This window comes from Sphingopyxis sp., assembly GCF_035944815.1.
In the GTDB taxonomy this organism is placed as follows: Bacteria; Pseudomonadota; Alphaproteobacteria; order Sphingomonadales; family Sphingomonadaceae; genus Sphingopyxis.
This window is the reverse complement of the sequence record NZ_DASZAU010000010.1, coordinates 57,502-114,036: the sequence shown is the minus strand read 5'-3', so window position 1 is coordinate 114,036 and position 56,535 is coordinate 57,502. Positions and strand designations below refer to the sequence as shown.

At 64.8% G+C, this 56,535-nt stretch carries 51 protein-coding genes, 1 tRNA gene, 1 pseudogene and 1 riboswitch (2 of these 54 cut by a window edge); of the genes and pseudogenes, 24 read left to right on the top strand and 29 right to left on the bottom strand.

Translation table 11 applies throughout. The features are described from left to right. Positions 1–423, bottom strand: partial view of a DEAD/DEAH box helicase gene (locus VGU00_RS15440; RefSeq protein WP_327470067.1) — the start only. 936 nt of this gene lie to the left of the window's left edge; the window shows 423 of its 1,359 coding nt (coding positions 1–423); its start codon is at positions 421–423; the stop codon falls past the left edge of the window. A gap of 113 nt (positions 424–536) precedes the next feature. Next, entirely contained in the window at positions 537–1,058 is a 522-nt protein-coding gene (locus tag VGU00_RS15435) for a hypothetical protein (protein WP_327470065.1), read from the bottom strand. Between the two features lie 188 nt (positions 1,059–1,246). On the opposite strand from VGU00_RS15435, the gene VGU00_RS15430 reads away from it, so the two are divergent. Both VGU00_RS15430 and VGU00_RS15425 read left to right on the top strand, forming a co-directional pair. Continuing rightward, positions 1,247–2,671: an FAD-binding oxidoreductase gene (locus VGU00_RS15430; protein ID WP_327470063.1), complete on the top strand. Its 1,425-nt coding sequence runs from the start codon at positions 1,247–1,249 to the stop codon at positions 2,669–2,671. 110 nt (positions 2,672–2,781) lie between these two features. Next, the gene (locus VGU00_RS15425; RefSeq protein WP_327470061.1) at positions 2,782–3,561 is read left to right on the top strand and encodes a SapC family protein; all 780 of its coding nucleotides are present in this window, start codon (positions 2,782–2,784) and stop codon (positions 3,559–3,561) included. A gap of 74 nt (positions 3,562–3,635) precedes the next feature. On the opposite strand, the gene VGU00_RS15420 is transcribed toward VGU00_RS15425, so the two are convergent. Then, positions 3,636–3,845 carry a DUF1674 domain-containing protein gene (locus VGU00_RS15420; RefSeq protein WP_327470059.1) on the bottom strand — a complete coding sequence of 70 codons (210 nt, stop codon included), beginning with the start codon at positions 3,843–3,845 and terminating at the stop codon, positions 3,636–3,638. A gap of 54 nt (positions 3,846–3,899) precedes the next feature. Between VGU00_RS15420 and VGU00_RS15415 the strand changes: the two genes are divergently transcribed. Then, a complete protein-coding gene (locus VGU00_RS15415; protein WP_327470057.1) occupies positions 3,900–5,198 on the top strand; it encodes an RsmB/NOP family class I SAM-dependent RNA methyltransferase in 1,299 nt (432 codons plus the stop codon). On the opposite strand, the gene VGU00_RS15410 is transcribed toward VGU00_RS15415, so the two are convergent. The 3 genes from VGU00_RS15410 to VGU00_RS15400 are packed head-to-tail and all read right to left on the bottom strand — an operon-like array spanning position 5,190 to position 9,903. Next, entirely contained in the window at positions 5,190–6,959 is a 1,770-nt protein-coding gene (locus tag VGU00_RS15410) for an adenylate/guanylate cyclase domain-containing protein (RefSeq protein WP_327470055.1), read from the bottom strand. The two genes, VGU00_RS15415 and VGU00_RS15410, sit on opposite strands and share 9 nt — an antisense overlap. Then, positions 6,956–8,122 carry a YARHG domain-containing protein gene (locus tag VGU00_RS15405; protein ID WP_327470053.1) on the bottom strand — a complete coding sequence of 389 codons (1,167 nt, stop codon included), beginning with the start codon at positions 8,120–8,122 and terminating at the stop codon, positions 6,956–6,958. The genes VGU00_RS15410 and VGU00_RS15405 overlap by 4 nt, the downstream gene beginning before the upstream one ends. A gap of 59 nt (positions 8,123–8,181) precedes the next feature. Next, entirely contained in the window at positions 8,182–9,903 is a 1,722-nt protein-coding gene (locus tag VGU00_RS15400; RefSeq protein WP_327470051.1) for a DUF885 domain-containing protein, read from the bottom strand. Between the two features lie 127 nt (positions 9,904–10,030). Here VGU00_RS15400 and VGU00_RS15395 point away from each other — a divergent pair, with 127 nt between their 5' ends. The 4 genes from VGU00_RS15395 (at position 10,031) to VGU00_RS15380 (ending at position 14,222) form a co-directional block, all read left to right on the top strand. After that, entirely contained in the window at positions 10,031–11,344 is a 1,314-nt protein-coding gene (locus VGU00_RS15395) for an MFS transporter (RefSeq protein ID WP_327470049.1), read from the top strand. Positions 11,345–11,472: 128 nt separating this feature from the next. Then, a complete protein-coding gene (locus VGU00_RS15390; RefSeq protein ID WP_327470047.1) occupies positions 11,473–12,141 on the top strand; it encodes an alpha/beta hydrolase in 669 nt (222 codons plus the stop codon). Then, a complete protein-coding gene (gene cysK, locus VGU00_RS15385) occupies positions 12,138–13,058 on the top strand; it encodes a cysteine synthase A (RefSeq protein WP_327470045.1) in 921 nt (306 codons plus the stop codon). Before VGU00_RS15390 ends, cysK begins: the two co-directional genes overlap by 4 nt. A 9-nt stretch (positions 13,059–13,067) precedes the next feature. After that, positions 13,068–14,222, top strand: coding sequence for a cell wall hydrolase (locus VGU00_RS15380; RefSeq protein WP_327470043.1), 1,155 nt, complete (start codon positions 13,068–13,070; stop codon positions 14,220–14,222). 215 nt (positions 14,223–14,437) lie between these two features. Here VGU00_RS15380 and VGU00_RS15375 read toward each other — a convergent pair whose 3' ends face one another. The 6 genes from VGU00_RS15375 to VGU00_RS15350 all read right to left on the bottom strand — a co-directional run bounded on the left by VGU00_RS15375 (position 14,438) and on the right by VGU00_RS15350 (position 20,729). Then, positions 14,438–15,577 carry a zinc-binding dehydrogenase gene (locus tag VGU00_RS15375; protein WP_327470041.1) on the bottom strand — a complete coding sequence of 380 codons (1,140 nt, stop codon included), beginning with the start codon at positions 15,575–15,577 and terminating at the stop codon, positions 14,438–14,440. Between the two features lie 130 nt (positions 15,578–15,707). Next, a complete protein-coding gene (locus VGU00_RS15370) occupies positions 15,708–16,109 on the bottom strand; it encodes a hypothetical protein (protein WP_327470039.1) in 402 nt (133 codons plus the stop codon). Positions 16,110–16,180: 71 nt separating this feature from the next. Then, entirely contained in the window at positions 16,181–16,933 is a 753-nt protein-coding gene (locus tag VGU00_RS15365) for a 3'(2'),5'-bisphosphate nucleotidase CysQ (RefSeq protein WP_327470037.1), read from the bottom strand. A 4-nt stretch (positions 16,934–16,937) separates the two neighbouring features. Then, a complete protein-coding gene (cysN, locus tag VGU00_RS15360) occupies positions 16,938–18,839 on the bottom strand; it encodes a sulfate adenylyltransferase subunit CysN (protein ID WP_327470035.1) in 1,902 nt (633 codons plus the stop codon). Further along, positions 18,840–19,769 (bottom strand): sulfate adenylyltransferase subunit CysD, encoded by a 930-nt coding sequence (cysD, locus tag VGU00_RS15355; protein WP_327470406.1) that lies wholly within the window; start codon positions 19,767–19,769, stop codon positions 18,840–18,842. Between the two features lie 57 nt (positions 19,770–19,826). After that, entirely contained in the window at positions 19,827–20,729 is a 903-nt protein-coding gene (locus tag VGU00_RS15350) for a LysR family transcriptional regulator (protein WP_327470033.1), read from the bottom strand. Between the two features lie 101 nt (positions 20,730–20,830). On the opposite strand from VGU00_RS15350, the gene VGU00_RS15345 reads away from it, so the two are divergent. From VGU00_RS15345 to VGU00_RS15330, 4 genes are read left to right on the top strand one after another with little or no spacing between them, the layout of a single operon-like run. Continuing rightward, positions 20,831–22,000 (top strand): isovaleryl-CoA dehydrogenase, encoded by a 1,170-nt coding sequence (locus VGU00_RS15345; RefSeq protein ID WP_327470030.1) that lies wholly within the window; start codon positions 20,831–20,833, stop codon positions 21,998–22,000. Then, positions 21,997–22,347, top strand: a complete 351-nt coding sequence (locus tag VGU00_RS15340) for a hypothetical protein (protein WP_327470028.1) — start codon at positions 21,997–21,999, stop codon at positions 22,345–22,347. Before VGU00_RS15345 ends, VGU00_RS15340 begins: the two co-directional genes overlap by 4 nt. Before the next feature lie 2 nt (positions 22,348–22,349). Continuing rightward, a complete protein-coding gene (locus VGU00_RS15335; RefSeq protein ID WP_327470026.1) occupies positions 22,350–22,763 on the top strand; it encodes a VOC family protein in 414 nt (137 codons plus the stop codon). Continuing rightward, positions 22,760–23,038 carry a hypothetical protein gene (locus VGU00_RS15330; protein ID WP_327470024.1) on the top strand — a complete coding sequence of 93 codons (279 nt, stop codon included), beginning with the start codon at positions 22,760–22,762 and terminating at the stop codon, positions 23,036–23,038. The genes VGU00_RS15335 and VGU00_RS15330 overlap by 4 nt, the downstream gene beginning before the upstream one ends. 20 nt (positions 23,039–23,058) lie before the next feature. On the opposite strand, the gene VGU00_RS15325 is transcribed toward VGU00_RS15330, so the two are convergent. Then, entirely contained in the window at positions 23,059–25,143 is a 2,085-nt protein-coding gene (locus VGU00_RS15325; RefSeq protein WP_327470022.1) for a M13 family metallopeptidase, read from the bottom strand. A gap of 146 nt (positions 25,144–25,289) precedes the next feature. Between VGU00_RS15325 and VGU00_RS15320 the strand changes: the two genes are divergently transcribed. The 5 genes from VGU00_RS15320 to VGU00_RS15300 are packed head-to-tail and all read left to right on the top strand — an operon-like array spanning position 25,290 to position 30,313. Further along, the gene (locus VGU00_RS15320; protein WP_327470020.1) at positions 25,290–26,888 is read left to right on the top strand and encodes a carboxyl transferase domain-containing protein; all 1,599 of its coding nucleotides are present in this window, start codon (positions 25,290–25,292) and stop codon (positions 26,886–26,888) included. Between the two features lie 2 nt (positions 26,889–26,890). Next, complete coding sequence (locus VGU00_RS15315; protein ID WP_327470018.1) at positions 26,891–27,172, top strand: barstar family protein; 282 nt, start codon at positions 26,891–26,893, stop codon at positions 27,170–27,172. Beyond that, positions 27,169–29,010 (top strand): acetyl/propionyl/methylcrotonyl-CoA carboxylase subunit alpha, encoded by a 1,842-nt coding sequence (locus tag VGU00_RS15310; protein WP_327470016.1) that lies wholly within the window; start codon positions 27,169–27,171, stop codon positions 29,008–29,010. Before VGU00_RS15315 ends, VGU00_RS15310 begins: the two co-directional genes overlap by 4 nt. Then, positions 29,010–29,462 carry a MaoC family dehydratase gene (locus tag VGU00_RS15305; RefSeq protein ID WP_327470014.1) on the top strand — a complete coding sequence of 151 codons (453 nt, stop codon included), beginning with the start codon at positions 29,010–29,012 and terminating at the stop codon, positions 29,460–29,462. The genes VGU00_RS15310 and VGU00_RS15305 overlap by 1 nt, the downstream gene beginning before the upstream one ends. Continuing rightward, on the top strand, positions 29,462–30,313 hold the full coding sequence (locus tag VGU00_RS15300) for a CoA ester lyase (protein ID WP_327470012.1): 852 nt from the start codon (positions 29,462–29,464) through the stop codon (positions 30,311–30,313). Before VGU00_RS15305 ends, VGU00_RS15300 begins: the two co-directional genes overlap by 1 nt. Here VGU00_RS15300 and VGU00_RS15295 read toward each other — a convergent pair whose 3' ends face one another. From VGU00_RS15295 to hisI, 6 genes are all read right to left on the bottom strand, one after another. Continuing rightward, positions 30,314–31,345 (bottom strand): TIR domain-containing protein, encoded by a 1,032-nt coding sequence (locus VGU00_RS15295; protein WP_327470011.1) that lies wholly within the window; start codon positions 31,343–31,345, stop codon positions 30,314–30,316. Between the two features lie 56 nt (positions 31,346–31,401). Next, the gene (locus tag VGU00_RS15290) at positions 31,402–32,901 is read right to left on the bottom strand and encodes a phospholipase D-like domain-containing protein (RefSeq protein WP_327470009.1); all 1,500 of its coding nucleotides are present in this window, start codon (positions 32,899–32,901) and stop codon (positions 31,402–31,404) included. Between the two features lie 45 nt (positions 32,902–32,946). Further along, on the bottom strand, positions 32,947–34,746 hold the full coding sequence (locus VGU00_RS15285) for an acyl-CoA dehydrogenase C-terminal domain-containing protein (protein WP_327470007.1): 1,800 nt from the start codon (positions 34,744–34,746) through the stop codon (positions 32,947–32,949). Positions 34,747–34,820: 74 nt separating this feature from the next. Beyond that, positions 34,821–35,243, bottom strand: a complete 423-nt coding sequence (locus VGU00_RS15280; protein ID WP_325030626.1) for a MerR family DNA-binding transcriptional regulator — start codon at positions 35,241–35,243, stop codon at positions 34,821–34,823. Positions 35,244–35,309: 66 nt separating this feature from the next. Beyond that, the gene (locus VGU00_RS15275; protein WP_327470005.1) at positions 35,310–35,852 is read right to left on the bottom strand and encodes a hypothetical protein; all 543 of its coding nucleotides are present in this window, start codon (positions 35,850–35,852) and stop codon (positions 35,310–35,312) included. Beyond that, positions 35,836–36,216 carry a phosphoribosyl-AMP cyclohydrolase gene (gene hisI, locus VGU00_RS15270; protein WP_327470003.1) on the bottom strand — a complete coding sequence of 127 codons (381 nt, stop codon included), beginning with the start codon at positions 36,214–36,216 and terminating at the stop codon, positions 35,836–35,838. Before hisI ends, VGU00_RS15275 begins: the two co-directional genes overlap by 17 nt. Positions 36,217–36,358: 142 nt before the next feature. On the opposite strand from hisI, the gene purF reads away from it, so the two are divergent. The 3 genes from purF (at position 36,359) to VGU00_RS15255 (ending at position 39,003) form a co-directional block, all read left to right on the top strand. After that, entirely contained in the window at positions 36,359–37,816 is a 1,458-nt protein-coding gene (purF, locus tag VGU00_RS15265) for an amidophosphoribosyltransferase (protein WP_327470001.1), read from the top strand. Between the two features lie 4 nt (positions 37,817–37,820). Beyond that, positions 37,821–38,555: an SDR family NAD(P)-dependent oxidoreductase gene (locus VGU00_RS15260; protein ID WP_327469999.1), complete on the top strand. Its 735-nt coding sequence runs from the start codon at positions 37,821–37,823 to the stop codon at positions 38,553–38,555. Positions 38,556–38,616: 61 nt separating this feature from the next. Beyond that, positions 38,617–39,003 carry a hypothetical protein gene (locus VGU00_RS15255; protein WP_327469998.1) on the top strand — a complete coding sequence of 129 codons (387 nt, stop codon included), beginning with the start codon at positions 38,617–38,619 and terminating at the stop codon, positions 39,001–39,003. Positions 39,004–39,037: 34 nt separating this feature from the next. Here VGU00_RS15255 and VGU00_RS15250 read toward each other — a convergent pair whose 3' ends face one another. The 5 genes from VGU00_RS15250 to VGU00_RS15230 form a co-directional block, all read right to left on the bottom strand. Next, the gene (locus tag VGU00_RS15250) at positions 39,038–40,210 is read right to left on the bottom strand and encodes a serine hydrolase (protein ID WP_327469997.1); all 1,173 of its coding nucleotides are present in this window, start codon (positions 40,208–40,210) and stop codon (positions 39,038–39,040) included. Positions 40,211–40,229: 19 nt separating this feature from the next. Further along, positions 40,230–41,510 (bottom strand): cyclopropane-fatty-acyl-phospholipid synthase family protein, encoded by a 1,281-nt coding sequence (locus VGU00_RS15245; protein ID WP_327469995.1) that lies wholly within the window; start codon positions 41,508–41,510, stop codon positions 40,230–40,232. 75 nt (positions 41,511–41,585) lie between these two features. Then, the gene (locus VGU00_RS15240) at positions 41,586–42,539 is read right to left on the bottom strand and encodes a metal-dependent hydrolase (protein WP_327469993.1); all 954 of its coding nucleotides are present in this window, start codon (positions 42,537–42,539) and stop codon (positions 41,586–41,588) included. 12 nt (positions 42,540–42,551) lie between these two features. Beyond that, positions 42,552–43,589 carry a 2-oxoacid:ferredoxin oxidoreductase subunit beta gene (locus VGU00_RS15235; RefSeq protein WP_327469991.1) on the bottom strand — a complete coding sequence of 346 codons (1,038 nt, stop codon included), beginning with the start codon at positions 43,587–43,589 and terminating at the stop codon, positions 42,552–42,554. Beyond that, on the bottom strand, positions 43,586–45,448 hold the full coding sequence (locus VGU00_RS15230) for a 2-oxoacid:acceptor oxidoreductase subunit alpha (protein WP_327469989.1): 1,863 nt from the start codon (positions 45,446–45,448) through the stop codon (positions 43,586–43,588). Before VGU00_RS15230 ends, VGU00_RS15235 begins: the two co-directional genes overlap by 4 nt. Positions 45,449–45,634: 186 nt before the next feature. Here VGU00_RS15230 and VGU00_RS15225 point away from each other — a divergent pair, with 186 nt between their 5' ends. Further along, positions 45,635–46,582 carry an alpha/beta hydrolase gene (locus VGU00_RS15225; RefSeq protein ID WP_327469987.1) on the top strand — a complete coding sequence of 316 codons (948 nt, stop codon included), beginning with the start codon at positions 45,635–45,637 and terminating at the stop codon, positions 46,580–46,582. Then, the gene (locus VGU00_RS15220) at positions 46,579–47,055 is read left to right on the top strand and encodes an RNA pyrophosphohydrolase (protein WP_327469985.1); all 477 of its coding nucleotides are present in this window, start codon (positions 46,579–46,581) and stop codon (positions 47,053–47,055) included. The genes VGU00_RS15225 and VGU00_RS15220 overlap by 4 nt, the downstream gene beginning before the upstream one ends. On the opposite strand, the pseudogene VGU00_RS15215 reads toward VGU00_RS15220, so the two are convergent. Then, positions 47,052–47,705: pseudogene (locus tag VGU00_RS15215) on the bottom strand (uracil-DNA glycosylase). The gene VGU00_RS15220 and the pseudogene VGU00_RS15215 overlap by 4 nt on opposite strands. A 23-nt stretch (positions 47,706–47,728) precedes the next feature. On the opposite strand from VGU00_RS15215, the gene folK reads away from it, so the two are divergent. The 3 genes from folK to galE all read left to right on the top strand — a co-directional run bounded on the left by folK (position 47,729) and on the right by galE (position 49,508). After that, positions 47,729–48,250 (top strand): 2-amino-4-hydroxy-6-hydroxymethyldihydropteridine diphosphokinase, encoded by a 522-nt coding sequence (folK, locus tag VGU00_RS15210; protein WP_327469983.1) that lies wholly within the window; start codon positions 47,729–47,731, stop codon positions 48,248–48,250. 44 nt (positions 48,251–48,294) lie between these two features. Beyond that, positions 48,295–48,370, top strand: a tRNA-Lys gene (locus VGU00_RS15205). Between the two features lie 121 nt (positions 48,371–48,491). Continuing rightward, positions 48,492–49,508, top strand: coding sequence for a UDP-glucose 4-epimerase GalE (gene galE / locus VGU00_RS15200; RefSeq protein WP_327469981.1), 1,017 nt, complete (start codon positions 48,492–48,494; stop codon positions 49,506–49,508). Here galE and VGU00_RS15195 read toward each other — a convergent pair. The 4 genes from VGU00_RS15195 to VGU00_RS15180 all read right to left on the bottom strand — a co-directional run. Then, complete coding sequence (locus tag VGU00_RS15195; RefSeq protein ID WP_327469979.1) at positions 49,505–50,077, bottom strand: TMEM165/GDT1 family protein; 573 nt, start codon at positions 50,075–50,077, stop codon at positions 49,505–49,507. The genes galE and VGU00_RS15195 overlap by 4 nt on opposite strands. A 16-nt stretch (positions 50,078–50,093) precedes the next feature. Then, positions 50,094–50,276, bottom strand: a riboswitch (yybP-ykoY riboswitch). Continuing rightward, positions 50,248–50,469 carry a hypothetical protein gene (locus tag VGU00_RS15190; RefSeq protein WP_327469977.1) on the bottom strand — a complete coding sequence of 74 codons (222 nt, stop codon included), beginning with the start codon at positions 50,467–50,469 and terminating at the stop codon, positions 50,248–50,250. It overlaps the preceding riboswitch by 29 nt. Next, positions 50,469–54,704, bottom strand: a complete 4,236-nt coding sequence (locus VGU00_RS15185) for a translocation/assembly module TamB domain-containing protein (RefSeq protein ID WP_327469975.1) — start codon at positions 54,702–54,704, stop codon at positions 50,469–50,471. The genes VGU00_RS15190 and VGU00_RS15185 overlap by 1 nt, the downstream gene beginning before the upstream one ends. Then, positions 54,704–56,535, bottom strand: the 3' portion of a protein-coding gene (locus VGU00_RS15180) for an autotransporter assembly complex protein TamA (RefSeq protein ID WP_327469973.1). The gene runs 418 nt beyond the window's last position; only the last 1,832 of its 2,250 coding nucleotides appear in the window; its start codon lies beyond the right edge, outside the window — the gene reads right to left on this strand; it ends in the stop codon at positions 54,704–54,706. Before VGU00_RS15180 ends, VGU00_RS15185 begins: the two co-directional genes overlap by 1 nt.

Sequence of the window (56,535 nt, the reverse complement as noted above, 5' to 3'; positions counted from 1 at the left end):
CTTGCCGCGCTCGAACAGGTCCATCAGACGGCCCGGCGTTGCGATCAGCACGTCGACGCCTTTTTCCAGCGCCTTGACCTGATCGCCCATCTGCACGCCGCCGATCAGGAGAGCCATCGAAAGCTTGTGGTGCTTGCCGTATTTTTCAAAGTTTTCCGCGACCTGCGCCGCAAGTTCGCGTGTCGGTTCGAGAATCAGCGAGCGCGGCATCAGCGCGCGGGCGCGGCCGTGCGCAAGAATGTCGATCATCGGCAAGACGAACGAAGCGGTCTTTCCGGTGCCCGTCTGGGCGATGCCGATCATGTCGCGCATCATTAGCACCGAAGGAATCGCGCCCGCCTGAATCGGCGTCGCTTCGCTGTAGCCCGCCTCGTCGATGGCGCGCAAAAGTTCGTCGGAAAGGCCGAGGTCGGCAAATTTCATAGGGTCATATGTCCGGAAAAAAGTTGGCGCCCCGCCTCCCACGCAGGCGGACGTTGCCGCGCGCCTAGGGCAAATGGCGAGGAAAAGTCAAGGAAAGGCCGCGATAAACGCGATCAATCGTCGTCGCGCACCGGAACCATCAACCGAAACTTGTCGATCTCGCACTTCGCGCCGGTCCGTGCATGGATCTGGTCGCGATCCTCGCAAAGCTGCCCGTCCTTGCTGCCCTGCATGTAGAAACCGGCATAGAAATCGAGCGCGCGGCAGCCGCGATTGAGCTGTGCGCGCAGCCGTTGCTTCTGCCGGGTGATCAGGTCGATGCTGTCGCGCTGGACGGCTTGCATGCCCATGATGTTACGCATGGACACGCATTTTGGCGCCTTTTTCTCTTTCCAGACGATAGGAATTTCCGTCGCCCGCCGCGACGGGGCGGGCCCCGCGGCAAAATCGTTGAGCTGCGAACGCCGTGCCGGCACGCGAATGATGAGCTGCTGCTCGATCACCATCTGCCAGAAGGATGTCGTTTGTTCGGGAATCGTCGTCGATACAGCGACAAGGGGCTCGGGCGATGCGACAGGCGTCGTCGCATCGGCTGCCGGTGCAGCCGCGAACCACAGGAACGCCGCCGTCAGCACCGCTGCGCTGCCGCCCCTTCGGCGTCCTGACAAAAGATGATGCTCACCCTTGGCTCCCGCGTCCATGCCCGCTGGACGAAAAGATACTATTCGTCCATCGCGCCTTTTAACAAGGGTGCTTGAACATCAAATGAACTGCTGTCGATCCCTGTCCGTCCGTCGCACGGGAAAATCCGGAGTGTAATGGCATGACGCGCGCGCCGTCCGCATCGCTGCTCGAAACCCTCGCTGGGCTGCTCGGGCCAAAGGGGTATAGCGCCGACGCCGATGTCATGGCGCCCTGGCTGACCGACTGGCGGGGAAAATACCGCGGCGCGGCGGCGGCGATGCTGTCCCCCGCGACCACCGAAGACGTGGCCGCAATCGTCCGCCTCTGCCGCGATGCGGGCGTCGCGATCGTCCCGCAGGGCGGCAACAGCGGCATGGTCGGCGGCGCGACCCCCGATGCGAGCGGTAACCAGCTGCTGCTCAGCTTGCGGCGCATGAACCGGGTCCGCGGGATCGATATCGCGGGGCAGGTCGCGGTAGCCGACGCAGGAGTGATTCTCGAAAATTTCCACGCCGCAACCCTTGCGCATGGGCTCCGCTTTCCCCTCACGCTGGGCGGCAAGGGCTCGGCGACGATCGGCGGGCTCGTATCGACGAATGCCGGCGGCACGCAGGTGCTGCGTCACGGAACGATGCGCGCGCTGGTTGCCGGGATCGAGGCGGTGCTGCCCGATGGCAGCATCTTCGACGGGCTCGCTCCGCTGAAGAAGGACAATCGCGGCTATGACCTGCGGCACCTCTTCTGCGGCGCCGAGGGCACGTTGGGCATCGTCACCGCCGCCGCGTTGCATCTCGTTCCCGCGGCGGCAGCACGGCGTACGGCATGGATCGGGATCAATTCACCGGAAAACGCGCTCTTGTTGTTGCGCCGGCTCGATGCGGCGATCGGGCGCGAACTCGAAGGGTTCGAGATCGTCCCGCAGACCTGCGTCGATGCCGTTCTGCGGCATATCCCGCAGACGCGGGCTCCGCTCGGCAGCGACCATCCATGGCATGTGCTACTTGAGCTGGCGGGCGAGAATAATGCGATGCTTGGCGAGACGCTCGAAGCGCAGCTCGCCGCGGCTGTCGACGCCGGGCTGGTCTGCGACGCCGTCATCGCCAAGAGTGATCGCGAGAGCGAGGATTTCTGGCGCCTGCGCGATTCGATTTCGGAAGCCGAACGCGCCGAGGGACCGGCGCTGCAGCATGACATCAGTGTTCCCGTCGACCTGATGCCGGCCTTCATCGCCGACAATCCGCGCCGGCTGGCGGCGACCTTCCCCGGCATCCGCGCCTTGTCCTTCGGTCATCTGGGCGACGGCAATGTGCATCACCATGTCCAGCCGCCGCCCGATGTCGATGGCGCGGCCTGGCTTGGCGAGCATGGCGCGGCGGTCAGCCGGCTGGTCTATAAGCATGTCATCGAACTCGGCGGATCGATTTCGGCCGAGCATGGGATCGGCCAGATGAAGCGCGATATCCTTGCCGAACTCGACAGCCCGGCACGGCTGACGGCGCTGCGCGGGGTCAAGGCGGGGCTCGATCCGTCGGGCATTTTCAACCCCGGCAAGTTGATCGCCTGACAATCTGTCTTTTCTGCGCGATCGCCCCCCTTGCGCGTCGCGGCGCGGGTCAATAAGGCGCTTTATCCTTTTTTGTTCCGGATCGCCGGGACCGTTACCGGAGTTCAATCATGGCCACTGCGCCCGCACCTGCCAATCTGCCGCTTTTCTACAAGGACCTCGTTCCGCTTTCGAGCGTCGAGCACGCCGACTATCGCGCCCGTCCGCTCGACAAGGCCGATTTTCTTGTCAGCCAGCACGCCATTCCGCTGACGTCGGACGAATTCGTTTCGGCCTGCCGCTATTATCCGATCGTCTTTTCGGCGGGCGAGAACCCGGTTCCGCTGGCGCTGATGGGCCTCAACGAAGGCGTGAACACCTTCGTCGATGACGACGGCAAGCTGCTGAACCCCGTCTATGTTCCGGCCTATGTCCGCCGCTATCCTTTCCTGCTCGCGCGCCTGCAGGAAGGTTCGGAAGAATTGTCGCTTTGCTTCGACCCGACGTCGGAAGCGCTCGGCAAGTTCGACGAAGGCGATCCGCTGTTCGAAAACGGCCAGCCCGCCGCCTCGGTTCAGGCCGTCCTCGAATTCTGCAAGAATTTCGAAGAAGCGGGCCAGCGCACCGGTTTCTTCATGGAAGAACTGAAGAAGGCCGATCTTCTGATGGACGGCGAAGTCGCCATCCAGCAGGAAGGCAATGACAAGCCTTTCGTCTATCGCGGTTTCCAGATGGTCGACGAAAACAAGCTGCGCGAACTGCGCGGCGACGTCCTGCGCAAGCTGACACAGAACGGTATTCTCGCCCTGATCTTCGCGCATCTCTTCTCGCTGCAGCTGATGCGCGAAATCTTTGCCGAGCAGGTCAAGGCCGGCAAGATGCCTGCCCTCGTGGAACTGCCGACCGTTTGACGTCGGCTGCCTGTGGCCGCCTCCGCGGGGGCGGCCATATCGGCCTTTTCGAGTCTTTTGGACTCCCGCCGGCGTCAGAAATCGATCGCCAGCCCCTTCAGCTCCCAATCGCCATAGCGCACCGGGTTGCGCCCGCCGGGCTGGTCTTCGGCCTTGTCCTCGTGGATCGGCTCGGGCGCCGGCACGGCGCTGTTCGTCCACTCGGCAGGCGCTTTTACATGCGCCGGGCGCTTTACAGCGCGCGGCGTTCCGCCAATGGTCGGTTTCGGGCTGCTGTCGGTCATGATGGCATAGTATAGGATCGATCATGCGTCACGCCAACCTCAGCATTTGCCGCCATGGCTGACCGGCGCCCGGTCCGCCGCCGCTCGCCGCGCGAGGCCGAGCCGCCGGGCATGGCGCCGCGCCGCGCCGCGCTGCGGCTCATCGATGCCATCCTTCGCCGCGGCGACCCGCTCGACGTCGCGATGCACGCCGCGGCGCAGGGCCTCGCCGGCCCCGACCGCGCCTTTGCGGTGGCGATCGCGTCGGAGGCGTTGCGCTGGATGGTCGATATCGACGCGCTGATCGACGGCGCGACGGCGCAGATATTGCCCGACGACGTCAAATCGCGCGCCGTCCTGCGTATCGCGCTCGCGCAGTTGCTGGCGCTCAAAAGCCCCGGACATGCGGTGGTGTCGACCGCGCTGCCGCTCGTCGACGGCGGGCCGCGGCGGCTGGTCCACGCCATTCTTTCGCGCGCGCAGCAGGAGGAATGGCAGCTCCCCGAACGTGCCACCCTTCCCCTCCCGACCGCCGAGCGATGGGCCGAGCAATGGGGGCTGGATATGGTCGAAGCCGCCGAAGCGGGCTGGAGCGTTCCGCCGCCGATCGATCTCAGCTTTGCGGCCGAACTCGGCGCCGACGAATGGCCCGATGCGGTGCCGCTGGCACCGCGCCAGCGCCGTTTACCGCGCGGACAAGCGGTCGAGTCGATGCCCGGATACAGCGAAGGCGGCTGGTGGGTGCAGGATCTGGCCGCCAGCCTGCCCGCACGCCTGCTCGGCACCGGCGAAGGCCGCACCGCCCTCGATCTCTGCGCCGCGCCCGGCGGAAAGACGATGCAGCTCGCGGCTGCGGGGTGGAAGGTCGTCGCGGTCGACGCGAGCGCGAAGCGTCTGGAACGGCTTGGCGCCAACATCGCGCGGACCGGCCTGTCGGCGGACATCGTGCAGGGCGATATTCGCGCATGGGAACCCGCCGCGCCGGTCGATGCGATCCTGCTCGACGCCCCCTGTTCGGCGACCGGCATCTTTCGCCGCCACCCCGATGTGCTGCACCGGATCGAACCGCGCCAGATCGATGAAATGGCGGTGCTGCAAGCCCTGCTGCTGGCGCGCGCCGCGAAGTGGGTCAAGCCCGGCGGGGTGCTGGTCTATGCGACCTGCTCGCTCGAACGCGCCGAAGGCGAAGATCAGATATCGGCTTTCCTGAAGTCCCACTCCGGCTGGTCGGTCGAAGCACCGCGCGCCGACGAGCTGCCAGCCGCCATCGTCCCGACCAGCGATGGTTTCATCCGGACGCTGCCCGGCCTGTTGGCCGATGCCGGCGGACTCGACGGCTTTTTTGTCGCGCGGCTGCGCGCGCCGTCAGTCTGATCGACGCGACAGGCGGTAGAGCGCGAGGTCGCCATAATCCTTGGCGAGCCGGACCTTGCCGACATAATCGCAATCGAAATCGCGCGCGTTGCCGAGCGCGAGCATCGCCGCGAGCGGCTGGGTGCAATAGACCTGCCCGACGAGCGTGACCGGTTCGATCCGTGCTGTGCGGGTCACTTCGGTGCCGTACCACAGCTCATTGCCCACCACCGGATCGAGGCCGCGATAGATCGGGCCGAAGTGGATGCCCGTCCGCATCCCGGCTTTTTGCCCTTCAAGGCCGAGCTCGGGCGGCAGGACGTCGAGCCTTTCCTGCATCGCCAGCGCGATGCGCGCCGCCGTCGCGGGATCGTCGATGATCGCGTAAACCGCGTCGCCCCAAGTGTTGCGGAACAGGACGGCCTCGCCGAAATCGTCAAGAATGCGACCGATGCCCCCCATCACTTCGCTCGCGAAAATCGGCAGTTCGGCCTCGCCCAGTTTCGAGAACCCGGCAAAATCGGCGAACAGGATGGCGTAAAGACCGCGCCGCGTCCCCTCGGGCGGTTTCGGCGCCTCCGGAAAATCGAGATTGCGGTCGAGCTCGCCGACCGGGATCGTCAGCGTCTCGCCCTCATGCCGCTGCCACAGCGCGATATCGGCGTTCGTCCCCGCGATCGAGGTCGCCGGCCGTGCCGCGACCGCGGGATCGACGACGGCAAGCTGGATGGCGCTCGTCTCCAGCTCGCGTGCGCGCAATTTGGCGAGACCCATCATCGTGTGCGATCCCAGGATGAACTGGCAATCGTCGCTGACATAGCGCGCGCTGCTCGCGAAATGGACCATCGACGCCCGATCGCGGCAATGGGCGTAACGCGCGACCCACTCTTCGCCGCCCGACGCGACCGACTGGGCGATGAAATCGTCCTCGGCAAACGGCAACACGACCGTCAGGTCGATCCCGCGCGCCAAGGCCTCCTCCGCAAACAATATGTCGGCGCCGCACGCGAGCGGTCCGATCAGCGCCGATAGCGGCCTTGCGTCCAGGGCCGACGTGATGGCGGCGCGCGCGTTGGCTTCGCCGATGCCCCCGGCGCGGAACATACGGCCGCAATAGACGCCGACCGGCGGCGGGCGCAGCAGGTCGACGATCTGTCGCGCAGGTGCCGCTTCGACGGCGCCGCTGTCGGCCAGCCGCGCAATCTGGCGGCAGGTCGAGGCGCGATCGCCTGCGCGGGCGCCGGCCTGCGCATTCGCGGCGCGCGCATGCACGATCGCCTCGTCGCCGCGGTTCAGCAGCAGCAGCGCCTCGACCAGCGTCGCCCGATCCCAATAATTGTCGGCGGCGCCGTTCGCGGCGATCGGTCCGGCGAGCGAAGCCGCCCGCTCCTTTTCGCCGAGCATCGCATAAAGGCTCGCCGCATTGATCGCCGGGAACGAAGCGCCCGACGTCTGCCAGGCATGATCATAGGCGGCCGCGGCGCGCTGCAGCGATTTCGTCCGCTCCGCGCCGTCGTGGTCGAAGGCTTCGTCTTTCCAGAGACGCCCGGCCAGCGCGAGGCTGTCAACGTCGCCCGACGCCGCCAGGTCGAGCTGATCGTAGAGCTGCATCGCGCCCAGGCTGTCGCCCGATGCCGCCAGCGCGCGGACCATCAGGTAGCGCAGGCGCGGGCTGTCGGTCCCGCCGCGCCGCGCCGCCGCGGCGCAGTCGAACGCGCTGAGGGCATCGCCTTCGCCAAGCCGATGCGCAACTTCCGCCTCGACGGCGGCAGCGTCGCTCATTGTACCGCGTCTTCCGCCGATTTCAGCAAGGCGACATTCGCCTTTTCGGTCGGTGACAGCGACACATTGTCCGTCGTCGGGCGATACCAGCTGAACTGGCTGAAATGATTTTGCAGCGCAGGGTCCTTGAACCGCAGGCCGCGGCGCGCGAAGATCTCGTTACGCGCGATGCGAAGCTCGAGCGCGCTGTAATTGCCGAGCTCGTCTGTGCTCAGCAGTCGGTCGGACGAGTCCGGAATGACGACCCCGCTGCCGCCAACGCCGGTCGGCGCCTGTATGGCGGGCGTCGCAGTCGCTCCGCCTTCGATCAGCCGGATATATTTGCGGAACATGAAACCGGTGGTGCCGTCGGCCTTGCGGACGCGCCACCATTGTCCCGGCTGTTTGTAAGTCAGGAATTTCTCGCCTTCCAGCACCTTGCCGACGATGGCGGCCTTGGTGCTTTTTCCCGAACGGATATTGGTGAAGCCATCGGGGTCGTCGATCATCGCGGCCAGCGTGAAGGCTTCGGCAGGCTGGTCGCCGGTCGTGACAGCAGGCGCATCGGTTACCGGTGCCGGGGCAGCAACTTCGGTTCCCGTCGGGGGCTCGTCAGACGGCGCCGGGGCCGGTTGCAGCAGCTTCCATGCGAGCAAGGCGACCGCGATCGCGGCCAATCCGGGCAGTGCCCAGGGCAGGAAGGATGATTTGGGCGCTGTCGGGACGGTTTCCCGCGTCGTCGACTCCGGCGGTGCCGTCACGGGCTTTGGCGCCGTTGCCGGGTTAACGGCTTCGCGGCCGCACAATTCCTCGAGGCTCATCAGGACTTTTCGCCAGCCGCGATGGTCCGGGTCGCCGTTCCAGTCGCTGAGGTCGGCGAACTGGATCTGGTTGAAGGGCAGCGGCGGCATCACATCGTCGATCGCCGTCTGCACCAGCTTCTTCTGGTTGCGCGCGACGTCGGCTTCGGCGCGCACCCATTCGGACGCTGCCGACGTGTGCGACCAGACGACGATCGCGGCCTTTGCGCTGCCGATCTTTTCGGCGATCACGTCGCCATAGGAACGATGCGGCGGCAGCTCGGCGTCCCACCACACGTCATAGCCCGCCGCCGTCACGGCCGCCGCGATATCGGCGACCCGCGCCTTGTTGTCGCGCGAATAGGAAATGAACACGTCGACCATCGGCTAGCCCCCTGTTTTGAGGAGGCTAGCCGCCAATCGATCGATTTTCCAGCCCGGCGTCAGAAGACCGCCTTGGGTGCCTTTTCCTTCATCATCGCTGCGCGCACCATGGGGATCGGGGGGCCACCGTACGACAGGAACTCGTCGTGGAACGCCTTCCACTTCGTCTTGTCCCCTTTGGTCCAGTCGTCGCGCAGCTTGCGAATCATCAGCTTGCCCATCGTGTAATTGAGATAGGCCGGATCATAGGTGCCGCGCGCCGCCTGTTGGCGCGCATTGCCTTCATCCTGATAGCATTGCTCCTTGAACAGCTTTTCGCTGTCCGCAACGGTCATGCCCTTTGTGTGCAGGCCGATTGCCGAGAGATAGCGACAATCGCGCAGCAGCGCGTTCGACAGCTGGCCGATATGCGTTTCGGGGTCGCCCGCGCCCAGCCCGGCATCCCACATCATCTCCTCGGTATAATGCGCCCAGCCCTCGGCAAAGGCATAGCCGACGAACAGCTTGCCGAAGATGCTTTCGGCGCGGTTCGAGTGGAGGAAATTGAGGAAGTGGCCCGGCCACACCTCGTGGACCGAGGTGAACATCAGGTCCTTGCGACCCGGTACGAAATCGGCCTGCGTCTGCTTGTCCCAGCTCGGGTCGGGCGGCGAGATATAATAGACCGACGGCAGGCCTTTCTCATACGGCCCCGGAATGTCGATATAGGCGCTGTTCTGGCGATTATAGGGCGGCGATTCCTCGACCTGCGCCTGTTCGGTGCCGGGGATGGTGACGATGTCCTTCTCGATCAGGAACGCGCGCAGCGTCGGCAGCTGGCGCCGTGCCTCGGCAACCGGACCGTCGGCGGGCTTGTCGGCATTCATCTTCTTCATGCAGTCGGCGATCGTCATGCCGGCGGCATAGGTGGCGCAGGCGGCCTTCAGCGCGTCCTGATTGCGCTTGAGGTCGGCCTGGCCGATGCGTTCGAGCTCGTCGAGCGGCGTGTCGACGCCTTCGTTGGTCAGGATCATCTTCGAGAATTTTTCGGCGCCGAGCGCATAGCCGTCGGTCGTTCCGGGCTGCGATCCGACATATTTCGCAAGATCGGTCATCGCTGCGCCGGCTTTTGCGACGGCTTCGTCGAACTGCTTCTGCAGCGCCTCATCCTTGACCGACGCAAAGGCGGCCTTTGCGTCGCCGGTATAATAGTCGGCAAAGCCGCCGAAGCCCGCGGTGCCATATTTGACGAAGGTCGCGGGCAGCGGCAGCTTGAGGTTGGCCTTGATCTGCGCCGCGGCGGCGGGGACTTTTTCGGCATAGGCGATAAACGCCTTCATCCGCGTCGTCGCATCGGCATAGGGGCGCGCGATATAGACGTTGGGGTCGAGCGCCCCGGTGTAGAAGGACGGGTTCTTCTGCGCGAAGTCGGTGTCGCGGAGGAAGAAGAGCTGGCCCTGTGCGACATGGATCAGATAGTCGCGCTCGAACTTCTCGGCGTCGGTCATCTCGCCGTCGAACGCCTTGGCATCGGCGATCGCCTTTTCGAGATAGGCGGCCTGCTTTTCGAGGCCCTCGGGCGACCAGTCGGGAAGCTGGCCGTCGAACTCATGCTTGCCCTGATAGACCGCAAAGTTGGGATTGAGCGGGAAATAGCCGGCAAGGAACTGATCGCGGAACTCGGTCCAGTTCTTCGCGCTCGGCGCGGTCGCCGACTTGTTGTCCGACGCGTTGCACGCGGTCAGGACCAGCAGCGTCGCAGCCATCGCGGCACCGCCAAAGCGGGCAAATTTGCTTGTCATTCGATAGTCTCCCTCAATCGGTAGCGGGTTTCTGCCACCGCGTCCGGCCGATCGCATCCCCTAATCGACGAACGGCATATGCAGGGGTGACTGGACAGCGCCGAAAAGGACGATAGGGCGGACGGCGATGGCAACGATCCCTCCACCCGAAGGCGAAGAACCGGTGATGCCGGCGGCGACGCCCAAAGCCCCTTCCCCGCTCAGCTTTCCCGATTTTCGCTATTTCTGGCTCGCACGCTTCACCGCGGTGATGGCGACGATCGCGATGGTCGTCGTGATCGGGTACCAGCTCTATGACACCGCGCGCACCGACTATGGCATGACGATCAAGGAAGCGTCGTTCCAGCTCGGCCTGCTCGGCCTCTTCCAGTTCGTCCCCCTCGCCATCCTGACGCCCGTGGCCGGCTGGGCCGCCGACCGCTTCGAACGGCGCAGCGTTGCGATCTTCTCGAACCTGATTGACCTGCTGATCGCCGCTACGCTCGGCTGGTTCACCTGGGTCGACGGGCTGACCTTGCCGCTGCTGTTCGGTCTCGCGGCGCTGCACGGGGTTGCCCGCGTCTTTTCGGGGCCCGCGATGAGCGCGATCGCGCCCAATATCGTGCCGCCGGCAGTATTGCCGCGCGCGATCGCGATGAGCAGCATCGCCTGGCAGTCGGCGTCGGTCATCGGCCCCGCCGCGGGCGGGCTCATCTATGCCGCGCATCCGGGGTCGGTGTACCTCTTCTCGGCGCTGCTCCTCGCCATTTCGGCCTTCACGCTCAGCCGCGTGCGCCCCGTCCTGCCGCCTCCCGCCGAGGTGCGCCGCCATCCGCTGCGCGAAATGGCCGACGGGCTGCGCTTCGTCTGGATCGAGCGCTTCCTTCTGGGCACGATCACGCTCGACCTTTTCGCCGTGCTACTCGCGGGTGCGACCGCGATGTTTCCGGTGTTCGCGCGCGACATATTGCACGCCGGCCCCGAAGGCGCCGGGCTGATGCGCGCGGCCGTCGCGGCAGGGTCCGTCGGCGTCGCCGTCGGCCTCGCCATTCGTCCGATCGAGCGCAACGTCGGGGTCAAGATGCTCTGGGCCGTCGCCGCTTTCGGCGCCGGGACGGTGGTGTTTGGCCTGTCGACCAACCTCATCCTGTCGCTTGCCGTGCTCGTGCTCATGGGCGCGGCGGACATGTTCTCGGTCTTCGTGCGCGGCACGCTGATCCAGCTCAACACCCCGGACCATATGCGCGGGCGCGTCAGCGCGGCATCGGGGCTCGCCATTTCGGCTTCGAACGAGCTTGGCGAAATGCGCGCCGGAGCGATGGCGGCGGCGCTGGGCCCGGTCAGCGCCGTGGTCGTCGGCGGCGCTGCGGCGGTCGGCGTGACCGCAATATGGGCGTGGATATTTCCCGAACTGCGCCGCGCGCGCACCTTCGAACCGCAATTCAGGCAAACCGGCGGATAGCGCCGAACCGTTCGCCGCGGACGACGCTCATTTCGTCCAAAGCCTATTGTCAATTTAATTAGTTGAGTTATTTAGGTCGCACCCGTCACCGCGGTTCCCCCTCTCTCCCTTCCGAAGGAGCGACCGCCATGAACAATTCCAACATCCGCCATAAGATCCTTACCATCCCGGGCTTCTACAACAGCGGCGCGACCCACTGGCAGAGCCTGTGGGAACGCAGCTTCGCCCGCTGCGAAAGAATCGAGCTCGGCGGCTGGGACGAACCGCGAAAAGAGGAATGGGTCGAGCGCATCGCCGACGCGATCGCTGCCGAACCCGAACCCGTCCTGATCGCGGCGCACAGCCTCGGCTGCCACGCCTTCGCGCACTGGTTCGCCGGCGCCAGCAGCCTCGCGCGCGACCGGATCGCCGGCGCGTTGCTGGTCGCACCGCCCGACCTTTCGCAGCTCCGCCGCGACGCGCGTGTCGCGACCTTTACCGACTCGCCCGCGCTGTCGTCGCAGGTGCCGATGATCGTCGTCGCGAGCGACGATGATCCCTATGCGAAAACCGCGCATGTCTGGCGCCTGTCGCGGCACTGGGATGCGCGCTTCGTCAATGCCGGCCCCTTCGGCCATATCAACGCCGATTCGGGGATCGGGGACTGGCCTTATGGACAGTATCTGCTCGCCTCGTTACAACCCGCGCCGACGCCGGCGCTGGCGGATGAGGCACTCTGGCTGCGCGCCGGAGACTGGCCGAATCGCGTCCGCCGCGACCCGCGTTTCGAGTTTAAAGAAAGAGCGCACCGATCATGAAAGCCAATTCGATCCTCGATACCATCGGGAACACGCCGCACATCCGTCTGGGCAAATTATTCCCCGACGCCGAAGTCTGGGTGAAGTCGGAACGCAGCAATCCCGGCGGGTCGATCAAGGATCGTATCGGCCTTGCGATGATCGAGGCGGCCGAAAAGGACGGCAGCCTCAAGGCCGGCGGCACCATCGTCGAGCCGACGTCGGGGAACACCGGCATCGGCCTCGCGATGGCCGCCGCGGTCAAGGGGTACAAGCTCGTGCTCGTCATGCCCGAAAGCATGTCGGTCGAGCGCCGCCGCCTGATGCTCGCCTATGGCGCGACCTTCGACCTTACGCCGCGCGAAAAGGGCATGAAGGGTGCGATCGAACGTGCGATCGAACTGGTCGAAACGACCCCCGGCGCGTGGATGCCGCAGCAGTTCGAAAATGAGGCGAACATCGACGTCCACGTCCGCACCACGGGACCCGAAATCCTCGCCGATTTCAGGGATACGCCGATCGACGTGCTGATCACCGGCGTCGGCACCGGCGGCCACATCACCGGCACCGCGCAGTTCCTCAAGCAACATTGGCCGAACCTCAAGGTCTATGCGGTCGAGCCCGACGCGTCGCCGGTCATCTCGGGCGGCCAGCCCGCCCCGCACCCGATCCAGGGCATCGGCGCGGGCTTCATCCCGCGCAACCTCCACACCGACCTGCTCGATGGCGTCATCAAGGTCGATGCCGGCGCCGCGAAAGATTTCGCACGCCGCGCAGCGACCGAGGAAGGCATGCTCGTCGGCATTTCGTCGGGTGCCACGCTGGCTGCCATCGCGCAGAAGCTGGCCGAACTGCCCCCGGGCAGCCGCGTTCTCGGCTTCAACTACGACACCGGCGAGCGCTATCTGTCGGTCCCCGATTTCCTCCCGGAGATCTGAGGCTTCCTCGTGCGTCCCGCGGACGAATCATCGGCGTTGCCCATCGGGCGCGACTGGACGGGCTGGCTGTTCGTGCTGCTTGTCGCGGTTGCGATCGGTGCGGTGCTGCACCTGAGCGATGGGGGCGCCCGCGGGGGCTTTACCGCGCGGCCTCACCCCGTCGCGCCGCCCGCCGACGTCGTACCCGACGTGCTGCCGATGGAACTCGCCCCCGTGACCGAAGACGATGCGCGCGCGGCCAATGCGCGCATCGCGCTGGTGACGAAGGGCTTCGTTCCCGCACGTCCGTTTGTGTATCCGGGCAGCGGCGATGCCCGCCTGCGTGCACGCGATTGCCTTGCCGCCGCGATGATCTACGAGGCCGGGGACGACAGCCGCGGGCAATTGTCGGTCGGCCAGGTCGTGATCAACCGCGCGCGCCATCCGGCTTTCCCCAAATCGATCTGCGGCGTCGTGTTCCAGGGATCGGAACGCCGGACCGGCTGCCAGTTCACCTTCACCTGCGACGGCGCGCTGGCGCGGCGCTATTCCGAAGCGGCGTGGCTGCGCGCGCAGGTCAATGCCGACCTGATGTTGTCGGGCATGATCGATCCCTCGGTCGGCCTCGCGACCCATTATCACACCGACTGGGTCCGCCCCTATTGGAGCGACAGCCTTGAAAAGATCGCTATCGTCGATACGCACCTCTTCTTCCGCTGGCCGGGCTATTGGGGCACGCCGGGCGCGTTCCGCGGAGCCGTTTCGGGCAGCGACGGCCCGGTAGCGAAGCTCGCCGCGCTGTCGCCGCTGCATGCGAACGCGCTGGGCCTGCCGACGGAACTCGCGACGGGGGTCGACGCCAATGCCGCGGTCGGCGAGGCGCGCGTTGTCACTGGTGCGGGCGAGAGCGCGGGCCGCGACACCATCTACACCCAGCTCGACCGCAAGGCAGCGCCTGAAAGCTTCGTGACGACCGCGCTGCGCCTCTGCGGCGACAAGCCCTATTGCAAGTTCATGGGCTGGACCAACCCGACGCTCAAACCCGACAGCGACGCGATGAGCGACACGCAGCGCGCGGCGATGAGCTTCTCCTACCTCCGCGACGACAAGGCCGGGTTCGAAAAGGCGCTGTGGAACTGCAGCGAATATAAGCGCGATGATGCGCGCCAGTGCATGAAACGCTAAAGCGCTATTGCCCGCTTCGGGGTGGAAAGTTGCCGTTGAGATGCTGAACTGATTTCCCCTCCCGCTTGCGGGAGGGGCAGCGAGGCTTGCGAACTTGCTCGCTAGCCGCAGCGGGGTGGGCTGACCGCGGCGTTGTTGCCCACCCCCGACCCCTCCCGCAAGCGGGAGGGGAGAATGAGCGTCCGCAACCGGTCGAAGCCCGACGAAACTCCGTCTTAGCCGTGCGGCTTGATCAGATATTTCTTGCCCGTGCGTTTGGCGTTGTACGCCTGCGCCGTGTCGACGTTCAGCGCGTCGGTCAGCGACACCTCATGGCTATAGTGGCTCTTGAAGGTCGTCGTCAGTTCGTCGACGATGCGTTTGCGCATCCGGCCCACGACTTCCATGCCCGCCTTCGCCATGAACGGCGTCAGCAGGAAACCGCCCAGCGCCCAGGTCAGCCCGAAGCTGCGCGCCGAAAAGGTCGTCGGCGACAGGTCGAGCGCACCATAGATATAGACCTGTTTGAACGTGTCCGAGCCATAGCGGCTATAGGTCGTCATGCGTTTGACCGCGGCGGCTTCCATCGCGGTCAGCACCTGCCCGGCTAGCTTGCCGCCGCCCGTGGCATCGAAGCCCAGCGTCGCGCCGGTCTCGACGATCGCATCGACCAGCCGCTCCATGAAATCGTCGGCGCTGCTGTTGACGATATATTTGGCGCCGATGCCCTTCAGGATTTCGACCTGCGCGTCGCTGCGCACGATGTTGACCAGCGGAATGCCGTCCTTGGCGCAGATCTTGACGAGCATCTGGCCGAGGTTCGATGCTGCGGCGGTGTGGACGATCGCGCTGTGGTTCTCCATCCGCATCGTTTCGGTAAACGCGAGACTGGTGAGCGGGTTGACGAAGCAGGAGGCGCCGTCGGCGGGATCGGTGCCGTCGGGAAGCGGCATCACCATCTGTACGGGCAGGCAGCGGTATTCGGCGTACATTTCGCCGCCGAGCAGCGCGACGGTCTTGCCGAGCAGCGCCTGCGCCTCGGGCGTGTCGCCCGCCGCGACGACGGTGCCGCACCCCTCGTTGCCGATCGCGAGTGCATCACCGACGCGCCCGGCCATCGCGCGCATCCCCGCAGGGGGCACGTCGGCGGTGATCAGCGGCTGGCCGTCCCTTGTCGACGCGCGCGCGGTCGACATGTCTGCGCCGCCGAATAGCAGGCCGAGGTCCGACGGATTGATCGGCGCGGCGAGTACCTTGACCAGCACTTCATGCGGCTTCGGCACCGGCATCGGGCGGCGCTCGAGCGACACCTCCAGCTGCCCTTCGGGCTTCACGAGCGTCAGCATTGTGAGGTTGGTTTCAGGCAGGTCGGTCATCGTGCTTCTCCCGTGTTCGGTTTCTTGATGAAACGGATTAGGGCGTGTCGCACCGGCTGGCAACCGGCGTTCGGTGCGTCGACGCTGCCATTTCAGTCCGACTACGGACCGCAGTCGACGAACCCCCGCGCTATGGCGCCGATTTTTCCCGCTCGCAGACCCTGCGGTAAAGATGCTGGTCCGACGCCATTGTTCCGAGCTCTTCCCACGGCGAGCTATGGTCCGGGCCCGACACATCGGTGGCGACGGGCCGGTTCTGGTCGTCGAACAACTGCGGGCCGATCATGCGCGCGCTGCGTGTGCCGCAGTTCACCTGGACGACGCCATTCATGGCGACGGCGTTGCCCGGCGCACCTTCAGCCTCGGTCATTTCGAGTGAAAAGCCGATCTGCCGTATCTCGTCATCGACCTGACGGTAGGTGTCGGCATAAAGAATATATGTCACGCCACCATCGATGAAGCGATCAGGATCGGCTGCCGCAGGCGCAAGCGCGATGGAAAGCGGCAGAAGCCACGATGAAAGGTCGATCATGCTTCCTCATGGCCTCTGGCAAGCAGCCAGCCAAGAAGGAAATGTGCGGTCAGCTCCGAACGGGGCAGTCCCTACCCCGCCGGCGAATATTGTGCGGCGAGGCGCAGCACCTCTTCGGCCAGTTCCATCCGGCAGATCAGCAGATCGGGCAGATAGGGATCGGCACAATTATAGACGAGCGGCGATCCGTCGACGCGGCTGACGTGCAGGCCGGCGGCAATCGCGACTGCGGCGGGGGCGCAATTGTCCCATTCATATTGCCCGCCGGTGTGCAGATAGATGTCGGCCTCGCCGCGCACGACCGCCATCGCCTTGGCGCCTGCCGACCCCATGGCGAGCAGTTCGGCGCCCATCCTTTCCGCGACATAAACGGCTTCGGCGGCCGGCCGCGTGCGGCTCACCAGCATTTTGAGCGGCGTGTTGGCGGGCTCGAGCGGCTTCGGAGAACCCGAGGTCAGCGTCAGGCCCAGTCCCGGCAGCGCCACCGCGCCGACCGTCGGAACGCCTTCTATCGCGAGCGCGACATGCACCGCCCAGTCGCTGCGGCCTTCGCTATATTCGCGCGTGCCGTCGAGCGGATCGACGATCCACGCGCGCTTGTTGTCGCAGCGGACGATATTGTCCTTTTCCTCTTCGGACAGGATGGCATCGTCGGGGCGTGCAGCGCGGAGTTCGTGCATCAGCATCGCATTGGCGCGCGCATCGCCCGCCTGGCCGAGCGACTTGCCGACAAATTTGCCCGACATCTGGAGATCGAGCAGCATCAAGCCCGCGGCGGCCGCGAGCCGTTCTGCGATCTGTTCGTCACTTTCCCCCGCGGCCATGCCTCTATCCCAGCAAGCGATCGATGATCAGGTCCGCGGCCTCATCGGGCGTCATCGCGGTCGTGTCGATCCGGATTTCGGGATTCTCGGGCGCCTCATAGGGGCTGTCGATCCCGGTGAAATTCTTGAGCTGGCCGCTGCGCGCCTTTTTGTAGAGGCCCTTCACGTCGCGCTTCTCCGCCTCTGCGAGCGGGGTGTCGATGAACACTTCGAGGAACTCGCCGTCGGGCAACATGCTGCGCACCATTTCGCGCTCGGCGCGGAAGGGCGAGATGAAGGCGGTGATGACGATCAGCCCCGCATCGCTCATCAGTTTCGCGACTTCGCCGACGCGGCGGATATTCTCGATCCGGTCGGCCTCGGTGAACCCCAGGTCACGGTTGAGCCCGTGACGGACATTGTCGCCATCGAGCAGGAAACTGTGCCGGTTCATCCGGTGCAGTTTCTTTTCGACGAGGTTTGCGATCGTCGACTTGCCCGATCCCGACAGGCCGGTGAACCACAGCAGCGCGGGGCGCTGGTTCTTGAGGTTTGCGCGCATGTCGCGGTCGATATCGGTCGCCTGCCAATGGACATTCTGCGCGCGGCGCAGGCTGAAGTGCAACATACCCGCGGCGATGGTCGCGTTGGTGAGCTTGTCGATCAGGATGAAGCCGCCGAGCGTCCGGTTGTCGCCATAAGCCTCGAAGGTGATCGGCTTGTCGGTCGACAGTTCGACGACACCGATGCCGTTCAATTCGAGCGTCTTCGCCGCGAGATGGTCGAGTGTGTTGACGTTGATCTCATACTTCGGCGCCTGCACGGTCGCCGAGACGCTCTGCGTCGCGAGTTTGAGCCAATAGGCGCGCCCCGGAATCATCGCCTCGTCGGCCATCCAGACGAGCGTCGCCTCGAACTGGTCGGCCGCCTCGGGCGGATTGTCGGCGGTCGCTATGACGTCGCCGCGCGAACAGTCGACCTCGTCGGCGAGCGTCAGCGTGACCGACTGGCCCGCGACGGCCTCGTCGAGGTCGCCATCGAGCGTGACAATACGGTCAACGGTCGTCGTCTTGCCGCTCGGCAGGATGCGAACGGCATCGCCGGGCTTGACCTTGCCGCTCGCAAGCTGGCCCGAGAAACCGCGGAAATCGAGGTTCGGGCGGTTGACCCATTGCACCGGCAGGCGGAACGGCTTGGCTTCGTCGGCAGCGGCGCCAATCTCGACATTCTCGAGATGCTCGATCAGCGCCGGCCCCTTGAACCAGGGCGTGTTGTCCGAGAGCGCGGTGATATTGTCGCCCTTGAAGCCTGAGATCGGGATCGCGGTGAAATTCGTAATGCCGATCTCGCTCGCGAAGGCGCGATACGCCAGCGTGATGCGGTCGAACACGGCCTTGTCATAACCGACAAGGTCCATCTTGTTTACCGCGAGCACGATATGCTTGATGCCGATCAGATGCGCGAGGAAGCTATGGCGGCGTGTCTGGGTCAGCACGCCCTTGCGCGCGTCGATCAGGATCACCGCGAGGTCGGCGGTCGAGGCGCCGGTGACCATGTTGCGGGTATATTGCTCGTGTCCCGGCGTGTCGGCGACGATGAACTTGCGCTTCTCGGTCGTGAAAAAGCGGTAGGCGACGTCGATGGTGATGCCTTGCTCGCGCTCGGCGGCGAGGCCGTCGACGAGCAGGGCAAAGTCGATCTCCTGCCCCTGCGTTCCCACGCGCTTGCTGTCGGCCTCCAGCGCGGCGAGCTGGTCCTCGAAGATCATCTTGCTGTCGTAGAGCAGCCGCCCGATCAGCGTCGATTTTCCGTCGTCGACCGAGCCGCAGGTGATGAAGCGCAGCAGCGACTTCTTCTCGTGCCCCGCCAGATAGGCGTCGATGTCCTCGGCAATCAGCGCGTCGGTGACGTAAACAGGATCGGTCATTTAGAAATACCCCTCCTGCTTCTTCTTCTCCATGCTGGCGTCACCGCCGTCCTTGTCGATGATGCGCCCTTGCCGTTCGCTCGTCGTGGTCAGAAGCATTTCCTGAATGACTTCAGAGAGGGTCTTCGCCTCGCTCTCGACCGCGCCGGTCAGCGGATAGCAGCCGAGGGTGCGGAAGCGCACCGACCGTTCGACGGGCGTTTCGCCGGGAAGCAGCGGGAAGCGGTCGTCGTCGACCATAAGCAGCAGGCCGTCGCGCTCCACCGTCGGGCGCGGCGCGGCGAAATAGAGCGGCACGATCGGAATATTTTCGCGCGCGATATATTGCCAGATGTCGAGCTCGGTCCAGTTCGAGATCGGGAAGACGCGGATGCTTTCGCCCTTCGCCTTGCGCGCGTTGTATAGGTTCCAGAGCTCGGGCCGCTGCTTCTTCGGATCCCAGCCGTGGCTCGCGGTGCGGAAGGAGAAAATGCGCTCCTTGGCGCGGCTCTTTTCCTCATCACGCCGCGCGCCGCCGAAAGCGACGTCGAAACCGTGCAGGTCGAGCGCCTGCTTCAGCCCCTCGGTCTTCCACATGTCGGTGTGGAGCGGACCATGATCGAACGGATTGATCCCGCGCTCCTTCGCCTCGGGATTCTGATAGACGATCAGCTCCATCCCGCTCTCGGCCGCCATGCGGTCGCGCAGTTCGTACATCGCCTGGAATTTCCACGTGGTGTCGACGTGGAGCAAAGGGAACGGCGGCGGCGAAGGATAAAAGGCCTTGCGCGCGAGGTGCAGCATCACCGCGCTGTCCTTGCCGACGCTATAGAGCATCACGGGCTTGGCCGCGTCGGCCATCACTTCGCGCATGATATGAATGCTCTCGGCCTCGAGCCGGTCGAGATGGGTCAGCGTATCGGTCATGCCCCGCCCTTGCCTCCGCGCGATGGAGCGATCAAGCTGTATGGCCTTTCGGGGGGCCAAGCCAGACTTGTGGGCATCGCGTCATGCGGCGAGGTCGACCTTCGTCTGCCGCCATTCGGCCGCGATCGCGCCGATCGTTTCGAGTGCGTGCGTCAGGCGCGGTGCGATTTCGGGCAGCGTCCGCCATGCGGGGTCGGCGACCAGCCCGAGTTCGCGGCGGAAGTCGTAACCAGCGACCTTCAGGGGAACGATACCGTCGATCGCGAGCGAAACGGGGGCGGTGGTGATGCCGATCCCCGCCGCAACCATGCGCAGGCAGCGCTCGTCGCTTTCGCTGCGCAGCGCGAAGCGCGGGCGCACGCCGTGGCGCGTGAAGAAGCGGCTCGTCGCATCCAGAAATTCGCACGACCGGCGCGCGATCATCGTTTCGGCGGCAAGTTCCTCGGGCCCGACCTCGATCCGTCCCGCGAGCGGATGGTCCGATGCGATGAACATCGCGAGCGGTTCCTCATAGAGCGGTAGCACATGGTCGCCGCGTTCGCCGGCGCGCAGCGGGATGAGCGCCATGTTGATGCGGCCGTTGCCCAGCGCGGCGCGCAGTTCGGAGTCGCTGTTCTCGACCAGCTCGATCGCAAAGCCCGGGCGCAAGGCGGTGGCGATCGCCTGCAGCAGTTCGGCAGGCGCCGAGCGGATTACCCCGAGCTTGAGCTCGCTCGTCTGACCGTCGCTTTCGCGGCCGAAGCTGTCGGCGGCACGAAAGCCGCGTTCCAGATCGCGCGCGATCGGCAGGAAGCGTCCGCCCGCCTCGGTCAGCCTGATCTGGCGGCGGTTTCGGATGAACAAGGGCGTGCCGACGAGCTTTTCGAGTTCGGCGACGCCCGACGACAACGCTGGCTGGGTGACACGGATACGCAATGCCGCCTGCGTAAAGCTGCCCGCGTCGACGACGGCAAGGAATTGACGGACATGCGTGCGCTTAATCATAGATTTTACTTATGCTAAATTGGCATCCGTTTCAATTTCCATATGCTCAAATTTTGATGCACACTCGCGGTCCTGTTCCGCCCCAGCCCGATAGGTAATCCATGCGCGCCACCCCCGATTTCGATTTCGCGCTCGGCGAAACCGCCGACATGATCCGCGAAACCACCGCCCGCTTCGCCGACGAACAGATCGCACCGCTCGCCGCCAAGGCCGACGCCGACGACTGGTTCCCGCGCGATGAACTCTGGACGCAGATGGGCGATCTCGGGCTGCATGGCATCACCGTCGAGGAAGAGTTCGGCGGCCTTGGCCTCGGCTATCTCGAGCATGTCATCGCGGTCGAGGAAGTCAGCCGCGCATCGGCCGCGATTGGCCTCTCCTATGGCGCGCACTCGAATCTCTGCGTCAACCAGATCCGCCGCTGGGGCAATGCCGAACAGAAAGCGAAATATCTCCCCAAGCTGATCAGCGGCGAACATGTCGGCAGCCTTGCAATGTCCGAAGCCGGCGCAGGCAGCGACGTCGTCTCGATGAAGCTAAAGGCCGAGAAGAAGGACGGCCGCTACATCCTCAACGGCACCAAATTCTGGATCACCAACGCGACGTACGCGGACACGCTGGTCGTCTATGCGAAGACGAGCCCCGAAGCCGGCTCGCGCGGCATCACCGCCTTCCTCATCGAAAAGGATATGCCGGGCTTCAGCATCGGACAGAAGATCGACAAGGTCGGCATGCGCGGATCGCCGACCGCCGAGCTCGTCTTCACCGATTGCGAAGTGCCCGAAGAACAGGTCATGGGCCCCGAGAATGGCGGCGTCGGCGTGCTGATGTCGGGGCTCGATTATGAGCGCGTCGTGCTCGCCGGGCTCCAGCTCGGCATCATGCAGGCGTGCCTCGACACGGTCATCCCCTATGTCCGCGAGCGCAAGCAGTTCGGCAAGCCGATCGGATCGTTCCAGCTGATGCAGGCGAAGGTCGCCGACATGTATGTCATGCTCCAGTCGGCGCGCTCCTATGTCTATAACGTCGCCAAGGCATGCGATGCGGGCCAGACGACGCGCTTCGACGCCGCGGGCTGCATCCTGCTCGCGAGCGAGAATGCGGTGAAGGTCGCAGGCGAAGCGATCCAGGCGCTGGGCGGCGCAGGCTACACCAAGGACTGGCCGGTCGAGCGTTACTGGCGCGACGCCAAGCTGCTCGACATTGGCGCGGGCACGAACGAGATCCGCCGTATGCTGATCGGCCGCGAACTGATCGGCGCCGGCGCGTGATCTGGCTCTGGCTGTCGGCCGCCTTCATGGTGACGACGGCCGGGGTTCATTCGGCTCTGGGTTACCGGCGGCTGATCGTGCCGATGCTGCGCAGCGAGGCGGGACCGCTCGCCGATCCGCTGTCGCGGCGGATCATCCATTTTGCCTGGCATGCGACGTCGGTGCTGATGCTGATTTCGGCGGCGGCGGTCGCATGGCCCGGAACGCCGAATGCGCTGCTGATCCTCATCGGCGGCGGATGGCTCGCGACCGGGCTGTTCAATGCGGCCTATACCAAGGGCCGCCATATCGCATGGCCGGCGCTCAGCGGCGCGGGCATCTTCGCGCTGATCGGCGCGTTGGGGTGAGCATGCGCGGGCTTGTTCATCATATCGACCTGACGGTCACCGACAAGGAACGGTCGCGCCTCTTCTACGACGCCGTACTCGGCTTCCTCGGCTATCGCCGCTCGGCAGACTACAAGCATGGAAGCGACTGGGATCGCGAAGGCGAACCCTTTCATTCGATCGGGATCATCGAGGCGCGCGGCGAAGGTGCAGCACGCGCGCACGACCGTTATTCGCCCGGCCTCCATCATCTCGCATGGACTGCCGAAAGCCGTGCCGATGTCGACGCGCTTCACGATTTGCTGCGCAGCATCGGCGCGACGGTTCTTGATGCCCCTGCCGATTATCCGCGCTACGGCCCCACCTATTACGCAGTCTTTTTCGCCGACCCCGACGGGTTGAAGCTCGAGTTCGTGTTCGGAACGACCGGCGCATGAACGAAACCCTGCTCGACGTCCTCCAATATTATGGCGCCGCCGCCGCGACGCTTGCGGCGCTGCTCGTCTCGCTCAACCTTGGCGAGCGGTGGAATGGCTGGGCGTTCGTGATCTTCGTGACGAGCAGCCTTGCTCTCATCGCATGGGGTTTCCTGCAACCCGATAGCGAAGGCATCGGCTGGCAGAATGTCGCGCTACTCTGCATCAACCTTGTCGGCGTCTACAGCCATCTGATCCGCAAGAAGCCCGCGACGAAGAAGGAGGGCGAGGCATGACGCCCCGCCCCGCCCTGTCTTCAGCCCCAGACGCGCACGCGCTTGTCGGGCGCGAGGTAGAGCTTGTCGCCTTCCTTGACGTCGAACGCCTTGTACCAGGCGTCGAGGTTGCGGACGGTGAGCGCGCGGTACATGCCCGGCGCATGGCCGTCGGTCGCGATGCGCGCGCGCAGCGCCTCGGCGCGCATCTTGGTCGCCCAGGTCTGCGCATAGGCGATGAAGAAGCGCTGGTCGCCGGTGAAGCCGTCGATCACCGGCGCTTCCTTGCCGCCAAGCGACGCACGATACGCATCATACGCGGCCTGCAGCCCCGCGACGTCGGCGATATTCTCGCCCAGCGTGAGCTTGCCGTTGACCGCAAGGTCGGGGAACGGCTTGTAGGTGTCGAACTGCGCCGCAAGCGCGTCGCCCGCGGCATTGAATTTCGCCAGATCCGCCGGGGTCCACCAGTTACGCAGCGCGCCGGTGGAATCGAACGCCGCACCATTATTGTCGAAGCTGTGGCTGATCTCATGCCCGATCACGGCGCCGATCGCGCCATAGTTGAACGCGGGGTCCGCCTTGGCGTTGAAGAAGGGCTGCTGAAGGATCGCGGCGGGGAAGTTCAGCGCGTTCTGGACCGGCAGGTTCACGGCGTTGACGGTCTGCGGGACCATCCACCATTCGCCCTTGTCCATCGGCTTGCCGATCTTGGCGAGCTGGTGGGCATATTCGGCCTTTTGCCCCGCGACCTCGTTCGCATAGGCGTCGGCGCCGACGGTGTAGCTGCCATAGTCGCGCCAGGTGTCGGGATAACCGACACCGACAGCGATCGTTTCGACCTTCTTGATCGCTTCCTTCTTGGTCTCGGGCGCCATCCAGTCGATCGTGTTCACCCGCGTCGCAAAGGCGGCCTTGATGTTCTTCACCATGTCGCCGACTTCGGCCTTCGCCGAGGCAGGGAAATATTTGTCGGCATAGGCCTTGCCGACCGCGTCGCCGAGATAGACGTCGAGCGCGTCGAGCGCCCGCTTTTCGCGGCCGCGCTGCTGCGGCGTGCCCGCCATCGTCGTACCGTAGAAGGCGAAGTGCGCGCTATCGATCGCACTCGGCAGCACGTCGCTGTGGCTGTTGATCTGGTGGAAGGCGAGCCAGTCCTTCCACGCATCGAGCGGTTCGGACGCGACGAGCGCCGACAGGCCGGTGATGGCGTTCGCATGATAAGCGCCAAACTTGCCCGCGCCGTCGAGCTTCGCGGCGGCAAAGAAGGCCGGCCAGTCGATGCCGGGCGCGTTCTTCGCGAAATCGCCCTTCGCCCAGACGTCGGCGGACTTGGTGAAATCCTCACTCTGCTCGCGCGTCGCATGCGCCTTCGCAATCTTGACCTCGAGGTCATAGATGCGCTTCGCCTTCGCGGCAGCGTCGCTCTGCCCGGCGGCGGTCAGCAGCTTGGCGATATAGGCCTGATAGGCGGTACGGATGCTCGCCATCTTGGGATCGGCCGACAGATAATATTCGCGCTCGGGCATGCCGAGCCCACCCTGCAGCAGATAGGGGATGACGTCGCCGGGGGTCGCAAGCCCCTGCGTTACGAAAACGCCGAACAGGTTTTCGGTCTGGAAGTTGGTCGCGTTGAGCGGGTCGACGTCGGCGCGAAGCTGCTCTCCCAGCACCTTCGACAGGCCGGCCTTGTCGGTGATCGCGGCAAAGCGCGCGAGGTCGGCGGCGACCGGCTTCATCCCCGCGGCGTCGATCGCTTTTACGTTGGTAAAGGCCTTGTAGAAGGCGGCGATCCGCCCCTCGTTGGTGTCGGGCGCAGCATCGCCCTTGACGATCGCGTCGACCAGCTCGCGGTTACGCTTTTCGGTTTCGAGCTGCGCGACATAAAAGCCGCCGATCGACGAACGGTCGGCGGGGATTTCATTCGCTTTGTCCCAATTGCCGTTGGCATAGGCGTAAAAGTCGTCGCCGGGCTTCGCGGCCGTGTCCATCGCGGCCTTGCTGATCCCGATATCGGTGCCGACGGTGTAGGCGGCGCTGCCTTCTTCCTTGCCGCTCGTGCAGGCGACGGGCCCCGCGAGAACCGCGGCGGTGGACAGAAGGACGGCAAAGACAGCTTTTTTCATGAGAATGACCTTATTTTGTCACGGAAAGGCAGGCGGCCGACGCGTGGGAAAATCCGGTTTCAATACCAACCATTTTCGGCCTGCTGCGCTTTTCAATCGACGAGCGGCGGGTTAGTTCCGAACCGAATTCAGGGAGAGACGATACAGTGAGCGCACCGGTTCTTGGCACGAACATCAATGCGGACAGCGACGAATATCGCATCCGCAGCGCGCATAACCGCGCGCTGACCGACGCCCTGCGGACGGCGGTCGCTGAAGCCGCGCTCGGCGGCAACGAAAAATCGCGCGAACGGCACACCAGCCGCGGCAAATTGCTGCCGCGCGAGCGCGTCGAGCGGTTGCTCGACCCCGGCTCGCCCTTCCTCGAAATCGGCCAGCTGGCCGCGAACGATCTTTACGAAGGCGAAGTGCCCGGCGCGGGCCTGATCTGCGGCATTGGCCGCGTGTCGGGGCGCCAGTGCATGATCGTCTGCAACGACGCGACGGTAAAGGGCGGCACCTATTATCCAATGACGGTGAAGAAACACCTCCGCGCGCAGGAGATCGCGCTGGAGAACCGCCTGCCCTGCATCTACCTCGTCGACAGCGGCGGCGCGAACCTGCCGCATCAGGACCAGGTCTTTCCGGATCGCGACCATTTCGGGCGCATCTTCTTCAACCAGGCGAACATGTCGGCGCGGCGCATCCCGCAGATCGCCTGCGTGATGGGCAGCTGCACCGCGGGCGGCGCCTATGTTCCGGCGATGAGCGACGAGACCGTCATCGTGCGCAATCAAGGCACGATCTTCCTCGCCGGCCCCCCGCTGGTCAAGGCCGCGACGGGCGAGGAAATCAGCGCCGAGGATCTTGGCGGAGGCGATTTGCACGCGAAGAAATCGGGCGTCGTCGACCATCTCGCCGAAAATGACGAGCATGCGCTGACCATCGTCCGCGACATCGTCAGCCATCTGGGCGAGGATGACGGGTTCGATGTCGCCATCAAGGACCCGCGCCCGCCCAGGTACGCCGCCGACGAAATCTACGGCGTCGTCCCCGACGATGTCCGCGCGCCCTACGACGTCCATGAAGTGATCGCGCGTATCGTCGACGGCAGCGAATTTCACGAGTTCAAGGCGCATTACGGCAGCACGCTCGTGTGCGGCTTCGCGCATATCTGGGGCATCCCGGTCGCGATCCTTGCGAACAATGGAGTGCTGTTCAGCGAATCCGCAGTCAAGGGCGCGCATTTCATCGAACTCGCACAGCAGCGCCGCATTCCCCTGCTCTTTCTCCAGAACATCAGCGGCTTCATGGTCGGCGGCAAATATGAGGCCGAGGGGATCGCCAAGCATGGTGCGAAGCTGGTCACCGCCGTGGCGACCGCGACGGTGCCAAAGATCACGGTACTGATCGGCGGCAGCTTCGGCGCGGGCAATTACGGCATGTGTGGGCGCGCCTACTCGCCCCGCTTCCTCTTCACCTGGCCCAACAGCCGGATCAGCGTGATGGGCGGCGAACAGGCCGCAAGCGTGCTCGCCACGGTCCACCGCGACGCCGACAAATGGACGCCCGAAGAGGCCGAAGCCTTCAAGGCGCCGATCCGCCAGAAATATGAGGACGAAGGCAACCCCTATCACGCCACCGCGCGGCTGTGGGACGATGGCATCATCGACCCAGCGCAGACGCGCGATGTGCTCGGCCTCGCCTTTTCTGCAACGCTGAACGCCCCGGTCGAGGATCGCGGCTTCGGCGTGTTCAGGATGTGACGATGGCGATGACCGTAAATCTGGACAGTAATGTCATCGAGAGCGAGGCGCGGTTCCATACCGCGTTCCGCGAGGCGTCGGGCGTCGAATGGTATGGCGGCAACCTTGACGCCCTGTTCGACCTGTTAGTCGGCGTTGTGTCGGGCCCCATCGACATCATTTGGGTCAATGCAGCCCGGTCGCGTACAGCCATCGGCGAACGCTTCGACCGGCTTATCACTGTCATCTTCGACGCCATCGCCTATCGCGGCGACGGCTCGATCAACTTGCGGCTGGAATCATGATCAACTCTCTTCTCATCGCCAATCGTGGCGAAATCGCCTGCCGTATCATCCGCACCGCGCGTGAGATGGGCATCAGGACCGTTGCGGTCTATTCGGACGCCGACGCCCGGGCGCTGCATGTGCGCGAAGCCGATGAGGCCGTGCACATCGGGCCGTCGCCGGCGCGTGAATCCTATCTGATCGGCGACAAGATCATCGCCGCCGCAAAGGCGACCGGCGCCGAGGCGATCCATCCGGGCTATGGCTTCCTGTCGGAAAACGCCGAGTTCGCGCAGGCGGTCGCCGACGCCGGGCTGGTGTGGGTCGGACCGAAGCCGTCGTCGATCACCGCGATGGGGTTGAAGGACGCCGCGAAGAAGCTGATGGCCGACGCCGGGGTGCCGGTGACGCCGGGCTATATGGGCGAGAATCAGGACCCCGCCTACCTCGCCGAACAGGCTGCGCAGATCGGCTATCCGGTGCTGATCAAGGCGGTCGCGGGCGGCGGCGGCAAGGGCATGCGGAAGGTCGATGCCGCGGCGGATTTCGCCGACGCCCTCGCCTCGTGCCAGCGCGAGGCGGCGGCCTCGTTCGGCAACGACCATGTGCTGATCGAGAAATATATCCTGACCCCGCGCCATATCGAAGTGCAGGTGTTCGGCGACACGCATGGCAATGTCGTCCATCTGTTCGAGCGCGACTGCTCGCTGCAGCGCCGTCACCAGAAGGTGATCGAGGAAGCCCCCGCCCCCGGCATGGACGCAGCAACGCGCGCCGACCTCTGCGCCGCCGCTGTCCGCGCCGCGAAGGCGGTCGACTATGTCGGCGCAGGGACGATCGAGTTCATCGCCGACGCCTCGGAGGGCCTCCGCGCCGACCGCATCTGGTTCATGGAAATGAACACGCGCCTGCAGGTCGAACATCCGGTGACCGAAGAGATCACCGGCGTCGACCTCGTCGAATGGCAGCTCCGCGTTGCGAGCGGCGAGCCGATCCCGCTGAAGCAGGACGAACTTTCGATCAACGGCTGGGCCATGGAAGCGCGGCTCTACGCCGAAGACCCCGCCAAGGGCTTCCTGCCCTCGATCGGCACGCTCGAACTCTTCCAGCTTCCCGAGCATATGGGCCGCGTCGACACCGGCGTCTATGAAGGCGCCGAGGTCTCGCCCTTCTACGACCCGATGATCGCCAAGGTCATCGCATGGGGCGAGGACCGCGAGGAAGCGCGCGAATTGCTGTCGGAGATGCTCGAAGACAGCGCGATCTGGCCGGTGAAGACCAACTCGGCGTTCCTGATCAATGCGCTCGATCATCCCGATTTCGTCGCGGGCACCGTCGACACCGGCCTGATCGGCCGCGACGGCGACGCGATGACCGAGGAGCCGGTCCCGACCGCACAGGCGCTCACCAACGCCGCGATGGCGATGGTGCCGCGCTCGCTGCAGTCGGGCTTCCGCCTCAACGCGCCCGATGTGCGCAGCGCGCCCTTCCTGCTCGACGGCAAGCGCGTCGAGGTCGAGCTGCACGGCCCCGGTGCCGAAGAGCCCGCGCCAGCGATGCTCGTCGCGGAGGGCGGTTCGGTCTGGCAACTCACCCCTTGGCGCGCCGAAGGCAGTGCCGCCGGCACCGCGGGCGACGGCGCGATCCTGTCGCCGATGCCCGGCAAGGTCATCGCGGTCGAGGTAGCCGCGGGCGACAAGGTGACCAAGGGGCAGAAATTGCTCACGCTCGAGGCGATGAAGATGGAGCACAGCCTGACCGCGCCGTTCGACGGCGTCGTCGCCGAACTTAATGCGACCGCAGGCGCGCAGGTTCAGGTCGAAGCGCTGCTGGTGAAGATCGAGAAGGAAGAGGCATAATGGCCGGCAAATATTTCGACGAATGGGCGATCGGCGACACGCTGACCCACGACATCCGCCGCACCGTGACCGAGACCGACAATCTCCTCTTCACGACGATGACGCACAATCCGCAGCCGCTTCACCTCGATATCGAGGCGGCGAAGGCGTCCGAATTCGGCCAGATCCTCGTCAACGGCACCTTCACCTTCAGCCTGATGGTCGGGCTGTCGGTCGGCGACACGACGCTCGGAACGCTCGTCGCGAACCTCGGTTACGACAAGCTGGTGATGCCGAAGCCGGTGTTCATCGGCGACACGCTTCGCGCCGAATCCGAGGTCGTTGGTCTCAAGGAGTCCAAATCGCGGCCGAATGCGGGTATCGTGACCTTCCTCCACCGCGCGATCAACCAGCGCGATGAAATCGTCTGCCAGTGCGAACGCTCCGCACTGCTCAAAAGGAAAGCCGCCTGATGCGCCTCCGCTCGCTCCTCTTCGTTCCCGGCGACCGACCCGAACGCTTCGCCAAGGCGGCGGCGTCGGGCGCCGACGCGATCATCCTCGATCTCGAGGATTCGGTATCGCCCGCGAACAAGGAGGCGGCGCGCGCCGCGATTGCCGACTATCTGGTGGGGACACGCGAAGTCGTGACGCTGGTGCGCGTCAATCCACTCGACGGCCATATGACCGCCGCCGACGTCGCCGCGATCGCCGCCGCGCGTCCCGATGCGATCATGCTGCCCAAGGCTGAGGGCGCGCCGAGCATCGCGCAGCTCGATACGATCCTGCGCAGCGAATCCGCGCAGGGTGCCTCGCTGCCGCCGATCCTGCCGATCGCGACCGAAACGCCGGCGGCGATCTTCACGCTCGGCAGCTATCGCGAGGCGAAGGACCGACTGCTCGGCCTGACCTGGGGCGCCGAAGACCTGCCCGCCGCGATCGGCGCGACGACGAGCCGCGAGGCCGACGGCAGCTATACCGCGCCCTATGACGTCGCGCGCGCGATGACCTTGTTCGCCGCACACGCCGCGGGCGCGGCTGCCATCGATACCGTCTTCCCCGCGATCAAGGACGAATCCGGCCTCGCTGCCTATGCCGCGCGCGCACGCCGCGACGGCTTCACCGGCATGATGGCGATCCATCCCTCGCAGGTCGAGCCGATCAACGCCGCCTTCACGCCGTCGCCCGACGAAGCCGCGCGCGCGCAGGCGATCGTCGACGCCTTCGCCGCCAATCCCGGTGCTGGCGTGTTGCAGGTGGACGGCAAGATGGTCGACGCCCCGCACCTCAAGCAGGCGAAGCACATCCTGTCGCTGGCGGACTGATCAGGTGCTGCAGGCGGGGCCGCGAACCCAGTTCGACGTTTCGTGGCTGCGGAAACGCACCATGCCCTGGCTTGTCTGCATGGTGACGACATTGTCATATTCCATGCTCGTGCGCGTGTACGTCCCGCGTATGGTCACCTGCAGATTGCCATTGGGATCGCCCGCGATCTTGCAATTGAGATAGCCGCTGATCCGTCCGCCGTTCATCTTGAACGATCCGATCGTGCAGGATGACTCATTGTTCGGGTCGAACAATTTGACGTCGGGTTTGGCAGCGACCTCGGCCGAAATGCAGTCCTCGGGATCGGGGTCGGTCTCCATCAGCGTCTTGAACTGCTTTTCATATTCGGGCGCGATTTCTTCGGGAAAGAGGATCTTCACCACCTCACGCTTGCTCGTCCAGATGCCGGGCTCGATCGGATTGTCGGCGACCGCCGCGCCCGGATCGCCGTCCGCCTGCGATCCCGATTTCCACCAGATCGCGCCCGCCCCCGCCGCGACGAGCAGCGCAACGCCGGCGAGGCCGAGCCATAATTTTCGGCGCGGGAGCGCCGCGGCCGCCGACGGTGCCATCTGCCGTGCGGTCGCGCCGGGCGCGACACCCGGTTCCGGCACGCGCGTCATCGCGGCCACGATACGGTCGACCGCCTGCTCCTCGCCCGCGAACCAGTCGATCCACTGATAATCCTTGAGCCAGTAAGCCAGCCCCTGCGCGCGGATATCCTCCAACCGCACCGGCAGGATCGTCTTGTTGCTGTCCTCGCCCAGCATCAGCTCGCGCTTCACATGGCGCGACTGGTCAGACTGCGGGCAAAAGAGCAGGACGATCGCGTCGGACCGATCGATCTGGTCGACGATCGACTGGTCGAAGGCGGTGCCCGCGGCGATGTCGTCGGGCGCGAGCCAGCCATCGATCCCGCGCACCGCGAGCAGGCGTTTCAGCCGCCGGGCGGTCTCGACCTGCGAGCTGTGATGGCTGATGAAAGCGGAAAGCCGCTTTGGCGCGATCGGCGTGGGTCCGGCGTCGGTCATCGCGGCCATCATATGGGCAAGTGCCGCGACCGCAAGTGACTATGCGCACAGGCCAATCAGGCGGATCGGCGCCCAAATGGCCGGTGACGCTTCATCCAGTCGCGGCCGCGATGCCAGCTTTTCCGGAGGCCGCGTTCGGTCAGCCTTTCGAACATCGCATCGGGGCTGGTCGGATCGAGCACCTCATTCTCGGCGATGAATTCGTCCATCGGCCCCGGGGGCACCAAGTCGAGCAGTTCGAGCGAGCGCCCCTTCCCGCGCAGCCCCTCGATCGTGTCGATCAGCGAGCCGGTGCGTTCAAAGGTACCCGCGACCTCCTCTTCCGGCACGTCGAGATGCTCGGCGATCAGCGAGGTACGCAAGCGCGCGATCACCGGTTCGGCACCCTTGTTCGCGGGCAGCGCCGTGTCGATCGTCACGTCGCACTCGCTGTCGAGGCCCATCGACCGGTTGTTCATATTGGCCGATCCGACACGGATCATGCGGTCATCGACGATCGCGGTCTTGGCGTGGACATAGATCGCCTCGCCGCGTCCCGTCCGCGGGCAATAGACCTTCAGCCGGTCGCCATGCTTCGCCTTGGCAATTTCGCGCACCAGCTTCACGCGCGCGGCGTCCATCGCCATCTGTTCGAGCCAGCCGTCGGCGGTCTCGGGCATCACCATCACAAACTCTGGCGGATCGTCTTCGTTCAGCCGTTCGGCAATCGCTGCCGCGATCTTGCCGCAGGTGAAATATTGATTCTCGAAATAGATGAAGCGTTTCGCGGCCGCGATCATGTCGAGATAGAGCTGTTCGATCTCGCGGATTTCCTCATGACCGTCATATTCGGCGCGGGTGCGCGAGATGGCGACGTCGACTCCCTCGAAATCGGGTTCGAGGTCATCGGGCCAGTTCTCGCCCTCGCCCTTCAGGTCGCGCAGCGGCTTCTTCGTCGCGCGCTGCCAACGCTCGTTGCCGAGGTCGGCGAGTGCGTTGCCGACAGGTCCGGCGAGGATCATCGTGCTGTCGTGCCAGGGCATATAGGCCTTGCCGTCGGGCGTCATGCGGTGCGGGTCGCCATCCTCGTGCTCGCGCGTATCCCAGCGGCGCGATCCGACGTCGATACCGCCGCACACCGCGAGATGATCGTCGAACACCGCGACCTTCTGGTGATGGCTGCATCCGACGGGGTGCGCGCTGTCGAGGCGGAAACTGATCGAACGCGTCAGTTTCCAGCGCACGACCATCGAAACGATGCGTGGCATCGCAAATTGCTTCAGTCCGCCGAAGTTCCAGCGCAGGATGTCGATGTCGCGATCGGGCTTTTCATGCGCAAGCCGCAGCAGATAGTCTCCGAGCGGTTCGCCCTTGCCGTCCTTGCCGGGTTTCAGCGCGATGCGCGGATCGAAGTCCCAGCCGATCAGCAATATCCGTTGCTTCGCATCGGCCATCAGTCGTTCGAGCAGCGCGTAATAATCGGCCGCATCGACAATCATGCGCGCCTTGTCGGCGCGTTCGATCCGCCAGCAATTACGCCCTTCGACGACGATCGGTTTCAGGTCGCGGTTGCTCATCGCCGCCGACACGCATGGCGGCGGCGATGGTTGCAACCGGACATATCAGGCGGCGAACTGTTCCGGCGTCAGCGCCATCATCGCCTCACTGCCCGCCTCGATCTTGCGGCGGAGCGAGCCTGCGTCGGGCAGGAAGCGTTCGCCGAAATAGCGCGCGGTGACGAGCTTCGCTTCGAGGAAAGCGTTGTTGCCGCGCCCTTCGGCGAGCGCCTTCTGCGCTGCTTCGGCCATCATCAGCCACATCGAACCGAGCGCGACGATCCCCATGATGTGCATATAGTGATGCGCGCCGGCACCGATATTGTTCGGGTTCGCCATGCCGTTCTGCATGAACCACATCGTCGCAGCCTTCAGTTCGCCATTCGCCTTCTCGAGGCGGGTCGCGAAGTCGGCGAGCGCCTCATTGCCCTTCGCGCGCGTGCATTCCTCGTCGACGATCGCGAAAAAGGCCTGGATCGCGCGGCCGCCATTCTGCGCCAGCTTGCGTCCGACAAGGTCCATCGCCTGCACCCCGTTCGCGCCCTCGTAAATCATCGTGATGCGCGCATCGCGGACATACTGGCTCATGCCCTGCTCTTCGATATAGCCGTGGCCGCCGAAGACCTGCTGCGCGTTCGTCGCGACCTCATACCCCTTGTCGGTGCCAAAGCCCTTGATCACCGGAGTCAGCAGGCTGACGAGATCGTCGGCGCGCTGGCGCTCTTCCTCGGTCTCGGCGACGTGCGCGAGGTCGACCTGCAGCGCCCCCCAGGTGCAGAGCGCGCGGAGGCCCTCGACGGTCGCCTTGCCGTCCATCAGCATCCGGCGCACGTCGGGGTGGACGAACAGCGGGTCGGCCTTTTCCTGCGGGTCCTTGGGCCCGGTCAGCGCGCGGCCCTGCCGGCGATCCTGCGCATACTGGACCGCGTTCTGATAGGCGACGTCGGCCTGGCCGAGCCCCTGGATACCGACGCCAAGGCGCGCGGCGTTCATCATCACGAACATTGCGGCGAGGCCCTTATTCTCCTCGCCGACCATCCAGCCCCTTGCGCCGTCATAGTTCATGACGCAGGTCGAGTTGGCGTGGATGCCCATCTTGTGCTCGATCGACCCGCACGACAGCGTGTTGCGATCGCCCAGTGAGCCGTCGTCGTTCACGATGAACTTGGGCACGATGAACAGCGAGATGCCCTTGACGCTGTCGGGCGCGTCGGGGGTCTTTGCGAGGACAAGGTGGATGATATTGTCGGTGAGATCATGCTCGCCCGACGAGATGAAAATCTTGGTGCCGGTAACCGCATAGCTGCCGTCGCCGTTCGGCACCGCGCGGGTACGGATGAGGCCAAGATCGGTCCCGCAATGCGGCTCCGTCAGGTTCATCGTGCCGCCCCATTCGCCCGAAATCATGCGGGGGACATAGGTTGCCTTTTGCTCGTCCGACCCTTTGACGAGGATCGCGGCGGTCGCACCCTGCGTCAGCCCCGGATACATGGCGAACGCCTGGTTGGCGGCGTTGCGATATTCCTCGACCGGGAAACCGAGGACGTGCGGCAGCCCCTGTCCTCCGAACTCTTCGGGCGCGGTCAGCAGGCCCCAGCCCGCTTCCGAATAGGCTTTGTAGGCGTCCTTGAACCCCTTCGGCGTCGTCACCGATCCATCGTCGTGGCGCGTGCAGCCTTCGAGGTCGCCCGACTGGTTGATCGGGAACAGCACTTCCTCGCAGAACTTGCCCGCTTCGGTCAGCACCGCTTCGATCATGTCGGGCGTCGCATTCGAAAAGCCGGGCAGGTTCGAATAGCGCTCGATCCCGAGCACGTCGTTGAGGAGGAACAGCGTGTCCTGCACGGGGGCGCGATAGACGGGCATGGGGAATCCTTCTGAAAAGCAGTTTCGATGTCAAACTTGCCTGGGGAGAGGCAGAGGGTCAGGAGCCGGGCGGCCTATTGGCCGGCATCGACTTTCTTCACCGTATCGATGAAGCGTGACAGCTCATCTACAGCGCTGTCAATATCGTCGCGCTGACGGCGCAGGAGCGAGATGCGTTCCTCGCATTTTTCGATCGTCACCTGACGCTGCAGCTTGCGGCCGTCGCCGACGTCGTAAAGGTCGATCATCTCGCGAATGTCGGCGAGGCTGAAGCCCGTGCGCTTGGCGCGCAATATCCACGCCAACCGCGCGCGGTCGCGCTTCGAATAGATGCGCGACAATCCCTTGCGCGACGGGCTGATCAACCCTTCGTCTTCATAGAAGCGCAGCGCGCGGGCGGTCACGCCGAACTCGGTCGACAAGTCGGTGATGCTGAATTGTTCGCGCCCCAGATGATCGGGCGTATCGATATGGGCGTGGCCGTAAGGTTCGGTCATGCGAGCGAAACTAGTTTCCGTTGACGTGAACGTCAAGCCCGCCAGATCGCGCCGATCCGGGACAGCTCAGCTGCTACAGGGGCGCCCTATATTGCCGCGTCGATCGGTCATTCGCAAGCCCCCGGCGTCGTCCGCCGACCAGCTCGCCCGCGGCAGCCGCAGGCCCGAAAGCGACGCGCGCGCGGGGCACAGGCGATTGCATTGTTGCGGCAGGTTTCCGGGTAGGCGCAGCTCGTCTTCTTCCTCGTGCACCACCGCCTCGCATCCTTCGACACCGGCAAAGCGCATCCGCCATCCCGCATCCTCGCGGACCATCGTGCCGCTTGCGGTGCAGGACAGACCGGGACCGAAAGCGGCGGTCACGGCAAAGCGCCATTGCCCGGCGCCGTCCGGGATCACGCACATCGCGTCGCGCCCAAGGTCGTGCGTTCGCTCGAAAACGCCGACGGGGCTCGACGCCTCCGGGCGAACCACGCCGCGTTCGCGGGCCGCCATCTCGAGCGGATTGTCGGCGTCGATCCCCTTGGGCCCGTCATTGGGCGCGGGCCGTCCGCATCCGGCAAGAAGCGAAAGCGCCAGCGCCAGCGCGGCGCTAGCCTTGCGCATCATCGGCCAGGAAGGTCAGGCTGCCGTCGCTCTCGACGCGGCGGTAAAAGCAGGACTTCCGCCCGGTGTGGCACGCGGGGCCCGCCGGCTTCACGCGCAGCAACAGCGCGTCCTGATCGCAATCGACCCGCATTTCGACCATTGTCAGGCCGTTGCCCGACGTCTCGCCCTTGCGCCACAGTGCGGCGCGCGACCGCGACCAGAAATGCGCCTGCCCCGTCGCGCGGGTCCGCTCGATCGCCTCGACGTTCATATGCGCGACCATCAGCAATTTATGGCTGTCGGCCTCGACGACGATCGCCGTTACCAGTCCGGCGGCGTCGAAACGAGGAAGGAAACGGTCGGCGGTGTCGCGCTGGTCATCCATAAATGGCGCTTTAGAGCAGGTTCGACGGCGCTGTCACCCCATGCTTCGCCTGCCATGTGACAAATGCGTGATTAGGGGGGCGACATTTGCGATTGCCCTCCCTATATGCGCCGCAGTCACTGGCCCCTGCCCCTGGAACGACATGCTGACGACCCATCCTTTCGACGACGACAAGCTCCGCGAGGAGTGCGGCGTATTTGGTATTCATGGCGCCGACAGCGCCGCCGCGGTTGTCGCGCTGGGCCTCCACGCCCTGCAGCACCGCGGACAGGAAGCCGCGGGGATCACCGCCTTCGACGGCAAGGAATTCCATACCCACCGTGCAATGGGCCATGTCGCCGGCAATTTCGACCGCGACGACATCATGCGCCAGCTGCAGGGTGCATCGTCGGTAGGACATGTCCGCTATTCGACGACGGGCGAAACTGCGCTGCGCAACGTCCAGCCTCTGTTCGCTGACTTGGCGACCGGGGGCTTTGCCGTGGCTCACAATGGCAACATTTCGAACGCCGCCGCACTGCGCAAGATTCTCGTTCGCCGCGGATCGATCTTCCAGTCGACCAGCGACACCGAGGTGATCATCCATCTCGTTGCGACGTCGAACTATCGATCGCTGCTCGACCGCTTCATCGATGCGCTGAAGCAGGTCGAAGGCGCCTATTCGCTGATCTGCCTGACCGCTGAAGGCATGATCGGTTGCCGCGACCCGCTCGGCATCCGACCGCTCGTGATCGGCAAGCTTGGCGATGCCCATATTCTGGCTTCGGAAACCGTCGCGCTCGACGTCGTCGGCGCCGAATTCGTCCGTTCGGTCGAACCCGGCGAACTCGTCATCATCCGTGACGGCCAGCTCACATCGCACCGTCCCTTTGCGCAGCAGTCGGCGCGGCCGTGCATCTTCGAATATGTGTATTTTTCCCGCCCCGACTCGATCGTCGACGGGACCAGCGTCTATTCGGTGCGCAAGGCGATCGGCGCCGAACTCGCACGCGAGAATCCGGTCGATGCCGACCTCGTCATACCGGTTCCTGATTCGGGCACGCCCGCAGCGATCGGATATGCGCAGGAATCGGGCATCCCGTTCGAACTTGGCATCATCCGCTCGCACTATGTCGGCCGCACCTTCATCCAGCCCGGCGACAAGGTTCGCCATCTGGGCGTCAAGCTGAAGCACAATGCCAACCGCGCGCTGATCGCGGGCAAGCGGATCGTGCTTATCGACGATTCGATCGTCCGCGGTACGACCAGCCTCAAGATCGTGCAGATGATGCGCGATGCAGGGGCTGCTGAAGTCCATATGCGCATCGCGAGCCCGCCAACGCAGCACAGCTGCTTCTACGGTGTCGACACGCCCGAACGCGCAAAACTGCTCGCCGCGCAGATGAGCGTCGGCCAGATGGCCAATTTCATCAATGCCGACAGCCTCGCCTTCCTGACGATCGACGGCCTTTATCGCGCGCTTGGCGAGGCCGAACGCAAGCATGACGCGCCTCAATATTGTGATGCCTGCTTTACCGGTGACTATCCGACCACGCTGACCGATTTCGACGAGCATGGACTGGAAGATCAGTTTTCACTGCTTGCTGAACGGGTTGTCTGACGCAATGACCACGACTTCTAAAGAATTGGCGGGCCAGGTTGCGCTCGTTACCGGGGCGAGCCGCGGGATTGGCGAAGCCATCGCGGAAGCATTGGCCGCGCGCGGGGCGCATGTCGTGATTACCGCTCGCACGGCAGGTGGACTCGAAGAACTTGAGGACCGCATCCACGAAGCTGGTGGCAGCGCGACGATCGCGCCGCTCGACCTGACCGATGGCGACAGCATCGCGCGTCTCGCGAGTGCGGTCGCCGAACGCTGGCAGCAGCTCGACATGCTTGTGCTCAACGCCGCGATGCTCGGGACATTGACCCCCGTAGCCGCCATCGACGGCAAGGAATTCAACAAGCTGCTGACGCTGAACCTGATCGCGCAGCAGGCGATGATCGCCAATTTCGATCCGCTGCTGCGTCGGGCTGCGAATGGTCGCCTTGTCGCACTGTCGAGCAGCGTCGCGCGCGAACCGCGCGCCTATTGGGGCGCTTATGCCGCATCGAAAGCGGCGTTCGAAACCCTCGTCACCAGCTATGGCGCCGAAATGCGTAATATTTCAACCGTCCGCTCCGCGATCCTCGATCCCGGCGGCACGCGGACGCAGATGCGCGCGCGCGCCTATCCGGGCGAAGATCCCCAGAGCATCAAGGAGCCGGCGGCGGTCGGCGACTATGTCGCCCGGTTGATGATCGACGGCTTTGACAGCACCGCTTTTCACGCGCTGCCGAAGGTCATGGAAAAAGCTTAACGCCATCTTCGTTTTCCGGCACTAGGAAGCCTGCATAACAAGGGTTTGCGAGGGCGCGGGAATGACCAAGAACATTTTGCGACCGGCGATTGCCGCAGTGATCGGTATCGTCGTTGCGTTCGGGCTGATCTGGCTGGCACAATATGCCGGCAGTGAGATTTCGCCCGACGTCTATGACCTCGACACCGGCGAAGTCCTGATCCCGATCGGATCGACGATCGCGCTGATCATCGGCTGGTTCATCGGAACGTTCGGCGGAAGCTGGCTGGCCATGCGCGTTTCGGCAGGCACCGGCGCAGGCTGGATCGTCGCCGGATCGGTGATCGGCGCGGCGCTTTACCGTGCCGTCACGCTGGCGGACACCTGGTGGATCATGGCGCTGGGCGTCGCCGTCCCGCTTGCCGCGGTGTGGCTGGCCCAGCGCGCGACGGCGACGGCCGCCGAATAAGGTCGCTGCGCCCCCGCACCGGCGGGGGCGACGCTTATTTCGTTTCCTTGTCGACTGCCGCCTGGACGCTCTTGTAAAAGGCTTCGCGTGCGGCCCCGACGCCTTCGGGGTCGGTGGCGGTCGGCCAATTGCCGTTCGACGCAATGATCAGCTTGCGCTTGGGATCGATGAAGATCCCCTGCCCGAAGATGCCCTGCGCGGCAAAGCTGCCGTCGTCGTTCGTCCACCACTGATAGCCATAGCCGCGTCCCGGCAGGTCGATCCCGGCCTGCTTCGTCGTCGCGGCGGGAAGCCAGTCGTCGGGCAGCACCTTCTTGCCGCCCGCAACGCCGCCGTTCAGGATGAACTGGCCGAAGCGCGCATAGTCCCTGAGGCTCGCCGACATGCAGCAACCGCTGATCTCATGCCCCGTCGCGCCGAGCATCCACACCGCGTCCTGCTCCATGCCAAAGGGCTTCCAGACCTTTTCCGACAGATAGGCCGACAGCGTCTTGCCCGTCGCGCTCGACACCAGAACGCCTATCAGATTGGTCTCGCCGGTCTTGTAGACCCACTTCGATCCCGCGGGCGCTTCGCGCGGCAAGGTCTTCATATAGCTGACCGTTATGTCCTCGCCCGCCGCCGGTTTTTGCATGTTGAACAGCGCGACGTCGGACTTGGGATCGGTGTAATCCTCGTTCCATTTGACGCCCGAGGTCATGGTGAGGAGCTGCTTCACCGAAACATCGTCATAGGCGGAGCCCTTGAGGCCGGGGATATAGGTCGTGACCTTGTCGTCGAGGCTCTTGATATAGCCGTCCTTCACCGCCGCCCCGACAAGCGTCGACGTAAAGCTTTTCGCGACCGAGAAGCTGGTCCAACGCCCCGTCGCGTTATAACCGAGCGCATAATTTTCGAGCCGGATCTTGCCATCTTGCACGATGATCAGCCCGGCATTGCGCTGCTTGGCCATATAGGCATCGACGTCGGCACCCAGATCGATCGGCTTGCCCTGCGGCAAGGGATAGACGGGCCCGCCCGCCTCGACCTTGTTCACCACGACCTTCGGGACCGTCTCCATCGTGCGGAAAGCGGCGTCGCGTTGATCCTGGGTCCAGAACAGCACATTCAGATCCTTTGGCAGTTGATCGGTTTTTTCGGTGGTCGCGGGCGCGCTGCACCCCGTCGCCGCGGTGCACAACAGCACCGCTGCCAAAAATCGTCGCATATGCTCTCCTCCCCTGTTTTCAGGCTGTCTTTTCGAGAGTGACCTGCGCGACGTCGATGCCGCCGCCGCGAAAGCCCCCCTCGCAATATTGCAGATAATAGCGCCAGAGACGGACGAAACGATCATCGAAGCCCGAAGGCAGGTCGTTCGCCGCGACCGCGGCATCGAAGCGCTCGCGCCATTGCCGCAGCGTTTCAGCATAATCGCCCCCGAACCGGCGGACATCGCGCCAGGCGAGCGCGCGCTCCTCGGCCAGTGCGCGAAAGCGGCTTTCCGAAATCAGGCAGCCGCCAGGAAAGATATAGGCCTGGATGAAATCGCTGCTCGCCGCGTAACGTTCGAACAGCGCGTCGTTGATCAGGATATACTGGATCGCCGCCTTGCCGCCCGGACGGAGCAGGCGCGCGATCGCATCGAGATAGGCAGGCCAATATTCCTGCCCGACGGCCTCGACCATCTCGACGCTGGCGATCGCGTCATAGGGCCCCTTGGCATCGCGATAGTCGCAAATCTCGACATGCGAGCGCCCGGTGAGATCGACCGCGCCCAACCGCGCGTCGGCCACTTCGGCCTGCGCCGGCGACAGAGTGATGCCCGTATAGAGCACATCGTGGCGCTCGACTGCGCGTTCGGCAAGCGCCCCCCATCCGCACCCGATCTCGAGCAGCCGACTGCCTGAGCGCAGGTCGAGCCGGTCGAGGATCGCATCGACCTTGGCTGCCTGTGCCTGTTCCAGCGTCTGCCCGGGATCGGTGAACAGCGCGCTCGAATAATTCAGGCTCACGTCCAGCCACAGCCGATAGAAATCATTGCCGAGGTCGTAATGGGCGTGAACGTTTCGTTTCGCGCCGCGGCGGTCGTTGCGGTGAAACGCATGGATCACCTTGTTTAGCCAGCGCGAAGGGCCATGCGCGCGCGCCACATTGCCCAGCGATTCGCCGTTGCGCATGAACAGGTCGAACAGCGGCACCGGATCGGGCGACGACCATTCGCGCGCTTCCCACGCGCGGTACCAGCCCACGGAGCCCGAGAGCGCCAGCCGCGCAAGCGCCGCCCAGCCGTGAAGGTGGACAACTGCGATGGGCCCCTTCCCGCGACCGCCGAGCAACCGCACGCTGCCGTCGGGCAAATGACCTTCGATCGTTCCCTGCGCGAGCCCGGCGTCGATCCGGTCGAGCATCAGGTGAAACAGACTGGCTGGCGCGAGCGCAATCAGCCGGGCCATCACGCCGCCGGTGCGGTAGGCACGGTCGGCGCGGAGCAATTCCTTGCCGCGGCGTGGGCTGACATGCGTGTTCATAGCCCCTTCCTGCCTTAAAGCGATGCGGCTGACAATCGGCTGTCGCGTGGCGTCACGGCCTCATATGCCCCGCATTCAGTCAGCGTGGCTCGCCGTGTCGGGCGCGGTCAAACGGACCTGAAATCGATCCTGCGCCAGCGGGTGCATGAAGCGCTGATCGCGAAGCAATATCGCGTCGCCGTCCTTCTGCGCTACCGGCATTCGCGACCAGAACAGGAATGCGCGGGCGGCGGGATCGCCCTTTACCCATGTCGCAAGTCGTGGGTCGTCCATACCGGTCGGCGCGCCGCGGCTATCGATATCTAGCCCCGTACCCGGCCCGAAATGCCCCGTTCCATACTCGGTCGCAGTGCGCCAAAAGATGTCGCGTTGCCAGAACTGCAGTGGTGGCGGGCTCGCGACGACAAGCGCGTTGGCATGTCCGGCGGCCGTCAGCGCAGTCGTGGCTCGAGCTTCGGCGACGCCGGTGATGAGCCCGTTGGCAAGGATATAGGTGCACACCGCGGTAAATCCGACCCACGCAGGGCGCGCCCAGTTTGCCGCCGCACGGCGTTCGCGTCGCAACGACAGCCACAGCGAAGCGGCCAGAGCGATCCAGATCCATAGGTCGATGATGAAGATACTGTCGCCATAAAACCAGCGGTGGCTGAACGGTTCGAGCAGGCGGATACCGTAATTGTTCAGCCAGTCGAGCGCCGGATGGCTGAGGCAGCCCACATAGGCAAGCGCTAGCAGCCAGCCCTTGTGCACCGGGAGGCGCCCCGAAGGCCGCTTCCCCCGCCGTTCCTGCCAGCGATCATAGCCGATCATCAACGCCCAGAGCAGGACCGGCAGTAGTAGCAGCGCGATCGGCCCGTGCGTGATCCCGCGCCGCATCGACAATGATTCGATGCCATAGATTGCGCAGCCCGCGTCTATATCGGGGAGGTTCGCGGCAATGATCAGTGTCGGCATCGCAAGACCGGTCTTTTTCTTGAGCCCCATCTGCCCAAGGACCGCCCCGACGAGGCTGTGCGTGAGATTATCCATTGTCGCGAAGCGTCAGAGTTCGGGGCCGCCCTCGGTCACCGTCCACGTCTGCCCCTTCTTGAGCAGGCCTTGCAGATCGGCCTTCTTACCTTCGGCAGCCGCCTGATTCTGCCGAACGACATCGGCTTCGAAGGTCGGGCGCGGGTCGTCGTACAGCACGCCCAGGGCCATCGGGAATTCGCCGAAACGCATTTCGACGAGCATGTGCGCGACGCTGCGGTTGGTCACGTCGTGGACGATCACGCCTGCCGCTTCCCAGTCACCGTTGGCGACGTCGACGGTCTTGAGGTGCAGCGCTTCGGCATCGAGTGCGATGCCCTTCGTTCCCTTGGCATAGAGCATCGGTTCGCCCTGCTTGAGCCAGAGCTGGCGGTCTTCGGCGCCCTTGGGGGCCGCGAAATCCTCGAACACGTCTTTGTTGTAGACGATACAATTCTGGAAAATCTCGATAAACGCGGCACCCTTGTGAGCATGCGCGGCCTTCAGCACGTTCGGCAGTTCCTTTGACACATCAAAGCCGCGCGCAACGAAGCGCGCACCTGCGCCGAGCGCGAAGGCCGCCGGCTGCGCTGGGCGATCGACCGAGCCATAGGGCGTCGACGGGCTGGTCGTGCCGACGCGGCTCGTCGGCGAATATTGTCCCTTGGTGAGCCCATAAATCTCGTTGTTGAACAGCATGATCTGGCAATCGAGATTGCGGCGGATCAGATGCATCGTGTGGTTGCCGCCGATCGACAGCCCGTCGCCGTCGCCGGTGACGATCCAGATGTCGAGGCTCGGGTTGGCGAGCTTCAGCCCCGTCGCAAACGCCGGCGCGCGGCCGTGGATCGTGTGGAAGCCATAGGTTTCCATATAGTAAGGGAAGCGCGACGAGCAGCCGATGCCGCTGATGAACACGGTGTTCTCCGGCGCGGTGCCGATTTCGGGCATCGTGCGCTGCACCGCCTTGAGGATCGCATAGTCGCCGCACCCGGGGCACCAGCGGACTTCCTGATCGGTTTCCCAATCTTTGAGCGTCGTCGGGCGCGCGATGGTGGTCATCTCGTTCATGCGAGCGCTCCTTCGATGGCAGCTTCGATTTCGGCGATGGTGAAGGGCTGGCCCGACACCTTGTTCACGGGCTTGGCGTCGACCAGATACTGGTCGCGCAGCACGGTCTTGAGCTGTCCGGTGTTCATTTCGGGCACGATCACCCTGTCATAGCTCTTGAGCAATTCGCCAAGATTGGCGGGCAGCGGCCAGATGTGGCGGATGTGGACATGGCTGACGTCGGCGCCCTGCGCCCGCTGGCGGCGCACCGCCTGATGGATCGGGCCGAAGGTCGAGCCCCAACCGACGACGGCAAGCCTCCCGCCCTCCGCGCCGAGTTCGACGACCTGGTCGGGCACCTTGATGCCGTCGATCTTGTCCTTGCGGATGTCGGTCATCGCCTGGTGGTTGGCGGGCGCATAGTTGATGTGGCCGGTATCGACTTCCTTCTCGATCCCGCCGATGCGGTGGAGCAGCCTGGGCGTGCCCGGCTTGACCCACGGACGTTTCAGATTTTCGTCGCGGCCATAGGGCTTGAAGCCGCCTTCGGGCACTTCGGTCAGGAACTCGACCGGAAACGCCTCATAGGTGGCAAGATCGGGCACCGCCCAAGGCTCGGCAGCGTTGGCGATATAGCCGTCGGTGAGCAGCATCACCGGAGTCATATATTGCACCGCGATACGCACGGCCTCGATCGCGCATTCGAACGCGTCGCCGGGCGAGCGTGCGGAGATGACGGGCATCGGCGCGTCGCCGTTGCGGCCGTAGACCGCCTGATAAAGGTCGGATTGCTCAGTCTTGGTCGGCAAGCCTGTCGACGGACCGCCGCGCTGTGAATTGACGATGACGAGCGGCAGCTCGGTCATGATCGCAAGGCCCATCGCCTCGCCCTTCAAGGCGATGCCGGGCCCCGACGAGCTGGTTACGCCGAGCGAGCCACCATAGCTGGCGCCGATCGCCGAACAGATGGCCGCAATCTCGTCCTCCGCCTGGAAGGTCGTGACGTCATATTCCTTGAGCCGCGACAGATGATGCAGGATCGCCGACGCTGGGGTAATCGGGTAGCCGCCGAAGAACATGGGCAGCTTCGCAAGCTGCGCGCCCGCGACGAGGCCGAGCGCGATACCCTCCGCGCCGGTCAGCGTGCGATAAAGGCCCGGCGCGACAGGTGCGGGATCGACATGATGCTGCTTGAGCGGCCCCGCCAGCTCGGCGGTCTCGCCATAGGCGTGGCCGGCGTTGAGCGCAGCGACGTTGGCGGCGGCGAGGTTGGGGTCCTTGGCGAATTTCGCTTCGAGCCAGTCGATCAACGGCTGGCGATCACGGTCGAACATCCAAAGCGAAAGCCCCAGCGTCCACATATTCTTGCAGCGCAGCGCCTCCTTGTTGCCGAGCCCGAAGGGTTTGACCGCGTCCATGGTGAGCTGGCTGATGTTGAGCTTGAGGAGCTGCCACTTCGCGAGGCTGCCGTCATCGAGCGGGTTCGCTTCATATTTCGCCTTGGCGAGGTTGCGATCGTTGAACTCGCCCTCGTCCGCAATGATGAGGCCGCCCTGCTTCAATTGCGGCACATTGGTCTTCAGCGCCGCGGGATTCATCGCGACGAGGACGTCGGGCGCATCGCCCGCGGTCTCGATCGCCGATGAACCGAAATTGATCTGGAAGGCCGAAACCCCGAACAGGGTCCCCTGCGGTGCGCGGATCTCGGCCGGGAAATCGGGGAAGGTCGCGAAGTCGTTGCCTGCGAGCGCCGACGACAAGGTAAACTGACCGCCGGTCAGCTGCATCCCGTCGCCGCTATCGCCGGCAAATCGAACTACCACTGCGTCCGAAAGGGGGGACTGCCGTTTGTCGGCTTCGTCCGCTACCGCTGTCGCCATTTTTCGTATCTGCCTTTGAATCTTGCGAACCTGTGACACTGGCCTAGGCCCCTGCGCGTCAAGCCGCAATTGAGAAAAAATTGTGCGCTGCAAAGGGTGAAGCGCAGGTGGGTTTCATTTCGGGATTGAATTTGCAGCCCCGATCCCGAATAGCATGGCCAAAATGACGATCAGGGAGAGACGCAGATGACCGACGGCACCACCCCTTTCACGCGCCCCGACGTGGCGGCCTTCCTCGCCTTCCTGAATGCGCAGGAAGGCCCTAAAATGGAGGAGATGCCGCCCGCCGGCGCGCGCGAAATGTTCCGCATGATGGGGCAGCTCGCCGACGTGCCGCGTGGCGACATTGCGAAGGTCGAGGACCGGACGATTCCCGGGCCCGCCGGCGACATCGCCATCCGCATCTATGACAATCGCCCCGACCGCGAGCCCGGCCCTGTCATGGTCTTTTATCACGGCGGGGGCTGGGTGATCGGCGACCTCGACACCCACGATCCCTATTGCGCCGAGGCCGCACGGCTTCTCGACATGCCGGTGATCGCGGTCGACTATCGCCTTGCACCCGAACACCCCTTCCCCGCCGCACCGATCGATTGCGAAGCCGCGACGCGCTGGGTTGCCGACAATATTCCGTGCACCGGACTCGTCCTCTCGGGCGAAAGCGCCGGCGGCAACCTGACGATCGCTACCGCCCTCACCCTTCGCGACAAACCGGCGTCGAAGCTCGTCATCGCGATCCATCCCATCTATCCCGCGGTCACGACGCACGACGACTGGCAAAGCTATCGCGATTTCGGCGAGGGGCATCTGCTCACCCAAGGTAGCATGACATGGTTCGGCAATCATTATGCCGCCGACCCCGCCGATTATCGCGCTTCACCGCTCGATTTCCCGGCCGAGGGGCTGCCGCCGACGTTGCTGATCACCGCCGGGCTCGACCCGCTGCGCGATCAGGGCCGCGCCTATGCGGCGAAGCTGATCGAAGCCGGCGTGCCCACAACCTATCGCGAAGCGACGGGCACGATCCACGGCTATATCAACCTGTCGCAGGGCATCCCGAGCGCGAAGGACGATATTCGCGGCGCATTGACCGTCTTGAAGGCAATCGTCGCCGAAGCTACCGGGGCGGCATGATCGATCACAGCAAACTCCCCTACCGGCCCTGCGCCGGCGTCATGCTCGCCAACCGCGACGGTCGCATCTTCGTCGGCCAGCGGCTCGATACGTCGAGCGAGGCCTGGCAGATGCCGCAGGGCGGGATCGACGATGGCGAAGACGCCGAGCAAGCCGCGATCCGCGAGCTTGGCGAGGAGACCGGTGTCCATGGAGGGCTGGTCGAAATCATCGCGCGCAGCAAGGAAGAATATTTCTACGATCTGCCCGATCATCTGATCGGCAAGATGTGGGGCGGCAAATATCGCGGCCAGCGCCAGCACTGGTTCCTGATGCGCTTCATGGGCGAGGACGGCGACGTCAACATCCACACGAAGCACCAGGAATTCCGCGCGTGGAAATGGGCGGAGCTTGGCGAGATCGAAAAGCTGATCGTGCCGTTCAAACGCACGCTTTACCGTGGACTGGTCGAGGAATTCGGACCGCTGGTCTAACCCTTCAACGCGATAGCTGTACGAAAGACGTCCGCGAACATCTCTGCTGTCAGCCGCCCCGTGTTCGTATTGTAGCGCGAGCAGTGATAGCTATCGACGAGGTGGCGGCCGCCGGGCAACGGATGGATTGTGCCATGGGCGAATGGATGGGCAGCCAATCGTTCGCCGAAAGCGCGTAGCGTCGCGTCATGGGCAATCCGTCCCAGGGCGATGATCACACGAACCTTCGGCAATGCCGCCAGTTGTCTCTCGAAGAAGGGTCGGCAATTAGCGATTTCCTCCGGTGTCGGCTTGTTCTGCGGCGGCAGGCATTTGACGCTGTTGACGATAATCGCGCCATCGAGCGTCAACCCGTCGTCGATGTGCGCTTCATAACGCCCGCGGCTCAGGCCGAACTCGGCGAGCGTCGCGAACAGAAGGTCGCCGGCATAGTCGCCGGTGAACGGTCGCCCCGTCCGGTTCGCGCCATGCTTGCCGGGTGCGAGGCCAGCGAACGCGAGCTATGCGTCGGGATCGCCGAACGCATGGACCGGCGCATTCCACCAATCCGGATGTTCGGCCTGACATTCGCGCCGCAACGCGACGAGTCGAGGGCACCGCGGACAATCGCGCGGCGGTTCCGTTCCGGGCAACGGGCTGTCAATTTCCACGCATCTGCGATAGGCGCAGCGCCATGAGCAACGCAATGCCGCTTCCCCTATATGCCATCGGCCTCGGGTCGAACCGGCGCCATGCGCGCTTCGGCGACCCGCGCGCCGTGCTGCTGGCGGCACTTGCTGCGCTGGAGAGTGACGATATCGAGGCGGTCGACGCCAGCCCGATCATCGCGAGCGATCCGATCGGCCCGTCGCGCCGTCGCTATGCCAATGCCGTCGCGCTCGTCGCTTCGTCGCTCAGCCCGCCCGAGATGCTCGAACGGCTGCAAGCGATCGAAGCGAGCTTCGGTCGTCGCACGGGCCAGCGCTGGAGCGCACGGACCCTCGATCTCGACATATTGCTCTGGTCGGGCGGGGTGTGGGCCGACGGCGTGCTCACCATTCCGCACCCCGCGATCGAACAGCGCGCCTTCGTCCTCGGCCCGCTACGCGCAATCGTTCCCGGATGGCAGCACCCCCTGCACGGGCGTAGCGTACGACAGCTCGCGGCACGCCTTTCGCGTCCAAAGCCGGTTGACCGGGCCGCATCGGCGCACTAGGGCGGCGGCTCACTTCGTAAGCCCGCTTCGGCGAGGCCGCGATGGGGCCCTTAGCTCAGTCGGTAGAGCAACTGACTTTTAATCAGTAGGTCGCTGGTTCGAACCCAGCAGGGCTCACCATTCCCCTTGATCGACATCGCAAAACCGGCCTGCCGTACCGGCGGTGCACAATCTGTTGGTAGTATATCGCCGATAGACTAGGGCGGCGGTTCGAGACTGCCTATTGGAGACAGGGCAAGCGATGACGATATTATTGACCGGCGGGGCAGGATATATCGGCAGCCACGTCGCCGCCGCCTTGGTGTCGTTGGGGAACGAGGTCGTCTGCTTCGACAATCTCTCGAACAGCGATGCGGCCGTCATGGACCGGCTCGAAGCGATCACGGGCACCGCCATCCCGCTGGTCGAAGGCGACATTCGTGATCGCGACGCGCTGCGCAAGGCTCTCAGCGAATATGATGTTCGGGCGGTCATCCATTTTGCAGGACTCAAGGCCGTAGGCGAGTCGGTCGCCGAGCCCATGAAATATTACGACAATAATGTTCGCGGCACGCTGACCCTGCTCGAAGCGATGCGCGATTGCGACGTTCGTACGCTGGTCTTTTCATCGAGCGCGACCGTCTACGGCCAACCGCAATATCTGCCGCTCGACGAAGATCATCCGACATCGGCGACCAACCCGTATGGGCGTACCAAGCTGATGATCGAGGAGATGCTTGCCGACGTTGCGTCAGCCGACCCCGACTGGCGCATCGCAATCCTGCGCTATTTCAACCCGGTCGGCGCGCATGACAGCGGATTGATCGGAGAAAATCCGAATGGCATTCCCAACAATCTGATGCCCTTCATCAGTCGCGTCGCCGCCGGACGGCTGGCCGAACTATCGGTGTTCGGCGACGATTATGACACGCCCGACGGAACCGGCGTCCGCGACTATATCCATGTCGTCGACCTCGCCGACGGACATGTCGCCGCGCTTGATGTGATCGCCAACGCCAACCAGCCGCTGTCGACGTGGAACCTCGGCACGGGCCAGGGCTATTCGGTGCTCGGGATGGTCGAGGCGTTCGAGCGCATAAACGGCGTTCGTGTCCCCTATCGCATCGCGCCGCGCCGCGATGGCGACGTCGCGAGCTGTTTCGCCAGCCCCGAACGCGCCGAACGCGAACTGGGCTGGAAGGCGAGCCGCGACCTCGACGCCATGTGTGCGTCGAGCTGGCGCTTCGAACGCATGCTCGCGACGCGCAACGCCGACTAGCCGAGCCAGCACGCAGTCTGCGCGAGCACCCACAGGCCAATCACGAGGAACAAGGCTGCTGCGACCACACGAACCTTGGCGAGGTCGACGCGTTTGAGCAGTTCGTTGCCGAGGAAGATCGCAGGGACATTGGCGATCATCATGCCGAGCGTCGTTCCCGCTGTCACCGCCAAGACATTTTTATATTGCGCGCCCAGCGCGATCGTCGCGACCTGTGTCTTGTCGCCCATTTCGACGAGAAAGAAGGCCACAAGCGTTGTCAGGAACGCCCCGAAGCGCGGCTTGGGCGCTTCGTCATCGTCGAATTTGTCGGGGATGAGCGTCCATGTCGCCATCGCGACGAACGACAGACCGATCGCATAGCGAAAAACCGGACTGTCGAGCAAAGCCGCCGCCGACGCGCCGAGCAGGGCCGCCAGCGCATGATTGGCCAGCGTCGCGACCAATATGCCAAGGATGATCGGCACCGGACGGCCAAAGCGCGCCGCGAGCAGGATCGCCAACAATTGTGTCTTGTCGCCGATTTCGGCGAGTGCGACGACCGCGGTCGAGGTGAACAGGGCTTCCATGGGATACTCCGGGGCCGGACGGCTGCGATTCCAATAGACACCGAACCCGCCGCCCGGCCCGGACGAAGGTCGATGCCATTGGTCTCGCCCGAACGGTCCCCCGTTCCCACCGCACCATGACCTCTCGGCCAAGTATGTTGACGCGGCGGCCCGCCCCGAAGGACGGCTGGCTACTCCCCAGATGACGGCGGCGGGTTAGACGGCTTCGCGACTTCAGACAAGTCCTTTGACGCCGCAGTAGCTGCCTGATCCGATTTCGCGATATCGGCGTCCATCGCCTTCGCGCGCGCCTCAATCTCTTTTGCCGCCTTGTCGTAGCGATCGTCGAAACGCGGTTCGTCCTTGCAGGCCGCGAGCAGCAGCAGGGGAACCGACATAAAGGCGGCGCGCATCAATAATCCTTGCGATAACGGATGCTGAGGTTCGACTGGCCCGAACCGCCGGCCTGGCTGAGCAACGACAGCGCCGGCGTCAGACTGATTTCGAGCTGCGTCGCCGTATAGCCGCGCGCGTCGGTGATCACCTCCAGATAGATGTCCTTGGTGATATACTGCCCGGCGGCGAGCGCCGCGCCGCGCCCGACGGTATCGTCGGGGCCGAGAATGCGCAGCCGGTCTATCCCGGTCGCCGATTGCAACGCGCCGAGCGGGCTCAATCCCCCGCCCCCGCTGCTTAGCGTGTTGAGCGACGACGCCAGCTGCACCGCCTGCAACGGCGACAGCGTCGTGATCGAATCGCCGAACAGGATGCGCGACACGATTTCGTCCTGCGGCAGGCCGGGAACGCTCGAGAATGCGATCTGCGGATTGCTGGCGCGTCCCGTGACGCTGACATTGACCGTCACCGTTTCGATCGTGTCGCTTGCAAGCAGGCGGATCGCCGGATCGAACGCGTCGCCGGTCGGGAAAGTCACCCGGCCTTCCTGCAATTCGAACGAACGCCCCGCGAAGCCCAGCGTCCCGCGCACCAGCTCGATCTCGCCCGTCACGCGCGGCGCCTCGGTCGTCCCGCGCAGCACGATGTCGGCCTTCCATTCGGATTCGAGCCCCATGCCGGAGACGTATATCTCGTCGGGCGCCTTCAGCGCGATGTCGAGCCGGATGAGATCGAACAGGCTGCCGCCGACCGCTGCCAGCCCATCGCCGCTGATACGCGGACGGCCCGCCGCCGGCTTGCGGCGAACGCCGGTCAGCACCGGCACCTGCGCCGCGCCTTCGCGCACGATCCGGTACCGCGTTTCGGGAAGACGCAGGCTGCCCGACAGCAAGGCCGTCTGTCCGGCAACCTTTTCGAGCGTCAGATTGCCCGTCGCGCGCGCGGCGATATTCTCGCTGCGCGCGAGCCGCGCATTGTCGAGCGTCGCCGAAATATTCATCGGGTAACCGTCGGCCGATGCAAGGCTGATAAAGCCCTTCGCCTGGACGCTGCCGTCGCCCGCCGTCGCCGTGAGCTGCTCGATCTCCAGCCGGTTGCCGGTGAAACGGCCGTTCACGACCATGTTCGTCAGACGCGTGCCATAGGTCTGGTTCTCATAGACCATGTCCTTCCCGCGCACGACGCCGTTCAGGCAGGGGTCGGACACGCTGCAGCTGAAATCGGCGGCGACCGCGATCGGGCCGGTGACATGCTGATCGGCGGGACCGAAAAAGGAATAGAGCGTGTCTGCAGGACCATTATAGCGGATGCCGCCGCCCAGCGGGGCGGCCATCAGCCGTTCGGTCCAGCTGCCAGCCCCCGCGCCAAGCGGACGCAGCGACGCCTGCATCCGTCCGATCACGCTACCGCGCTTGCGCATAACCGCGCGCGCCTCGCCGCCGTCGCTCAGCAGCTTGCCCGCGAAATTGACGTCGACCGGCTGGCTGACGGACGCGGCCGTCGTGCGCGTGAATCCGGTGATCGTCAGCCGTGCGTCGGCGCGCGGGAAGCTGTCGGCATTAGCCTGTTCGAAATCGAGGCTTCCCGATGCGCGACCGCCAAGGCCCATATCGGGATAGACGGCGTTGAGGATCGCCATATTGACACGTTCGAGGCGGCTCTGGAGCATGATGCCGTCGCCGAAGCGCCCGGCGATCCGCGCGCTGCTGCCGCGCCCCAGATTGACCGTCGTCGGCAGCAATTCATAGGCATCGGCGCCGGGGATGATCCGCGCGGGCGATGTGGTGCGGAAATTGATCCCCGTCGCGCGGCCCTGCACCGACGCGCGCCACAATTCGGGTTTCAGGTCGGCATTGGCGGCGATGCGGAACGGCACGCCGTTGGTGCCTTCGACCAGCGCCTGCGCGCGGCCGCTGCCGTCGCGATAGTCGATCTTGACCCTGCCGACGGCGATATCGAATTCGCGGATGCGCGTCTGCGCGATCTGGATATCGGCGACGACGTGCGGCGTATCGTACAGCGTCACATCGGCGTCGACGATCGCCGAGCCGACCGAAAGCTGTGCCCCCCCCGGCAGCACGACATTGTTTGCGCGGACGTTGATCGCCGCCGCCTGATATTTGCCCGCCGCGCTCAGGCGGACGAGGCCGCCAAGCCCCTGCCCCGACGCATCGAGCTGGCCGACGAACGGCCCAGCATCGCTCTGCACCAGTCGTCCCTTGAACCCGATGCCCGACAGGTCGCCGCGTTCGATATCGATCGTCAGCGGGCCTTTCGTCATCAGCAAAAGGACATCGGCCGACAAGGGGCCGTAATCGGTCTCGCCCGTCGCGGCGAGGCGATAGCCGTTCGGGGCGCCGTTGATGCGCGCCACAAGCTTGGCAAGGCCGATGCCGAGTCCAGGACGCTCGGCGGTCACAACCGCGCGCGGATCGCTGATCGTCCCGGCAAGCTGGACGCCGACGGGGCCATAGTCGGTCGAATTGGCGCGTGCCGTCAGCTGGATCTGCCCGTTCGGCGCATAGCTCCCCTGCCCGCCGGTAATCCGCAGGCGCGGGGCGGACATGCGCAGGTTGGCGAAACGGACGACGCCGTCGGTGCCATAGCGCACGTCGCTCGACGCTGTCGCATTGCCGCCGAGGAAGTCGCGGACACCCGAATTGAACAGGCGCGTCGATCGGGCCCGGACGCGGCCGACAATCTCGAACCCGCCGCGCGGCGCGGTCTTCAGGTCCGCATCGGTGTCGATATCGAAAATCCCGACGCTTTCGATGCGATAATCGTTGATCCGTCCGTCGATCGCCCCGGTATAGAAGCCCTTGTTGAGATCGGCGATCAGGATCGCCTTGGCATCGATACGCGGCGAGCGGAGGCGTAGATTGTCGCTGAGGATGCGCCCGTCGCTATAGGCGAGGTCGCCGTCGAGCCGAACCTGCACGAGCGTGCCGCCGGCGACGGTGTCGAGCCCGCGAATGCGCGCGGCACGGCCCGCGACCGGGATCACGATCTGGTCGGCATCGACGCGCGCCTTGCCGGCAAGACTCAGCCCCTCGACGATGATATCGTTGACCGCCAGGCTGTTGGCGTTTGCCTGATAATCGACCGTCGGCAGCGCGAATTCACCATCGAGCGTCGCGATTGCCCGCAGGCCGTTCGCGCGCACCGCCGGCGCGATGGCGCCCGGCCGCAATATGTTGACCGCGAGTTGCAACCCTTCATAGCGGTTGGCGCCGAGGTCGACGCCACCGCTGATGCCAAGCTCCGCCGCGTCCGACGACAGACGGCCGTCGACCGCGGCCTTGCGCTTGTCGAGCTTCGCGGTCAGGTCGATGGCAGTTTCGCTGCCCAATATTTCCGCGACCGGACCTTCGGCGAACATCCGCGAGGCCTGCGCGGCGCCCTTTGCCGCGAAAGTCCCGTCGCGTCCGGTCAACGCCACGCGCGCGAGCGGTGCGGCGCCGAGGTTTGCGGTCAGATTGCCGTTCCAGGCCTTCCAGTCGCCACGGCCATCGAGCTTGGCGGTCAGCGTCTCCTCGAAGCCGCCCATGGCGGCGAGAACACCGCCCTTCGGCGCCGAAACATCGAGCGTCACCGCGAGCCGGTTCTGTTCGGGCACCGCGTCGAGCAACAGTTTTAGCGTATCGCCCTGCCCGCCGCCCCCGCTGATCGTCGCTGCGTTTGCCGTCACCTGCGCCCGGCGGTCGGCGATCATGATCTTGCCGTTAAGCGTCGCGACCTGTCGCTCACCCGCCACCGCAGGTTCGAAGACGAAACGGTCCACGCGCAGCAATCCGACATCGACGTCGAGATCGGGAAGCAGAGGCTCGCCCGTATCGGGAACCGGCCTGAATTCGGGCATTCTGCGCATCGTCATCGTCGCGGCGGTTGCGGACCGGACATCGACATGGTTCGCAAGATAGCGGACCGGCCGCCAGTCGACCCGCACTTCGGGCGACGCGAGGAACACGCCCTTGGGGTCCGAGAGGGTGAAATCGCGAATGATCATCTGGCCGTAAAGCGATCCGTCGAGCCGGCCGATGCCGATCTTCATCCCGTTTTCGAATTCATATTTTTCGATCTGGGTGACGACGAAACGGCGCCCGGCGTCGCTGTTGAGCCCGATAAGGAATAGCGCAAAGAGCAAGATCAGCCCAAGCAGCGTCATCCCGATCCAGCGCGCGATGGTTCGCGGCCACGATCGGCTTTTCGCCGGGGCGGTCTCTTCGGCGTCGAAGGCGGCGTCCTCGGCCATCAGAACGCCTGTCCGATCGAGACATAGACACTGACCCGAGCTTCACCCGGCTTGCGCGCGATCGGCGTCGCGATGTCGAAACGCATCGGGCCGAAATTGGTGTAATAGCGCGCGCCGATACCCGCGCCGAAACGCAGGTTCGAAAAGTCGGGCGTCGAACCGCGATACACCTGTCCCGCATCGACGAACCCGACGACCCCGAAATTGCCGAACCGGTACCGCGCCTCGAACGCGGCCTCGTTGACGCTGCGGCCGCCGATCGGATCGTTGTTCGGATCCTTGGGTCCCAGTTCCTGATAGCCGAAGCCACGCACCGATCCGCCGCCGCCGGCATAGAAGCGCCGCGACGGGGCAAGCCGTTCGCGCGCCGCGCCCAGGATCGATCCGACGCGGACGCGTCCCGCCAGCACGATGCTGTCGGTCACCGGATAATAGCCGCTCACGTCGAGTCGCGCCCGCGCATAAGGCGAGAAACGCCCGGCGAGCGAACCTTCCGGCTGGATCAGCGCGGTGACGCGGAATCCCTTGGTCGGGTCGAGCAGGCTGTCGGTGCGATCCATCCCGACCTGCCCCGTCAGGCCAAGGATGGTATAGAAATCATAGCTCCGGTCGCCCGCGACGAAGTCATAATCATCCTCACGTGTCGCGATCAGTTCGGCGCCATAGGCATAGGTGAATTTCTTCTGCCAGATCGGGGTCGAATCATAACTGACCCGCGCGCCGACGCGGCCGGTAATCGCATTGAACGCGTCATAATTGCTTCGCGAAACCTCGGTGACGAGTTCGAAGGTGCGGTCGCGGCGCCCGGCGTTCGAGCGACGCAGCGTCGCGCCGACGCCTTGTTCCTGCGTCCCCGCGACGCCGCGAAAGATCAACGCGCCTTCGGGCGGCAGGAAATTGCGGTGCGTCCAGCTGCCCTCGATCCTGAGGCCTTGGCCGGTACCGTAGCCCGCGCTCGCCGCGATCGTCCGCGGCGGGCCGGCCTGCTGGGTGACCAGCATCGTCACATATTCGGTCCCGTCGCCAGCGCTTTCGCCGGTTGCCTGCGGTTCGGCGGCGACGGTTGCGAACAGGCCGGTCGCGACCAGCGCCTGCCGCAGGTCGTCGACCTTGCGACTGTCATAAAGGTCGCCGCGTTTGAAGCGCGCCAGGATCGCGACATGCTCGGCGTCGAAAGCGAGGTCGCCGGTGGTTTCGATCCCGCCGAAACGCGATCGTTTGCCGATGTCGACGGGCAAGGTATAGACGCCATCGCCGGTCGCGCCATCGAGCAGGATGTCGCGCTGGCCGACCTTGGCAAAAGGATATCCTTCTTCCGGCAGCTTCAGCGCGATCGCGGCCTCGGCGCCCTGAATGCGCTGCGCGACGATGGGCTCGCCAACCGCGAGGGGGAAATTGTCGGCGATCAGGCCCGGGGGAACCGTCGGCGCGGCGTCGATGATGATATCGGCGAGCGTGTAGCGCTTGCCCGGTTTGACGTCGATCACCGCCGTGATCGGGCGGCGCTGGCGCTCCTGCCGGTCTTGCCCTTCTTCTCTCTCGCCACGATCGATCCGGGTGTCGACGACCGCATCATAATAGCCTTCCGACGCGAGGATGCGCTGCATCAACTCGCCATCGGCCGACAGGCGCGCGCGGACCATCGCCGCATTGTCGGCCTTGCCATCGCCGTCGTAGAGCGCCGACAGGTCGCCGAACAGGTCGGCTAGGTCGACATCGGTGCTGTCGTCGGCCGCGTCCAGCCCGGTGACCTGCACCGAATAGGCGATGCTGACATTGTCCTTGTCGTCCTCGGCCTCGGCGAAGACAACCGGCTCGACGTTGAAATTTT

Bases quoted from the DNA above. Each gene is read 5' to 3' on its own strand.
- VGU00_RS15390 (WP_327470047.1), top strand. From the start codon at position 11,473: ATGAACAATTCCAACATCCGCCATAAGATCCTTACCATCCCGGGCTTC.
- VGU00_RS15235 (WP_327469991.1), bottom strand. From the start codon at position 43,589: ATGAACGAGATGACCACCATCGCGCGCCCGACGACGCTCAAAGATTGG.
- VGU00_RS15295 (WP_327470011.1), bottom strand. From the start codon at position 31,345: ATGACCGACGCCGGACCCACGCCGATCGCGCCAAAGCGGCTTTCCGCT.
- VGU00_RS15425 (WP_327470061.1), top strand. From the start codon at position 2,782: ATGGCCACTGCGCCCGCACCTGCCAATCTGCCGCTTTTCTACAAGGAC.
- VGU00_RS15315 (WP_327470018.1), top strand. From the start codon at position 26,891: ATGGCGATGACCGTAAATCTGGACAGTAATGTCATCGAGAGCGAGGCG.
- VGU00_RS15220 (WP_327469985.1), top strand. From the start codon at position 46,579: ATGATCGATCACAGCAAACTCCCCTACCGGCCCTGCGCCGGCGTCATG.
- VGU00_RS15285 (WP_327470007.1), bottom strand. From the start codon at position 34,746: ATGCCCGTCTATCGCGCCCCCGTGCAGGACACGCTGTTCCTCCTCAAC.
- VGU00_RS15245 (WP_327469995.1), bottom strand. From the start codon at position 41,510: ATGAACACGCATGTCAGCCCACGCCGCGGCAAGGAATTGCTCCGCGCC.
- VGU00_RS15240 (WP_327469993.1), bottom strand. From the start codon at position 42,539: ATGGATAATCTCACGCACAGCCTCGTCGGGGCGGTCCTTGGGCAGATG.
- VGU00_RS15415 (WP_327470057.1), top strand. From the start codon at position 3,900: ATGGCTGACCGGCGCCCGGTCCGCCGCCGCTCGCCGCGCGAGGCCGAG.
- VGU00_RS15185 (WP_327469975.1), bottom strand. From the start codon at position 54,704: ATGGCCGAGGACGCCGCCTTCGACGCCGAAGAGACCGCCCCGGCGAAA.
- VGU00_RS15230 (WP_327469989.1), bottom strand. From the start codon at position 45,448: ATGGCGACAGCGGTAGCGGACGAAGCCGACAAACGGCAGTCCCCCCTT.
- VGU00_RS15225 (WP_327469987.1), top strand. From the start codon at position 45,635: ATGACCGACGGCACCACCCCTTTCACGCGCCCCGACGTGGCGGCCTTC.
- VGU00_RS15365 (WP_327470037.1), bottom strand. From the start codon at position 16,933: ATGGCCGCGGGGGAAAGTGACGAACAGATCGCAGAACGGCTCGCGGCC.
- VGU00_RS15300 (WP_327470012.1), top strand. From the start codon at position 29,462: ATGCGCCTCCGCTCGCTCCTCTTCGTTCCCGGCGACCGACCCGAACGC.
- VGU00_RS15260 (WP_327469999.1), top strand. From the start codon at position 37,821: ATGACCACGACTTCTAAAGAATTGGCGGGCCAGGTTGCGCTCGTTACC.
- VGU00_RS15325 (WP_327470022.1), bottom strand. From the start codon at position 25,143: ATGAAAAAAGCTGTCTTTGCCGTCCTTCTGTCCACCGCCGCGGTTCTC.
- galE (WP_327469981.1), top strand. From the start codon at position 48,492: ATGACGATATTATTGACCGGCGGGGCAGGATATATCGGCAGCCACGTC.
- VGU00_RS15310 (WP_327470016.1), top strand. From the start codon at position 27,169: ATGATCAACTCTCTTCTCATCGCCAATCGTGGCGAAATCGCCTGCCGT.
- VGU00_RS15345 (WP_327470030.1), top strand. From the start codon at position 20,831: ATGCGCGCCACCCCCGATTTCGATTTCGCGCTCGGCGAAACCGCCGAC.
- VGU00_RS15395 (WP_327470049.1), top strand. From the start codon at position 10,031: ATGGCAACGATCCCTCCACCCGAAGGCGAAGAACCGGTGATGCCGGCG.
- cysK (WP_327470045.1), top strand. From the start codon at position 12,138: ATGAAAGCCAATTCGATCCTCGATACCATCGGGAACACGCCGCACATC.
- VGU00_RS15330 (WP_327470024.1), top strand. From the start codon at position 22,760: ATGAACGAAACCCTGCTCGACGTCCTCCAATATTATGGCGCCGCCGCC.
- VGU00_RS15250 (WP_327469997.1), bottom strand. From the start codon at position 40,210: ATGCGACGATTTTTGGCAGCGGTGCTGTTGTGCACCGCGGCGACGGGG.
- VGU00_RS15275 (WP_327470005.1), bottom strand. From the start codon at position 35,852: ATGATGCGCAAGGCTAGCGCCGCGCTGGCGCTGGCGCTTTCGCTTCTT.
- VGU00_RS15290 (WP_327470009.1), bottom strand. From the start codon at position 32,901: ATGAGCAACCGCGACCTGAAACCGATCGTCGTCGAAGGGCGTAATTGC.
- VGU00_RS15190 (WP_327469977.1), bottom strand. From the start codon at position 50,469: ATGCGCGCCGCCTTTATGTCGGTTCCCCTGCTGCTGCTCGCGGCCTGC.
- hisI (WP_327470003.1), bottom strand. From the start codon at position 36,216: ATGGATGACCAGCGCGACACCGCCGACCGTTTCCTTCCTCGTTTCGAC.
- purF (WP_327470001.1), top strand. From the start codon at position 36,359: ATGCTGACGACCCATCCTTTCGACGACGACAAGCTCCGCGAGGAGTGC.
- VGU00_RS15370 (WP_327470039.1), bottom strand. From the start codon at position 16,109: ATGATCGACCTTTCATCGTGGCTTCTGCCGCTTTCCATCGCGCTTGCG.
- VGU00_RS15350 (WP_327470033.1), bottom strand. From the start codon at position 20,729: ATGATTAAGCGCACGCATGTCCGTCAATTCCTTGCCGTCGTCGACGCG.
- VGU00_RS15195 (WP_327469979.1), bottom strand. From the start codon at position 50,077: ATGGAAGCCCTGTTCACCTCGACCGCGGTCGTCGCACTCGCCGAAATC.
- VGU00_RS15305 (WP_327470014.1), top strand. From the start codon at position 29,010: ATGGCCGGCAAATATTTCGACGAATGGGCGATCGGCGACACGCTGACC.
- VGU00_RS15335 (WP_327470026.1), top strand. From the start codon at position 22,350: ATGCGCGGGCTTGTTCATCATATCGACCTGACGGTCACCGACAAGGAA.
- folK (WP_327469983.1), top strand. From the start codon at position 47,729: ATGAGCAACGCAATGCCGCTTCCCCTATATGCCATCGGCCTCGGGTCG.
- VGU00_RS15375 (WP_327470041.1), bottom strand. From the start codon at position 15,577: ATGACCGACCTGCCTGAAACCAACCTCACAATGCTGACGCTCGTGAAG.
- cysN (WP_327470035.1), bottom strand. From the start codon at position 18,839: ATGACCGATCCTGTTTACGTCACCGACGCGCTGATTGCCGAGGACATC.
- VGU00_RS15410 (WP_327470055.1), bottom strand. From the start codon at position 6,959: ATGAGCGACGCTGCCGCCGTCGAGGCGGAAGTTGCGCATCGGCTTGGC.
- VGU00_RS15405 (WP_327470053.1), bottom strand. From the start codon at position 8,122: ATGGTCGACGTGTTCATTTCCTATTCGCGCGACAACAAGGCGCGGGTC.
- VGU00_RS15400 (WP_327470051.1), bottom strand. From the start codon at position 9,903: ATGACAAGCAAATTTGCCCGCTTTGGCGGTGCCGCGATGGCTGCGACG.
- VGU00_RS15430 (WP_327470063.1), top strand. From the start codon at position 1,247: ATGACGCGCGCGCCGTCCGCATCGCTGCTCGAAACCCTCGCTGGGCTG.
- VGU00_RS15420 (WP_327470059.1), bottom strand. From the start codon at position 3,845: ATGACCGACAGCAGCCCGAAACCGACCATTGGCGGAACGCCGCGCGCT.
- VGU00_RS15255 (WP_327469998.1), top strand. From the start codon at position 38,617: ATGACCAAGAACATTTTGCGACCGGCGATTGCCGCAGTGATCGGTATC.
- VGU00_RS15280 (WP_325030626.1), bottom strand. From the start codon at position 35,243: ATGACCGAACCTTACGGCCACGCCCATATCGATACGCCCGATCATCTG.